Annotated in this window: 54 protein-coding genes and 1 other annotated feature (2 of these 55 running past the window's edge); of the genes, 10 read left to right on the forward strand and 44 right to left on the reverse strand. The window is 39.4% G+C overall.

All coding sequences use genetic code 11. From position 1 onward, the window contains the following. From ACIROD_RS03335 to ACIROD_RS03345, 3 genes are all read right to left on the reverse strand, one after another. Nucleotides 1-409, reverse strand: partial view of a YfcC family protein gene (locus tag ACIROD_RS03335; protein ID WP_402940081.1) — the 5' end (the start) only. The gene continues 935 nt to the left of window position 1, outside the view; 409 of the gene's 1,344 nt are visible here — the first part of the coding sequence; the start codon lies at nt 407-409; its stop codon lies off the left edge, out of view. 166 nt (nt 410-575) lie between these two features. Further along, entirely contained in the window at nt 576-2,192 is a 1,617-nt protein-coding gene (locus ACIROD_RS03340) for a M20/M25/M40 family metallo-hydrolase (protein WP_402937928.1), read from the reverse strand. After that, nucleotides 2,189-3,067, reverse strand: a complete 879-nt coding sequence (locus tag ACIROD_RS03345) for a dimethylarginine dimethylaminohydrolase family protein (RefSeq protein ID WP_230177085.1) — start codon at nt 3,065-3,067, stop codon at nt 2,189-2,191. Before ACIROD_RS03345 ends, ACIROD_RS03340 begins: the two co-directional genes overlap by 4 nt. A gap of 176 nt (nt 3,068-3,243) precedes the next feature. On the opposite strand from ACIROD_RS03345, the gene ACIROD_RS03350 reads away from it, so the two are divergent. Continuing rightward, complete coding sequence (locus ACIROD_RS03350; RefSeq protein WP_402937931.1) at nt 3,244-3,984, forward strand: IclR family transcriptional regulator; 741 nt, start codon at nt 3,244-3,246, stop codon at nt 3,982-3,984. 76 nt (nt 3,985-4,060) lie between these two features. Here the strand turns inward: ACIROD_RS03350 and ACIROD_RS03355 are convergent, their stop codons facing one another. The 4 genes from ACIROD_RS03355 to ACIROD_RS03370 form a co-directional block, all read right to left on the reverse strand. Continuing rightward, nucleotides 4,061-4,309, reverse strand: a complete 249-nt coding sequence (locus ACIROD_RS03355; RefSeq protein WP_101222318.1) for a biotin/lipoyl attachment domain-containing protein — start codon at nt 4,307-4,309, stop codon at nt 4,061-4,063. Nucleotides 4,310-4,326: 17 nt separating this feature from the next. Continuing rightward, on the reverse strand, nt 4,327-4,617 hold the full coding sequence (locus ACIROD_RS03360; RefSeq protein WP_101222319.1) for an SAV0927 family protein: 291 nt from the start codon (nt 4,615-4,617) through the stop codon (nt 4,327-4,329). A gap of 34 nt (nt 4,618-4,651) precedes the next feature. Beyond that, nucleotides 4,652-5,929: a Glu/Leu/Phe/Val family dehydrogenase gene (locus ACIROD_RS03365; protein WP_402937935.1), complete on the reverse strand. Its 1,278-nt coding sequence runs from the start codon at nt 5,927-5,929 to the stop codon at nt 4,652-4,654. 699 nt (nt 5,930-6,628) lie between these two features. After that, nucleotides 6,629-7,975, reverse strand: coding sequence for an APC family permease (locus tag ACIROD_RS03370; protein WP_402937938.1), 1,347 nt, complete (start codon nt 7,973-7,975; stop codon nt 6,629-6,631). A gap of 404 nt (nt 7,976-8,379) precedes the next feature. On the opposite strand from ACIROD_RS03370, the gene speB reads away from it, so the two are divergent. After that, nucleotides 8,380-9,348 carry an agmatinase gene (gene speB / locus ACIROD_RS03375; RefSeq protein WP_230176897.1) on the forward strand — a complete coding sequence of 323 codons (969 nt, stop codon included), beginning with the start codon at nt 8,380-8,382 and terminating at the stop codon, nt 9,346-9,348. A 230-nt stretch (nt 9,349-9,578) separates the two neighbouring features. On the opposite strand, the gene ACIROD_RS03380 is transcribed toward speB, so the two are convergent. Both ACIROD_RS03380 and ACIROD_RS03385 read right to left on the reverse strand, forming a co-directional pair. Next, nucleotides 9,579-10,643 carry a M14 family zinc carboxypeptidase gene (locus tag ACIROD_RS03380; RefSeq protein WP_101222322.1) on the reverse strand — a complete coding sequence of 355 codons (1,065 nt, stop codon included), beginning with the start codon at nt 10,641-10,643 and terminating at the stop codon, nt 9,579-9,581. A 249-nt stretch (nt 10,644-10,892) separates the two neighbouring features. Continuing rightward, nucleotides 10,893-12,086, reverse strand: a complete 1,194-nt coding sequence (locus ACIROD_RS03385) for a M14 family zinc carboxypeptidase (protein WP_402937943.1) — start codon at nt 12,084-12,086, stop codon at nt 10,893-10,895. A gap of 248 nt (nt 12,087-12,334) precedes the next feature. Between ACIROD_RS03385 and ACIROD_RS03390 the strand changes: the two genes are divergently transcribed. Then, on the forward strand, nt 12,335-13,093 hold the full coding sequence (locus ACIROD_RS03390) for a GntR family transcriptional regulator (RefSeq protein WP_101222324.1): 759 nt from the start codon (nt 12,335-12,337) through the stop codon (nt 13,091-13,093). Nucleotides 13,094-13,131: 38 nt separating this feature from the next. Here the strand turns inward: ACIROD_RS03390 and ACIROD_RS03395 are convergent, their stop codons facing one another. From ACIROD_RS03395 to ACIROD_RS03440, 10 genes are all read right to left on the reverse strand, one after another. Continuing rightward, nucleotides 13,132-13,968 (reverse strand): PfkB family carbohydrate kinase, encoded by an 837-nt coding sequence (locus ACIROD_RS03395; RefSeq protein ID WP_402937948.1) that lies wholly within the window; start codon nt 13,966-13,968, stop codon nt 13,132-13,134. A 17-nt stretch (nt 13,969-13,985) separates the two neighbouring features. Further along, nucleotides 13,986-14,792 (reverse strand): carbohydrate ABC transporter permease, encoded by an 807-nt coding sequence (locus ACIROD_RS03400; RefSeq protein WP_402940085.1) that lies wholly within the window; start codon nt 14,790-14,792, stop codon nt 13,986-13,988. A gap of 86 nt (nt 14,793-14,878) precedes the next feature. Beyond that, nucleotides 14,879-15,757 carry a carbohydrate ABC transporter permease gene (locus ACIROD_RS03405; protein ID WP_402937950.1) on the reverse strand — a complete coding sequence of 293 codons (879 nt, stop codon included), beginning with the start codon at nt 15,755-15,757 and terminating at the stop codon, nt 14,879-14,881. Between the two features lie 41 nt (nt 15,758-15,798). Continuing rightward, on the reverse strand, nt 15,799-17,085 hold the full coding sequence (locus ACIROD_RS03410) for an ABC transporter substrate-binding protein (RefSeq protein WP_402937953.1): 1,287 nt from the start codon (nt 17,083-17,085) through the stop codon (nt 15,799-15,801). A gap of 114 nt (nt 17,086-17,199) precedes the next feature. After that, nucleotides 17,200-18,186 (reverse strand): SIS domain-containing protein, encoded by a 987-nt coding sequence (locus ACIROD_RS03415; RefSeq protein WP_402937956.1) that lies wholly within the window; start codon nt 18,184-18,186, stop codon nt 17,200-17,202. 226 nt (nt 18,187-18,412) lie between these two features. Beyond that, nucleotides 18,413-19,498 (reverse strand): GerAB/ArcD/ProY family transporter, encoded by a 1,086-nt coding sequence (locus tag ACIROD_RS03420; protein WP_402937958.1) that lies wholly within the window; start codon nt 19,496-19,498, stop codon nt 18,413-18,415. 13 nt (nt 19,499-19,511) lie between these two features. Beyond that, nucleotides 19,512-19,745 carry a hypothetical protein gene (locus tag ACIROD_RS03425; RefSeq protein WP_063575803.1) on the reverse strand — a complete coding sequence of 78 codons (234 nt, stop codon included), beginning with the start codon at nt 19,743-19,745 and terminating at the stop codon, nt 19,512-19,514. A gap of 6 nt (nt 19,746-19,751) precedes the next feature. Then, nucleotides 19,752-20,939, reverse strand: a complete 1,188-nt coding sequence (locus ACIROD_RS03430) for a Ger(x)C family spore germination protein (protein WP_402937961.1) — start codon at nt 20,937-20,939, stop codon at nt 19,752-19,754. A 25-nt stretch (nt 20,940-20,964) separates the two neighbouring features. Then, a complete protein-coding gene (locus tag ACIROD_RS03435; protein WP_402940088.1) occupies nt 20,965-22,599 on the reverse strand; it encodes a spore germination protein in 1,635 nt (544 codons plus the stop codon). Nucleotides 22,600-23,340: 741 nt separating this feature from the next. Continuing rightward, nucleotides 23,341-23,694 (reverse strand): GNAT family N-acetyltransferase, encoded by a 354-nt coding sequence (locus ACIROD_RS03440; protein ID WP_101222333.1) that lies wholly within the window; start codon nt 23,692-23,694, stop codon nt 23,341-23,343. A 668-nt stretch (nt 23,695-24,362) separates the two neighbouring features. Here ACIROD_RS03440 and ACIROD_RS03445 point away from each other — a divergent pair. The 3 genes from ACIROD_RS03445 to ACIROD_RS03455 all read left to right on the forward strand — a co-directional run bounded on the left by ACIROD_RS03445 (nt 24,363) and on the right by ACIROD_RS03455 (nt 26,729). After that, nucleotides 24,363-25,496, forward strand: coding sequence for a GerAB/ArcD/ProY family transporter (locus ACIROD_RS03445; RefSeq protein ID WP_402937965.1), 1,134 nt, complete (start codon nt 24,363-24,365; stop codon nt 25,494-25,496). 64 nt (nt 25,497-25,560) lie between these two features. Then, nucleotides 25,561-26,136, forward strand: a complete 576-nt coding sequence (locus tag ACIROD_RS03450; RefSeq protein WP_260358959.1) for a DUF2238 domain-containing protein — start codon at nt 25,561-25,563, stop codon at nt 26,134-26,136. 17 nt (nt 26,137-26,153) lie between these two features. Beyond that, complete coding sequence (locus ACIROD_RS03455; RefSeq protein WP_402937969.1) at nt 26,154-26,729, forward strand: DUF2238 domain-containing protein; 576 nt, start codon at nt 26,154-26,156, stop codon at nt 26,727-26,729. Between the two features lie 128 nt (nt 26,730-26,857). Here ACIROD_RS03455 and ACIROD_RS03460 read toward each other — a convergent pair whose 3' ends face one another. Continuing rightward, nucleotides 26,858-27,328: a hypothetical protein gene (locus ACIROD_RS03460; protein WP_402937971.1), complete on the reverse strand. Its 471-nt coding sequence runs from the start codon at nt 27,326-27,328 to the stop codon at nt 26,858-26,860. Next, complete coding sequence (locus tag ACIROD_RS03465) at nt 27,318-27,698, reverse strand: hypothetical protein (RefSeq protein WP_260358960.1); 381 nt, start codon at nt 27,696-27,698, stop codon at nt 27,318-27,320. The genes ACIROD_RS03460 and ACIROD_RS03465 overlap by 11 nt, the downstream gene beginning before the upstream one ends. A 460-nt stretch (nt 27,699-28,158) precedes the next feature. Between ACIROD_RS03465 and ACIROD_RS03470 the strand changes: the two genes are divergently transcribed. Then, on the forward strand, nt 28,159-28,605 hold the full coding sequence (locus ACIROD_RS03470; protein WP_402937974.1) for a DUF5392 family protein: 447 nt from the start codon (nt 28,159-28,161) through the stop codon (nt 28,603-28,605). A 162-nt stretch (nt 28,606-28,767) separates the two neighbouring features. Here ACIROD_RS03470 and ACIROD_RS03475 read toward each other — a convergent pair whose 3' ends face one another. The 12 genes from ACIROD_RS03475 to hmpA form a co-directional block, all read right to left on the reverse strand. Continuing rightward, nucleotides 28,768-29,799: an aromatic ring-hydroxylating oxygenase subunit alpha gene (locus ACIROD_RS03475; protein WP_137019950.1), complete on the reverse strand. Its 1,032-nt coding sequence runs from the start codon at nt 29,797-29,799 to the stop codon at nt 28,768-28,770. Between the two features lie 64 nt (nt 29,800-29,863). After that, nucleotides 29,864-31,306, reverse strand: coding sequence for an aldehyde dehydrogenase family protein (locus tag ACIROD_RS03480; protein ID WP_260358962.1), 1,443 nt, complete (start codon nt 31,304-31,306; stop codon nt 29,864-29,866). A 135-nt stretch (nt 31,307-31,441) separates the two neighbouring features. Next, on the reverse strand, nt 31,442-32,872 hold the full coding sequence (locus ACIROD_RS03485; RefSeq protein WP_402937979.1) for an amino acid permease: 1,431 nt from the start codon (nt 32,870-32,872) through the stop codon (nt 31,442-31,444). Between the two features lie 58 nt (nt 32,873-32,930). Beyond that, complete coding sequence (locus tag ACIROD_RS03490; RefSeq protein WP_402937982.1) at nt 32,931-34,112, reverse strand: Glu/Leu/Phe/Val family dehydrogenase; 1,182 nt, start codon at nt 34,110-34,112, stop codon at nt 32,931-32,933. A gap of 54 nt (nt 34,113-34,166) precedes the next feature. Continuing rightward, nucleotides 34,167-35,828 carry a thiamine pyrophosphate-dependent enzyme gene (locus ACIROD_RS03495; protein WP_402937985.1) on the reverse strand — a complete coding sequence of 554 codons (1,662 nt, stop codon included), beginning with the start codon at nt 35,826-35,828 and terminating at the stop codon, nt 34,167-34,169. Nucleotides 35,829-35,907: 79 nt separating this feature from the next. Next, on the reverse strand, nt 35,908-36,588 hold the full coding sequence (locus ACIROD_RS03500) for a sodium:solute symporter family transporter (protein ID WP_402937988.1): 681 nt from the start codon (nt 36,586-36,588) through the stop codon (nt 35,908-35,910). 81 nt (nt 36,589-36,669) lie between these two features. Beyond that, a complete protein-coding gene (locus ACIROD_RS03505; RefSeq protein WP_260358966.1) occupies nt 36,670-37,644 on the reverse strand; it encodes a hydroxyacid dehydrogenase in 975 nt (324 codons plus the stop codon). Nucleotides 37,645-37,830: 186 nt separating this feature from the next. Beyond that, the gene (locus tag ACIROD_RS03510) at nt 37,831-39,765 is read right to left on the reverse strand and encodes a sigma 54-interacting transcriptional regulator (RefSeq protein WP_402937993.1); all 1,935 of its coding nucleotides are present in this window, start codon (nt 39,763-39,765) and stop codon (nt 37,831-37,833) included. Nucleotides 39,766-40,425: 660 nt separating this feature from the next. Continuing rightward, nucleotides 40,426-40,860: a general stress protein gene (locus ACIROD_RS03515; RefSeq protein WP_402937996.1), complete on the reverse strand. Its 435-nt coding sequence runs from the start codon at nt 40,858-40,860 to the stop codon at nt 40,426-40,428. An 80-nt stretch (nt 40,861-40,940) separates the two neighbouring features. Then, entirely contained in the window at nt 40,941-42,188 is a 1,248-nt protein-coding gene (locus ACIROD_RS03520) for a glutamate-5-semialdehyde dehydrogenase (RefSeq protein ID WP_252266974.1), read from the reverse strand. A 35-nt stretch (nt 42,189-42,223) separates the two neighbouring features. Next, nucleotides 42,224-43,312 carry a glutamate 5-kinase gene (proB, locus tag ACIROD_RS03525; RefSeq protein WP_063593971.1) on the reverse strand — a complete coding sequence of 363 codons (1,089 nt, stop codon included), beginning with the start codon at nt 43,310-43,312 and terminating at the stop codon, nt 42,224-42,226. A 57-nt stretch (nt 43,313-43,369) separates the two neighbouring features. Beyond that, nucleotides 43,370-43,584, reverse strand: a binding site (T-box leader). A gap of 62 nt (nt 43,585-43,646) precedes the next feature. Next, on the reverse strand, nt 43,647-44,855 hold the full coding sequence (gene hmpA / locus ACIROD_RS03530) for an NO-inducible flavohemoprotein (RefSeq protein WP_402938001.1): 1,209 nt from the start codon (nt 44,853-44,855) through the stop codon (nt 43,647-43,649). 170 nt (nt 44,856-45,025) lie between these two features. Here hmpA and ACIROD_RS03535 point away from each other — a divergent pair, with 170 nt between their 5' ends. Further along, nucleotides 45,026-45,490 (forward strand): RrF2 family transcriptional regulator, encoded by a 465-nt coding sequence (locus ACIROD_RS03535; RefSeq protein ID WP_101222351.1) that lies wholly within the window; start codon nt 45,026-45,028, stop codon nt 45,488-45,490. Between the two features lie 15 nt (nt 45,491-45,505). Here the strand turns inward: ACIROD_RS03535 and ACIROD_RS03540 are convergent, their stop codons facing one another. From ACIROD_RS03540 to ACIROD_RS03550, 3 genes are all read right to left on the reverse strand, one after another. Further along, nucleotides 45,506-46,483, reverse strand: coding sequence for an HD-GYP domain-containing protein (locus ACIROD_RS03540; RefSeq protein WP_402938005.1), 978 nt, complete (start codon nt 46,481-46,483; stop codon nt 45,506-45,508). Between the two features lie 79 nt (nt 46,484-46,562). Next, a complete protein-coding gene (locus ACIROD_RS03545) occupies nt 46,563-46,748 on the reverse strand; it encodes a zinc-finger domain-containing protein (RefSeq protein ID WP_101222353.1) in 186 nt (61 codons plus the stop codon). 5 nt (nt 46,749-46,753) lie between these two features. Then, nucleotides 46,754-47,425 carry a ribonuclease H family protein gene (locus ACIROD_RS03550; RefSeq protein ID WP_230176920.1) on the reverse strand — a complete coding sequence of 224 codons (672 nt, stop codon included), beginning with the start codon at nt 47,423-47,425 and terminating at the stop codon, nt 46,754-46,756. Between the two features lie 220 nt (nt 47,426-47,645). Between ACIROD_RS03550 and ACIROD_RS03555 the strand changes: the two genes are divergently transcribed. Next, the gene (locus tag ACIROD_RS03555; RefSeq protein ID WP_402938009.1) at nt 47,646-48,059 is read left to right on the forward strand and encodes a reverse transcriptase-like protein; all 414 of its coding nucleotides are present in this window, start codon (nt 47,646-47,648) and stop codon (nt 48,057-48,059) included. Beyond that, nucleotides 48,043-48,951, forward strand: coding sequence for a DMT family transporter (locus tag ACIROD_RS03560; protein ID WP_402938012.1), 909 nt, complete (start codon nt 48,043-48,045; stop codon nt 48,949-48,951). Before ACIROD_RS03555 ends, ACIROD_RS03560 begins: the two co-directional genes overlap by 17 nt. Before the next feature lie 44 nt (nt 48,952-48,995). Here ACIROD_RS03560 and ACIROD_RS03565 read toward each other — a convergent pair whose 3' ends face one another. From ACIROD_RS03565 to ACIROD_RS03600, 8 genes are all read right to left on the reverse strand, one after another. Further along, nucleotides 48,996-49,277 (reverse strand): DUF6123 family protein, encoded by a 282-nt coding sequence (locus ACIROD_RS03565; RefSeq protein ID WP_230176922.1) that lies wholly within the window; start codon nt 49,275-49,277, stop codon nt 48,996-48,998. Between the two features lie 121 nt (nt 49,278-49,398). After that, nucleotides 49,399-50,274, reverse strand: coding sequence for a 5'-3' exonuclease (locus tag ACIROD_RS03570; protein ID WP_101223445.1), 876 nt, complete (start codon nt 50,272-50,274; stop codon nt 49,399-49,401). An 85-nt stretch (nt 50,275-50,359) separates the two neighbouring features. Then, the gene (locus ACIROD_RS03575; protein WP_402938017.1) at nt 50,360-51,187 is read right to left on the reverse strand and encodes a sulfurtransferase; all 828 of its coding nucleotides are present in this window, start codon (nt 51,185-51,187) and stop codon (nt 50,360-50,362) included. Between the two features lie 12 nt (nt 51,188-51,199). Next, nucleotides 51,200-51,961 (reverse strand): nucleotidyltransferase domain-containing protein, encoded by a 762-nt coding sequence (locus tag ACIROD_RS03580; protein ID WP_402938020.1) that lies wholly within the window; start codon nt 51,959-51,961, stop codon nt 51,200-51,202. A gap of 15 nt (nt 51,962-51,976) precedes the next feature. Further along, on the reverse strand, nt 51,977-55,690 hold the full coding sequence (locus ACIROD_RS03585; protein ID WP_402938023.1) for a dynamin family protein: 3,714 nt from the start codon (nt 55,688-55,690) through the stop codon (nt 51,977-51,979). Between the two features lie 191 nt (nt 55,691-55,881). Next, nucleotides 55,882-56,046 (reverse strand): hypothetical protein, encoded by a 165-nt coding sequence (locus ACIROD_RS03590; RefSeq protein ID WP_157830996.1) that lies wholly within the window; start codon nt 56,044-56,046, stop codon nt 55,882-55,884. Between the two features lie 158 nt (nt 56,047-56,204). Continuing rightward, the gene (locus ACIROD_RS03595) at nt 56,205-56,735 is read right to left on the reverse strand and encodes an isoprenylcysteine carboxyl methyltransferase family protein (protein ID WP_230176926.1); all 531 of its coding nucleotides are present in this window, start codon (nt 56,733-56,735) and stop codon (nt 56,205-56,207) included. Next, on the reverse strand, nt 56,735-57,671 hold the 3' portion of the coding sequence (locus ACIROD_RS03600) for a type III polyketide synthase (protein ID WP_402938028.1). Its footprint extends 152 nt past the window's final position; 937 of the gene's 1,089 nt are visible here — the last part of the coding sequence; the start codon falls outside the window, past its right edge; its stop codon occupies nt 56,735-56,737. Before ACIROD_RS03600 ends, ACIROD_RS03595 begins: the two co-directional genes overlap by 1 nt.

Here is a 57,671-nt window from a genome sequence, read left to right on the forward strand (position 1 = left end):
CTAATGCAATCGTCATCGGAACAATGATTGCGATATAAACTAATGCATCTTCAGCAGATCCGATCAGTGTCCCTAATGAAGCGAAGATCAATACCATCAACGGAATGAGCAATTTCACTTTTGTTCCGAATCGGACAGCCACAAACTTAATGAAAGAATCCAGTGCTCCAGTTGCCTGCATGATTCCCAATGCTCCGCCAAACAAAAAGACGAATAAGATAATTGATGCTCCTTCAATCATCCCTGCGTGAATGCTGCTGAACATTTCCAATAATCCCACTGGTGTTGATTCAATGAATTCAAATGAAGTTGGATCGACTACACTTCTGCCATCCTTTTCAATTCTTTCATATTGGCCTGCAGGCAAGATATAGGTTAAAACCGTCACGATTACAATTACGATAAACATTAAGACAAAGGGATTAATCCCTTTTTCCGGTAACTCCGTTAGTTGGTTAAGTGGCTTATTATTCTGATTAAGCGGCTCGGAAGTGATTTGACCATTAGGCAGGTCATTCATATAAATACCCCCAGTTAAAGTTTTATACTACTAATCCAGTTTTCCTGTCGGACCATCACTTCTCAACCAAACACTTAAACATACTCTTTATTAACTTCTCCAGCATAACGGGCGTATGGACGAAGGCACTATCGATGTGAAGGCGCTCAGTACGCTGGTGGGCATCCTTGCCGAATGGCCCCACATTAAGTACGGGTGCCTGAAGCCTTTGCATATCAGCAAAAGGAATGCTGTAAGTATCGCCCCAGACCGGTGTATTTTTTTCAAAAGCCGTCCAGCCATCAGACTCATCAGTATATTGAACATAGCTTAAATCGCAAATGCCATTAAAATAATGAATTTGGCTGACTTCTTCATCAAGCAATCTAGCAGTTTCCTTCATTAATTTCACAGATTCCATGATAAGCGGATCATCGGACGTATTGACGGCTGGATAATATGGCGGTGCGAACAGCAATACGATGGCGGGTGAAAGCTCCTGACATTGTATCATCAATTTTTCTGCGATCCTAAATGATTTTTCCCGCTCATCCAAATCCATGTTTCCTTTAACTTCACTTTTTATTTGCTCAACAAAACTGCCGCCAAATTTGTCCTCGGCATATGAAAGTAACTTTTCGTAGCGCAATACTTGTACTTCACCTACACCTTCAATATGTTCTCGCAGACAAAGAGCTTTATAAGATTCATTGCATTTTATCGCTGCTTCGTTTGCAACCTGCTCGAATAAATCCATTATTTCTGCAGCTGTCCTTTTCATAATGAACACATTATATAGCGCTGCTGCACGATAGGGTGTCTGTGTTGAATATTGTAGTTTCAGATCTTTTTGCTGAAGCGATACTGGTAAAGGTGTTTCCTCGCCAAGATCACTTTCCTGAAAAAGAGTGTTCCACTCCATGAGCTGCGTAAGGAATGAGGCTATATAGTTAGCCGTTATGCCCTTTAATGGCTCACCCACATGAGTTTCTTTCCCATAAAAAAGGGCAGCGGGCATGATTTTCCCCAAAGTTCCGGAATAAATATAATGTCTATTATCGCCCGGCTTCTGTGAAAAGGAAGGTTCACTATTAAAAAACATTTTATAGGAAAGGTCATATTTATCACGTAAAGACACAAGTTCTTTAACTGCAGCCCTCATTCCCGCAGAATTCACTTCCTCATCAGGAACGGTTAACAGCAGGAGATTGATCGGCCATTTTTCAACGCTTGCCTTTTCGATGATAGCCATATGAAGGGCAAGCCCCATTTTCATATCCATTGTTCCTCTACCAAACAAGTACTTTCCTGATTCAAGATCAATGCGCGCTTCTTCCGGCAGATCTTCTTTTCGGTCATGAAGTTTTTTTGTGAGCTCCTCCGGCTGAAATGCAAGAGTCTCAAGATCACCGTATTCTTCAGTATGAACCGTATCAAAATGGCTGATTAATACAACGGTCTCCTTGCTATCGGGATGTTTATAAAAGGCATTGACAAAGTTCCTCCCTAAATCAGCCTCGTGAAGCGATAAGTACGCCGGATTCCTTTTAAAATATTCAAGCTCCCTCAATTTCTCTTGAACCTTATAAGGGAACACTAGCTCCCCTGGTGTAAGAGTACGGCTTTCCCAGCTAACAAGTTCACACAACAAAGCACGAAGCGTTTCTGGAGTACCCCATAGTAGTTGACTCATTTCAATCCCCCTTCATCAATATTTGTACGAACCACCGGGCAGGTTAAACAAGTTGGACCGCCAGTGCCTTTGTAACTGATTTCAGTTCCTTTGTATTCATAAACCGTTGCTCCGGCATCAAGAAGCTGTTGCTTTGTGTAAGCGTTACCAGAAGATATAACGCAAACCCGCGGAGCGATGGCAAGCACATTACAGCCCAAGTTCAAGTACTCATCAACCGGCACTTCGATAAGCTGAATGCCTCGTTCAATAAGCAGTTTTCTGAAAAAGACAGGCATAAGGCGGGAATGAACTACGGCTAAATCATGGTCGACAAGGCTGATGAAAGACATTAGATGGAGACACTCTCCCTCTCCTTGATCATGCGGCAGCTGAACTACGATGAAATCATCCACAAGATGTGCGGTCATTTCCTTTAATTGCCGAATGGCTTCTGCGTTTGTACGATAACCATGTCCGACAACCAGGGTTTTATCATCAAGCCAAATGATATCACCGCCATCCGCGACAGCATCACCCGTTAAATACCCAATAATCGGGATGTTCTTTTCCTTGCAAAATTCCTTGTATACATTAGCTTCAGGCTGCCTCAATTCTTTCCCTGACTTTAAAATAATGGCCCCTTGGCTTGTGAATTTGATCGGGTCATGCGCATATAAGGAGTCAATCCCGACTACCGAAGATGCTGGCAAATAATCGATGTTTGGAACATATTTCTCCAAAATGGAAATAAAGTCACCATACTCGGTTAGAGCTTCGTTAAAATCTGGCTCTTCCGCAAAGTTGAAGTTCCGCCATGCTTGGCTTAAATGCTCTTGACTAATAAAAGCTTCTTTCGGATGTTTTACAATGACACGTTCCAATGGTTTGTACATGGACGAACAATAAGTCACTGCCTCTCCCTCCTTTTCCACATACCGGAAAACGTTTCCGCTAATAGGAATATTTTCTTTTATTATAAAATTAGTTTTGGTATAATGTCAATATGTTTTAAATATTCAAATAAATCAACGTTTTATACAACTTGCAATGAAAGATAGGTGGTTTGTTTATGCAATCGATCGACCGTGCCATGAACGTTATAAAGGTGCTCGTTTCCAATTCATCGGAAAACTGGCTGTCAATTACGGAACTTTCTCAAGAGTGTGATCTTCCTGTCAGCTCCATGCATCGTTTGTTAAAAGCGATGTCCTCGCATGGGTTAATCCAACAGGACGGGCAAACCAAACAATATGGTTTGGGGAATATTTGGCTCGAATACGGTTTACGTATGTATGACAAAATGGATTACATCAGCCAAATAAGGCCTGAACTGGAAAGACTGATGAACAATGTGGAGGAAAGCGTCTATCTTAGCCAGCCAATCGGAATGGAATCACTTGTTATCGAACGAATCGACAGTGAAAAAAGCCAAATCCGGGTTTATGACCAGCTTGGCTCACGAGTTCCTATGCATATTGGGGCAGCCAATAAAGCGATGCTCGCCTATATGCCATATAAACAAGCGGAAAAAATTGTAGATGCTCTTCTGCCAACTCAAGAAAGAGCAGCTTTTTGGGATATATTGCAAGAGACTAAAATGAAGGGACATGGAATCAGTCACAGTGAAAGAACAGAGGGAACATGTTCTGTTGCCGTGCCGATATTGAACCATTTTGGGGAAGTTCATGGTGCGGTGAGCATAGGTTTTGTCAGCTTTAACCTGACAGAAGAAAGACTTGATTTCCTCATTAAGAATGTGATGGAAACTGGCAATCGGGTTTCTGCAAAATTGGGGTATAGGGGACAATGAATAAGCGGGCAGTGGTGGATTATCGGATAAGCCAAAAAAAGAAGATGAATCATTTCATCTTCTTTTCGTTTTTATATTAATCGCTGCCGGTCACGAATAAATCTTCCCTGAAATAGGCAAGGACCTCGCCGGCCACAACAGGTTCTCCCTCCAATACCTCTAATGATTCTATCTTTCCGCTGACACCAATATCAATGATTTCCACACAGCCATCTGCCTTCTTAATCTGAAATAATTGTTCCCATTCATAAAACCTGGAATTTTTGGATATTGAAATTTTTTCAATCCTGCCTTCACAAGGGCTTAGAATCACATCAACGTACATTTAAATCATTCCTTCCTTCAGTATTCTTCAAAATGAAATGGGGTTTGTAACACTAACCTGAGAAAGTTTTGGAACTCAGGTATATCTTCTTGTTCAATGCCCAGGGTCGGAGCCCAGTACTGATCTAAATTAATATCATTGGCACAAAGCAGGATCATTCTTCCGCTTTGCATGGAAGTCACCATTGCTTTACCGAAAAACTGGCCCGAATATACAATGGTCACATCATATCTATAATCTTGTGACAATAAGCAATAATGATGAATAGCCTGGTTTTCTTTATTTTCGGAAAGAATATCAAAATTCAACGGATTGCCTCCTTTCTTGTAAGCCCTAATTCGTTCAGAACCTGATCCAACCCCGAAGCTGGGATGCTTCAGCTATTTTGCGGATCCCTTCAATATAAGCCGCAACTTTCATGTTCACGGAATATTTTTGTGAAGTATGGTAGACATTTAAAAAGCTGGCCGTTATCTTTTCCTTCAATCGTTCATCCACAAGCTCTTCCGTCCAGTAATAGCCTTGGTTGTTCTGGCACCATTCAAAATACGAGACTATCACCCCTCCTGAATTCGCCAAAATATCCGGAACTAGCACTATACCTTTATCATCAAGAATCTTGATTGCTTCCTTTGTGGTCGGACCATTTGCTGCTTCAATCAGGATTTCACATTTTAATCGTATTGCATTATCTTTATTCACCACTCCGCTGATGGCTGCAGGAATCAGCACATCACACTCTTTTTCCAATAATTCTTGATTGGATAACGAATCTTTGTATAAGTTCGAAACGACCCCAAACGAGTCCCTGTTCTCCAAAAGGTAAGGAATGTCCAGGCCATTCGGATCATATAAAGCTCCAAGCTCATCCGCTATTCCGACAACCTTAGCCCCCATTTCATGTAAATACATGGCCAAATGACTGCCAACATTACCGAATCCCTGAATGATTACCCGCATGCCTTCAATAGGAATCCCCTTTAAATCACATATCATTTGAAGTGTGTATAATACTCCTTTGGAAGTGGCCTTTTCCCTGCCCTTCGATCCCCCTAACCTCAGAGGCTTTCCTGTAATGAAGCCGGGTGAATCAAATTCCCTGATGTGATCGTATTCATCCAGCATCCAGGCCATGATTTGTGAATTCGTATACATATCAGGTGCCGGGATATCTTTTGTAGGTCCCACTATTTGACTTACTGCCCTGACATACCCTCTGCTTAATCTTTCAAGCTCAGATGAACTCATCTGTCTGGGATCACACACAATTCCGCCTTTCGCACCTCCATATGGAAGATCTGTTATTCCGCATTTCAAGCTCATCCACCCGGCCAATGCTTTAACTTCTTCGGGAGTGACATCCGGGTGAAACCGAATCCCCCCTTTAGTTGGACCGGCTGCATCATTATGTTGAGCCCGATATCCTTGAAACATCCTTGTCTCCCCATTATCCATTTGAATAGGAATACAGACTTCCAGAAAACGCATTGGCGCTTTTAGAAAATCAAAAACCTGATCTGGATAGTTCAAAACATGAATCGCTTCTTTTAAGATATCCTGGAATTCTTGCAGTGGATTATCCAATTGACGTTTTTCAATTACCTTAATTTTCTCTGTCATCTTAGCACCTCACTTATATTCTTATAACTTATTAAGCAACTTTCATGCCAGCTTTGAGGATATTATGTGGATAGCAATATACCGCCATTTCCCAATCATCAGCATCATCATGCAATCATCAGGAAATATGTATTAATTCATAAGCAATTCAGATTTGCATATATAAACAGTAATGATTAAATACATAAAAAAAGCATCCTTTTTAGGTTGCGTCAGATTGTAGACAAACTCGATTTTCATCGAGTTTGTCTACAGTCATTTAAGGGGTTGTACAATTTGAAAGTTGCCTCCAGGCACTCGCTCCTATCAAATTTGTATTAAAATTTAGTTAGAACTCCTTTTTTTACAAACTGGATATCGAAGCGATTTTTACCACATTCTTAAAACTAAACCATTGGTTATCCTTTATTTATTTTTACTGTTTTATATGATGAAAACTCGCTGGATTGAAGAAATTTGCGACACTCCTGCCGAATAGTGGCTAGCCGAGACCCGGGAGACGCTTACTTTAGCTGCCATGAATTTAAAGAAGGTTTCCAACTGACAGGCAAGGGACGAAAATGGTTGCGGTCATCTATTCTCTATACCTGCTTCAAATCCAATTAAAAAATCAAAAAGGTTTCGGAATGAAACCATTCCGAAACCTTTTTGTCTATAAACTGAAGCATCCTTATCGGATGCGTTTTTTCTTGGAAGATCTTATAGCTGAATTTCTTCAACTTGGTATTGGGGCGGAGCTTTCCGGAATGCCTTTGTGATATATAATAGATAACAAAAACCAATAATGAACCAACTTGTCCCCATTATTAGGGAACTTGTCTCAAGGTTGATCCAAAGAATTCCAATTGCTATAGCACCAATTAAAGGCATGATTAAGTATTGAATACACCCCTTTATCGTTCGATGCTTCTTTTCCCGAATGATAAAATGGCTGATCACTGACAGATTTACAAAGGTAAATGCCATTAATGCACCAAAGTTGATCAGTGACGTTGCTGTCACTAGATCAAAGAATAAAGCCGACAATGAAATGACTCCAACTATGAGTACATTAATCGCTGGTGTCTTCCACTTAGGATGAATAAATCCAAACCATTTTTCCGGAAACACTTTATCACGGCCCATAACATACAAAAGACGGGAAACGCTGGCATGTGATGCTAGTCCCGAGGCTAGCGTATTGACGAAAGTCGTACAAAGAAAAATGGATTGAAATAGCTTCCCGCCTACATAAAGGGCGATTTCCGGTAATGCAGCATCCGGTTCCTTAAAACGGGATATATCCGGAAAAAAGAGCTGAATAAAGAAAGATGCGGTAATGAAGATGATTCCACCCCAAAGTGCAGTTAAAAATATCGCTTTTGGAATCGTTTTTTTCGGATCCGGCGTTTCCTCAGATAGTGTCGTTACCGCATCGAATCCCAAAAAGGAAAAACAAAGGATCGTGGCCCCGGTTATTATGGCCGAGAAGTCCATCCCTTCATTTACGAAAGGCATTAATGTAAACACTTCTCCTGTACCTTCCCCATCATTCAAACCTTTGACAACAAGAATGATGAACACTGCCATGATGGCAATCTGAATTAAAACAAAAAGCGCATTAAAGTTAGCAAGTACATTGACGCTCCTGAGATTGAGAATGGTGACGATTGCTACGAATAATACTACCCAAATCCACGTGGGAACTCCTGGAAATAATGCTGTCAGATATATTTTGGTTAACAATGCATTTACCATAGGTAAAAATAAATAGTCTAACAAAGAAGACCATCCTACCAGGAATCCTAAATGCGGGTTTATGGCCTTTTGTGTATAAGTGTAGGCAGAACCTGCAGCAGGAAAAACCTTTACAAGTTTTCCATAGCTGGCAGCTGTAAAAAGCATCCCCACCAATGCAACGATATAGGCAGTCGGCACATGGCCGCCCGTAATCCCAGATACAATGCCGAATGTATCAAATACGACCATGGGGGTCATATATGCTAACCCCATCATAACGATTTGCCATAACTTCAGTGATCTTTTCAATGTAACCTCATTTTCCACCTATCATTCCTCCTTGAAACCGCTTTCAAACTAGTGGGTTCATTTTCTTAACTAGATAAATCTCCATGCCTCCCTCTTTTTTAAAAGTTTTACCTATATACCTAAATGCAATTTCTGTGCCACATGATTTCTGTTTACTTCGACAAACGAAAAACGCCTAAAATGCTACTTAATTCCTGTATTTTTAATCGAAAAAGATTGATTCATAGAAATGAAGTCTTTCAGCATCTCTTCCATCTGCGATTCAATCTCCCATAAATTATTCGTCTTTGCATATTCCAAGCACATGTTACCTGGTTAGAAACCGCAAGAAATCACTGCCTGTGACTTGGCATGGTAATTGCATAAATACCTATATGAGTTTCAAAACCTATTAAGTTATAAGAAAATGGAGGAATAGAAAAATGAAATATCCTTTATCACCTGATGTTCAACCAGAGTTTTGTACCACAGGGTCATTTATGCGCTTACCTTCTACAAGAGAAAATGCCAAATTGGCAGTGGTAGGTATGCCTTTTGATACAGCTGCTTCATTCAGGGTAGGAGCCCGTTTTGCTCCACAGGCAGTCCGCCAAGCATCCATGACGTTGTTTCCTTATCATCCCATTCACAAGGTATTTCCGTTTGACGAATGTAATGCAATTGATATTGGGGATGTTTCGGTGATTCCCCATAATATACATCGAAGCTATGAGTTAATTGAAAAGGCCATGTCAGACTTGATGAAAAACGGGATCATTCCAATAGGAATCGGAGGAGATCATTCAGTAACATTGGCTAATCTAAGAGCAGCCGCAAAAATACACGGTCCTGTTGCACTTCTTCATTTTGATTCACATACAGATACCTGGGATACTTATTATGAAGAAAAATACTGGCATGGTTCGCCGTTTATCCGTGCATATGAGGAAGGTTTGCTCCAAACGGATAAAGTTTTCCAGATTGGCATCAGAGGTACGCTCAATCATCCAGGAGATTTAGATTCCAGTACAGATCTAGGCTACAATGTGATAACAACGCCCGAGCTGAAGAAGAGAGGAATCGAAGATGTCGTGAAGGAAGTCAAGAAAACCATTGGGGATACACCATGTTTCTTGACCTTTGATATTGATTTTGTTGATCCATCCTGCGCTCCTGGAACTGGCACATTGGAGGTCGGCGGTCTAAATAGCTTTGAAACCCTAGAGATGATACGCTCTCTGCAAGGGTTCAACTTTATTGGGTTCGACCTGGTGGAAGTCCTCCCGCCGTATGATCCAACACAAATTACTTCACTATTGGCAGCCACCATCATTCATGACTTTGCCAGTTTAGTAGCCTTACAACTAAAAGAAGAACAAAAAAAGGAGAATTCAACCGAAAAAAGCTTATAGGAGCAAACACCCACTATTAACGTAGGGACAAATCAGGTACAAACTGTAATCGTTCAAAAGGCATCTGCTTTTAGTGAAAGCAGATGCCTTTTTTCTATGTAATCTTTTATCTTGTCCTGCTATTTCCACTATAAATCATTTCATATAGTCTGATGAACAAGTTCAAGCTACTAGGGTGTAGGAAAATAAAAAAACACATCCCATCTGAAAGAATGGAATGTGTCTTCATTTTATTCGTCCGATTCTAACCCGGGACGATTGGATTGTGTTGGCAGGGTGTCCCAAAAGCTTGCATCAACCGTTTCAATTGAATCATCGGCAATAGCTCTGACAGCTGCATCCAAAGTGGTTACCGTTTGCTTTATTAGATAGCCATTACTTTTTTGTCCAAGCGCTACTGACTCGACATTGTGGTCCGACATACCTCGCATCTCAAAAAGAAGTGTAGCAATATCATAGCGAACGGCTGCACCATTACGGCCGATATTTTCTCCAGAACCACCATCATACCTGCCAATATGCCCCCAACCAGTTGGTTCAATGGAGTTATATACAACAGCACCCAGTTTTTTTGAGGCTTCTAACACTTCAGGCTTTACGTTTGCGTTTGTAGGATAAAGAATTGAACCTGAAACAAGTTCACCGTCCGTTTCGCTTAGCGTCCCTTGATGATGTAAATCTATCATGTAGTCTATATCGTATTTCGCAAATACATTTTCGTGTAAAGCCTTTACCTCTACTTGCATGTTATCAGTTTTTTTATCATGCTCACGGTTCAAGTCGATCCCATTTGCATTTGCCCGTGTTAGATGCCGATCACCTTTTGCTAAATAGTCATCAAGAGGGAAATTAACATCTCCCATGGCCCCATCTGCGTTTAACATGGGAATGATCAGTATATTAACATTTTCCAAAATACCTTTAGTCTTGTTCGTGCCTAGATGTTTAATGAATTCGAGTGCACCCTCAGTAGTCAGTTGTTCATTTCCATGCTGTTGAGTCAAAAATAGTATAGTAGGATTCTTAGGATTTGAGATGTACTTCGCTAGGTAAATATCCCTCCCTTTTACCGTTTCCCCGATTACTTCCAGTGCCAGCCTTTCTTGTTTTGCATCCTGCGTTTTAAGATAGCTTACAAGGCTTTCATATGTATGAAGATTTGAAGTTGTAACTTGTCCATTTCCAGCACTGGGGCCATTTCCAACCGCTCCGACTGGTAGCGCAACAGCTGTTACTGCGCTTAAGGTCATTAAACTAGATAATGAAACTGATAGAACCTTCTTTTTAAAATTCAATAAAAACCCTCCTTATAAAATATAATAATCAGAAAAATAACTATTAATAATATTCTGACATTTTTACTACTTTATGTTAATAGTGAAAAATAACTATGTTTCCAAATAGTTTTCTTCTACACAATATAACTTGAAGGAATTACTTCTGCAAAGGCGATATTCAAATGTTCCCGATGAAGAAAAACCAGGCGGACACCCGTCTGGTTACTTCAATCTAGGCTGGAAGTTGATACACTCACCAAATATTTATTATTGCCTGCCCTCCGTTAATGGAATTGACTCGTATTGTTCCGGATTGATTTTATATACAGATCCATCAGTAACTCCATCAATAATTCCATATAACCCTCTTTCAACTGCTTTAATGAGCATGCCTTTTTTCTTTTGGCCAAAGGACTGTGTTTGGCCTCTAACTTCAAAGAGCACTGTCCCACTTCCATTTAAAGCAAAGGCTCCTAAAGCCGTTCCAGGAAGGTTTTGGTTTTGCGGATATAAGGATATATTTCCATATGGAGAATTACCTTGTTCTTTCATAGCATTATATACCGCTACATTCAATTGTCTGGAAAAATCATAATTATAGTTTTTTGCATATTTGGCATAATCTTGTCCTGAAGGCGAGCTTGGATCTGGAACAAATTGAGCGGAAATCGAGTATGTGACTAAATCATCCGTTCCATCAACTTCATAATAGGGAGCTTGGTGATGCAAGTCCACAAAAATCTCCACCTTTCCGTATTGCTTCAGTAGAGACTTGTAAACATCACGTGTTGTTTGTGATTCAGGTGTTATGAACCAGCCAGGGGTGGATGATTTTCCAGGGAAGTCTTTAGCTTGGGGAATATAATTCAAATCAGGATTAAAGTCACGATTGACATCGAAACCAGGTTTGGACTCATAATCGAATGATTCATTTTTGTATGTATAATAGTTCCAAGATGGATTCGCTCCTGCTAACTGTGGAAACTGTTCCACGACCTCTGCCCAGGTCATATCATTTCCCCGACGGTTCAATTCAGCAGCATCCGGATTCATTTTAGGCAAAACGACCAGGGTAATTTCCTTACGAATTTTCTCTGCTTCAGGAGAGTTGGTCCCCAAAAACTTCAAGATATTCAAGATGGCATCCGTACCGGTTTTCTCATTTCCATGAATCTCACTTTGAATTAAAACGACTTTGTCGCCAGTTCCCACGGTTGCTTTATAGATTTCTCTATTTCTATTGGAATATCCAGCTACATCCACTTTTACTTTACCTTGGCTATCACTCGCAATTTGTTCTAGCTTTTTCCCTAGTTCAGCATGATCTGTAAAACCTGAAACCGAATAAGTTTGTTGAATGGGTGTTCCCGGGGCTGTTTCATTAGCTGCAAATGTTGGTGCCGCAATACTCGCCGATAAAATGGCAACTCCCAGAGTTGAAATAACTTTCCTGTTTTTCATATTACAACAATCACTCTCCCTTAAATTATTTTTCTATATCATTATACAAAATGGGAAAGTAGAAATTTGTTGGAATTTGATGTCGTATTATGGCTATTTTATGATTTGGGCATCTGCTTTAAGTTCACGCAAAAAAAAACGTGACATTTTTATCGAGGATTGTTGTTCGCGGTCTGTCGAATTGATGATTTGTACTATAACATCACATTACGTTATAATTAAAGGAAAAATACAAGAAAGGGGAAAATATGAAACTCAACACTAATAGTTCTACGCCATTATACATGCAATTAAAGCAATCTATCATCGAAGATATAAACAAAGGGATTTACTCTTCTGGCGAAAGATTGCCAACCGAAACAGATTTATGCGACATATATGGAGTAAGTCGCATTACTGTAAGAAAAGCGGTTTTGGATCTGGTGGAAGAGGGGCTGCTAATACGCCAACAGGGAAAGGGAACGTTTGTCCAATACCCTAAAGTAAAAAGAGAATTATTTGCTGTAAATGGGCATGCTGAATATATGTCAGAATTAGGGAAGATACCTCAAACTAAAATCCTTTCATTTGGAATACTGCCTGCACCGGCTAATATTTCCAAATCCTTGGAGATTACTCCTGAAAGTGATGTTCTTGAATTACAACGGATCTTATACTATGATAATCAACCTCTCACCTTAGAAATTTCACATTATTCCTTAAAGATCCTGCCAAATTTAAATCAACATGTCCATAACTCTGTTTCCATGTATGATATCATAAAGCATAAATATAATATAACTCCTGTTCATAACACGAAACTTTTAAATATGGTATTGGCAAATGCAGATGAAGCAAAATATTTAGAATGCGAAGTGGGAGATCCCCTTTTCAAAGTGGAGAAAGTGGCATATGACGGTAAGAAGCAGCCTATCCATTCATCCTTCCTATATTATCCTGCTAATCGCGTGACCTTTACGATTGATAGTTCAATATCGCAAGAAAAAGGTAACGAATCCCCCTCCTAATCCGGGATCTCGTTACCTTTATTCATACATGCATCATTTTAAACCATCATATGATCTGGATTATATACTTTGCCATACCCAAAAGCACCATAATCCTGACAGGTTTGGGAGGCGACTAATGCTCCTTTTTGTAAAGCTTTATATACATCTTGTCCTTGAACGTACGATGAGAGAAAACCAGCAATAAAGGAATCTCCCGCCCCCAACGTATCTACAACTTTGGTTTGGATAATAGCTTGTTCATATATTTGATTTTCAGTCGATAAAAGTGCCCCCTTTTCCCCACGAGTAACACATATCACCTTTGTGCCAAACGAATGAACCTTTTGAATAAGTGCGTTGCACTCTGCCTCGTTTAAATTGCTTCCGGAAAAAAATGCATAATTCACAAACGGACACACCTTTTGTAAATAGTGATCCTCTTGATTTGTCGAAAAATCAAAAGAAATTTCAATGAATTGGCTTAAAATTGGAAGGTTATTCTCTATACGGCTATATACACTTGTATGAAGAAGGTCGTGTTGCCGAATATAATCCAAATCCTTGTCATTCAGTACAATCCCCAATCTGGATTGAATTCCCCCTTTATTCGAACCAATAAAAATTCGGTCCCCGTCCTTATCCAACGCGACGACTGCCATACCATTCTCTCCTACTGCTTGTCTTACTCTACTAATCTCTATCTTTTCCTTTTGCAATGCCTCTAACACATGGTCTGCTGCCCCGTCATTTCCTACAATGCCAATATATGAAGATTGCTCATCATTTAAACGATTGCACAATACTGCCACGTTTAATGAATTGCCGCCAGGATATATCTTTCCTTGATCTTTATAAAAATCTACTACGTTATCGCCAATTCCAATTAATTTCATACCTGTTCCCCCTGTTATCATTTTACACTTCCACTAGCAATTCCACGGATAAAGTACTTCTGCATGAATAAAAATAAAATGACGATAGGTGCCGCTGAAATCGTTAATCCAGAAAGTAACACTCCCCAATCGGTTTGCAGTGCATCCCGAAATTGCATTAAACCGGCAGGTATCGTACGTAAACTATCATCATCTATAAAGATGATCGCGAACATGAATTCATTCCATGTATAGTAAGCTGTTAAAATTGCCGTTGTTAATAAAATAGGCTTACTCATAGGAATGAAAATTCTAAAAAGGATTCCAAGGTTCGTGCATCCATCCAACCGGGCAGCCTCTTCAAGTTCTTTCGGAATGGACAGGAAGTAGGCCCGAATCAACAAGATGGTTAGCGGAATTCTGTATGCTACATAAGGTAAGATTAATGCCCAATGGGTGTTATATATACCTAGCTTCTGAATTATATTATACAAAGGGATCAGGCTTACTTGGGGAGATAGCATCAACCCCCCTAAGCATATGACCAAAATGAAAGCCTTTCCACGAAAATCAAAGCGAGATATTCCGTAGGCACCTAATGCACTTACTAATACCGTTAGAATACATGTCAAACCAGTAACCATGACACTATTTAAAAAGTAGGAAGAAATCCCACTATTCCAGGCTGTTACATAATTTTCAAACAACCATGTATGAGGAAGGGACCAACTATGGTTAAAAATTTCCTCTGTGCTTTTAAAAGAACTGATGACCATCCATAATAAGGGATAGGCTACAACAAGAAAGTATGCGATTAAACCTGCATAGACTAGTGCTACTCTCATATTATAGTCTTTTCTTTTCCTTGCATATTTTAGATTTTTAACAACTAATTCCGGTACTCTGATCGTTGATTTAGGCATCTCCATTATTAGTCCCCCTTTCCTGTTTTAAATATTTTCATTTGAACAAGAGAAATAAGTAACGTAATAATTAGGATAACCGTTGCAATGGCTGAAGCATATCCCATCATATCTTTTGAAAAAGCCGTTTTATATAAATAGGTACTTAGGACTTCCGAAGAAGTTCCCGGACCCCCTCCGGTTAAGATATATGGCTCATTAAACACTGTAAAAGCACCTGTCAGTGTTAAGATTACGGCTACAAATGTCATTTCCTTCGTTTCTGGAATCGTAATGTGAAAAAACGTTTTTATTTTATTCGCTCCATCCATTTCAGCTGCCTCATATAGCTCAGGTGAAATTTTTTGAATGGATACGATATATAACATGGCTATATAACCAATCGATTGCCACTGTGAGACAGCAATGACTGCATAGATTGCCGTATCACTATCGCCCAACCATGGCAGTGCTAAATTATTCAATCCAATCATTTTAAGAAACTGATTTAACAACCCCACTTCCGGGTTGTAAAAAAATGAAAACAGCAACGCTATGACTGTCATTGAAACGACGACTGGTAAGAAATAGACTGTACGAAAGATGGGTGAAAATTTACGGATCAATTTATCTTCTAAAACAGCTGCAACAATTAACCCTCCAAATACTTGGAAAACAATTGAAATGACTGCATAAAGAATATTATTTTTTAAAGCTTCATAAAATACGGGATCTTTAAACAAAGTAAAGTAGTTGTCCAACCCTACAAATGCTTTATTTGGTGAAAAAGTACTCCAATTATACAGACTGTCGCCAATATTCTGGAAAATGGGGATATAAACTAGCAGTAAAAAAACTAACGCTGGAAGAAGATATAGATAAGGTACAAATTTATCGAGTTTTATCATTAAAAGATCACTCCCTTAATAAAACGGAAAAATGATTTCCCTTATTTTCCCGCTTCGATTCTAACAGTATCGGCAGCTTTTTGAACATCACGCATGATTTGTTTAGGTGTTTTATCTCCATTTAACATCATTTGTGCTCCTGTTAAATAAGCATCTGCAATACGCGCATCAATACTCATGTCAAACCATGGAGCCATTTCATTGGCGTTCAATATGCTTTGAACCGCTTCAAGCTGTTCCGGGGAAGAATTATTTTCATTCACTGTACCTTCAACTGCACTATACTTGCCCACATCAGTGACTAGTTTCTCTCCCATCTGTTTAGTGGTTAAAAACTTTAAAAACTCCATCGCCTCTTTAGGATGCTTTGTCTTGGAAGAAATCATAAAGCCCTCAGGCGAACCCGTTAGATTTGTTTGATTGCCTTTTCCACCTTCTACTTCAGGAAAGTTAAACATTCCAAGTTCAAACTTAGTGGGTCCAAATAGCTTGATTTCTGCCGATTCAGCATAAATCATGGGTGCTTTACCGTTTGAAAATTGCTGCCTAGCATATTCGTGATCTATTGAATTCGTATTCTCATTAAAATAAGGTAATAACTCTTGGAATTTTTCAAGCGCTTTTATGTAGTCGTCATCCTTGAATTTTCCGGTTTTTCGATTATAATCCATTGTCAGCACTTCCGGTCTAACAAGGCGTTGATTCAATGTGCCCAAATAATGTGAAATTGTCCAAGTGTCTTGACTGCCGAATTGAATGGCTGTGTAGTTATTCTTTTTTAACACTTTTAACACGTCGATTAATTCATTCCAGGTTTTAGGCGGGTTTATGTTCAATTTTTCGAAGACATCCTTGTTATAGAAAAACATTTTCCCATCCATTGTTACGGGGACACCATACACCTTATTATTAAATGTATACGGTTTGACTTGGGATGGAACGAGTTGTGAAGACCATTCCGGATCGTTTTCATAATAAGAAGTTAAATCCAAAGCTTTATTCCCTCGCACAAACTGACTGGCAAATTCATCACTCCATGAGAAATAAACATCAGGTGGATTATTTGTACCAGTCATTACTTTAATTTTGTCTTTATACGAATCATTTAGCACTGCTTCGGTTTTAATATTGATATCGGGGTTTTGTTTTTCAAATTCTTTTACAACTTCATTAAAGTAAGTTTTTTCAGGTTCCTTTGGCCACCTATGGAAAAATGTTAAGGTAGTTTTTCCAACATCTGATTCTGAAGATGTTTTTTCACCAGAACATCCCCCTAGCATTAAAGATAAACTTAAAAATGATGCGATTATAAGTTTTGTTTTTCTCATGAATACCCTCCTTATTATAAATGCTTTTATCATCAGGAAATTATACTATAATGTTATAAAACATTATAGTATAATTCGTAAAAAATATACAGAATATTAAGTTTTCTTTAATTATTAGTATTCTACTTTCCACATATAACGCCTCTTGCTTAAAGGATGATTACGCGCTTCCGCTAATTCTTCTGCATATTGACGCAATACACGATTTAAGATAAGCGGCGCAATATATCCTTTTACTTCTTCATCGATACCATCAAGATCATACTGTTTTGCATCTAGCACCGTTAGCTTTTTGCCATAACGCTGAGAAAAAGATAAAGCTCTTTCTTCTAATGGTCTTGTTTCATCCAATCCCAATAGAATGATAAACGGTACATTTTCATCAATAATTTCAAATGGTCCATGGAAGTACTCGCCCGCATGAATGGCATGTGAGTGTATCCATTGCATTTCCATTAAGATGCAAATACTAAAAGAATAGGCTGTCCCGTAGTTGGAACCACTTGCCATTGTATAGATAACAGGTTCTTTTGCATGGGATTGGGCGAATACTCTTGAATTAGAAGCTTCTTGCTCCAGGGCTTTTTCATACACTGGCTGTAAATTCTCTAAACTAGATACTAGTTTTCCAAACTTCTCATTGTTTTCCGCTATATGAAGTACACCAAAAACTAGTTGATATAAAACACTCAGGTTTGTATCAAAGGCGTTTACACCGTTACCCCATTCATATTTAATGAAAATATCCGCATTTTGGGCTAATGGTGATTCTGGTTCGTTCGTTAATGCCACTGTAAACGCACCTTTACTTTTTGCAAACTTAGCCGCTTCTGCCGTTTCGGGAGTTGTTCCAGACATAGAGCATAAAATTACTAAGGATTCCTTCCCTAGTTGTTGTGGATTACGATGTATAAACTCATTTGAACTATATAGATCAGAAGTTATATTTTCAGCTTCACGATCCAGAATATACTTAGCTGAATACATGATGGCAGAAGATCCCCCGCATGCTACAAAATAAATATTGTTAATTTTCTTGCCCTTTAATTGATCCAATACTGTTTTTACATTACTTTTTACATTAATAACCGATTTACTCATTTTCCCACTCCTCCAATATTTGATATACAACATTATGTAATGTTATATATTGTTATATTAAATCATGAGCTTTCTTTAGTCAATCTATTTGTCAGAATATTTTATTTATTACTTTTTCTTGAATCAGTTAGTTACTATATCTCAGTTTTTTTTCTATCAAGATTTTCATTAAAATTTATTTGTTTAAATAACCCCTTCCACTAGGACATCTAATGTGCTACACTTCTTACTTTTTTCTGATTTTCCCAACCATTAATAATATCAACGGCAGAATAAAACAAATCGTTAAGGATAATGGTGTCCAAGCTGTAGCCATAAAGTTTTGATAATGCACGATATCTGGATGCGAAAAGATGGTAAAAGTGAGAATTAGAAAAGCTAATGGGAATAGTAGAATTTTGTAATTTTTTAATCCTAGCAATTGAGCTATTCCTAAAGCGAGTCCATAAAAGCATATGGTCAACTTAAAATACTCTGTAAAAACCCAAATGAAGGCAACAATGACCTCGACCCTTTCAAAAAAATTACCGATGCTTATCCTCATCCCCAATTTATAAGAAGGATAGGACAATCTCGCTGTATTATCAGCACCCAATACTAGGATACTGAAAAGGATCACCAAGAATAGAACGCTGCCACCTAAAATTGTCCCTAAATAAAAGTTTTTCTTCACATTAGCCTTTTCGTTTACATATGGAGTGATCATTAAAAAGAAAACAAGCTGAACATAAGGCAGTGCTAAGGAGTGATATGATCCCCTCAATATCGGTTTCATGCCTTTTTCAAATATAGGTTGCAAATTTTCGATTTTGATATCCGGGATAAGAAATACGAATAATATGAAAAGCAGCAGTACAAGCCAAGGAAAAAAGATTAATGCAGTCCGGCAGATAACTTCCAATCCTAGCCGTGCACCAAATAAGCTTGTTAATATAAACAAGATCATAATCATTTCCAAAGGTGTCTCAACCAGAACCTGTGTTGAAAAAAAATTCCCAATTTCACTAAGTAACGCTGAAGAAAGGTAATATAAATATAATAGGAAAAGGAGTGCAGAGATCTTCCCGATCCATTTCCCAAATATTTTTTCATTAACTTCTATATAAGTCATGGATGGGTAAAGTGATGCGAGCCGGGTAAATAAGAAAACGAAACATAAACCGATGAAAGTAGCTAAGATATAGGCAATCCAGCCATCCTGTTTTGCTAAAGAGACAAGTACGGAAGGTAAAGTAAGTATCGCTCCTCCTATGGTGAATATGATGACCATTATTAGAAATTCACCAGAGCTGATTTTTCCTTTTTCGAGCATATTCGATACCTCCCTAGGATAAAATACGATCCATGAAATGAGCGAGTGGACTATATATTTTCGTTATCCAGTCTATAGGAGTGGGAATGGTAACATCCTTGATAATTAAAATACTCAACGTCATGCCAACTAAAAGCAATAAAATGAAAATGACAATTTCCTTCCAGCATTTCTTTTTGATAAGGGGTGGTATTTCGAAAAATGAAATAATAGCTCCAGTACACACTGTTCCAATAATTGCCCACATTGATCTTTACTCCTCGATTTCTTTTTGAAAGGATTCTGATATGGTGCCTAAATTGCGAATCTTTGCTTTAACGGTTACATTCACGTCCAATTTTGCGAATTCCTGATCCCAATTTCCTTCTAAACGTTTCCATGCTTTAGGATCGGTTCTATGAATTTCGTCACCAAAACCGAAGATGTCACTTTGATACTTCTCTTGAAGCGTTTTTATCGATCCTTCTATTTTATCCTTAATGTCTTTTGCGTATCTTTTATTCAATTCTTCGATTTTTTCGGGTTTTGTTAAATCAATTGTGCATTCTACTTCACCTATACTCCCTTCTGACGTGACATTTATATCAATTTTCGGATTTCCTTTTTCCATTTTTCCCTTGATTTTCGTTTTTGTACTTGTCGTGTTGACCGTAATTTGGTCACCTTCACATGGAATATTTACCGCGGTGGACTTAACATGATCCGTAATGTAACTAACACCTTTACTGTCGTTCCTGTTTAACCAGCCGACAAGTTTATCCTTCTTGAATACTCCAAGATAATCCAATCGCAGGCCGGATTTCGGGGAGATATCTTGTGCATTCGTTACATTGCTTCCTGCTTCGGGATCACCATAAACGAGAATTCCCGTTAGCATGGCCTGTCTGCCTTTGCTGACGATACTGCTGACCAGCTCATCCAAAGTGACCGTCCTTGTAGGCGCCCATCTTGTCTCTGAATTTTCCAAGGCATCAAAAACTTTATTTGCCGGTATTTTTTCAAGGGCCGTTTGCACATTAAGCGTATCATAAGCAGTTGAACCCTTCGCAACGGTCATATAGAAATCGGAACGCAACTCCTTTTGCCGGGAAAGGACATCCAGAGGCTTTGCAATTCCTGCCCTGGCCATTTCCTCACCAAAGACAACTTCACGAAGATGTGCGACATATAACCTTCTTGGTACATCAGTTGATAGGCTTCTTATTGCTTCAGCAATGGTTGCACCGCTTTTCCTGAAGGTTACAACTTCCGTGCGGCCGGACCTGGCATCACCTGCAAGCTCACTCGAATTTAGAACTTGGACGGTTACAAGATACCCATCTTCTTTTTTATCAATTCCCATGGCAGTAACGATGGCAAGTTCGTTCAACTCAATGCTGCTCCAACAGCCGGATAAACAAATTATAGGTAGCATTAAAAATACCTTTAGCATTTTTTTCATCATGAACCCTCATAATCTCATCATTTTATCTAGGTGGTTTAGGAGGACTTACTTCTCCTCTGTCTGTATCATTTTTACTGATCAAACGAGGCCGCTTTAATAATGACCAATGTGGCATACGAATGATGTTGTCTTTTTGATCTTGTAAAATGAATGGTGCATTTGGAGCTAAATATGGTAAACCAAAAGATCTTATGCTATTTAAATGCAGGACCATCACGATCAGCCCCAAAATGATCCCGTATAACCCAAATGTAGCGGCAAGGATCATAAACAAGAATCGAAGCATCCGAAAAGCCATGGCCATACTATTGGCTGGGAACACAAAGCTGCAGATGGCTGTTAAGGACACGATGATAACCATTGTTGCCGAAACGAACCCTGCTTCGACAGCAGCCTGTCCAATAACTAATGCACCAACGATGGAAATGGATGACCCGATTGCCCTAGGCATCCTCACACCTGCCTCACGCAAGATTTCAAATACTACCTCCATCAGCATCGCTTCTACAAAAGCTGGAAAAGGAACACCCTCTCGCTGTGAGGCTAGACTTATGAGTAAAGGAGTAGGAAGCATTTCTTGATGAAAGGTCGAAACAGCAATATAAAGAGACGGTGTAAGCAAAGCAAGGAAAAAGGATAAATACCGTAATACTCGAATTAATGTTGCAATGTCCGCCCGTTGATAATAGTCTTCACTGGACTGGAAAAAATGCACCATCAGTGCTGGAACGATAAGGACAAACGGAGTTCCGTCAATTAGTATCGCAATCCTTCCTTCTAAAATGGCAGCGGCTACAGCATCAGGTCGTTCCGTATTATAAACGGTTGGAAAAGGAGTGTATACTTCATCCTGAATAAGCTCTTCAATGTAACCACTCTCTAGAATCGCATCTATATTGATTCGATTTATCCGGCTTTGCAATTCTGAAACCGTTTTATCATTGGCAACACCTTTTAAATACATAATCGCTACGTCTGTTTGCGTTTTTTCTCCAATCTGTTTTGTTTCAAGCCATAGGTTAGGATCTTTTATTCTCCGTCGTATTAAAGCAGTATTTGTTCGCAGCGTTTCAGTGAACCCATCCTTTGGTCCTCTGACTACTGTTTGGGAGGAAGGTTCCTGAACTCCGCGATCGGCCCAATCTCGTGATCCGAGTGCCATTCCTTTTGGGGAGCCGTCAATCAATAACATCGTGTCTCCCGATAAGACATGGTTAAAAAGCTTTTGAAAATCATTTATTTCCACTATCCCCCCGACAGGAAGAATATGTGATTTTATCATTTCAAAACAGTCAGTGTGATTAAGGAGCGCTACGTCCAACTCCGAATTCCGAATTTCAACCATCAAAGTGTCGAGGATGAAATCTTGGATGGAAGCTGAATCCGTTAATCCATCTGTATAAACGACGCCTAATTTAATTTGCCCATTTTTACCTGCTTGAAAATCCCTTATAACTATGTCTGAGCTATTTCCTACCGTTTTCTTAATATGGTCTAAGTTAAATTGAAGGTCAGAAGAGATAAGTTTTGTTTCAAGTTTCTTTGAGTCTTCACTTCGGTTTTGGGCTTGAACCGGATTTTGGTTGTGATTATTAGTTTTGCTGGAGTTTGGATGTTCGCTTTGCTTTGGGTCTGCTTCTTGTTTTTTACTTTTCACCGATTGTTTATCTTCAATTAATTTCCTCAATGGGATAGGAACTCGAGATTTCAATGCTAACCCCCTCATAACCAAAAGCCTGTTAAAATTATGTTTTCACCTTGGCAGCAATTATATCCATCTAAGTAAAATAAATTGCAATTAATTTTCAAGCGCAAAATTCAATTAAAGGTTGCTGAAGATGCCTCGGATATTAACCTTTTTGGACCTATTTTTTCCAACAAAATTGAATTACATTAACCACTTCCCGTCATCCCTGCAAACTTGGAAGCAACTTCTCTTTTGGAGTCAGTTCAGTAGGCATAACATTAAAAATGGATTTTCTTTGACAACCCCGTTGTAGGCTTTTTCCGATGAAAATGCCTTAAGGTAATTTTGTATATTAATTGTCTTTTATTAATCTAAAACTTTCTTGCTGAAGCACAACTAATGAAATTTATTGGAAGTTATGTTTAAAAGTATCCTATGAGTAAATGCATAGATTGCCAATATTCGCATAATCTATTATCATTTTCGAGGCAACGATTTTAACTTATGCTTGTTGGACTAAAGTAGTATGAAGTTGGCTGGTTTAGGGGCACGAAAAAAGATAAATGAAGAAAAACCCTGCAGAGATATCTCCACAGAGTTTCTATAAGCTTTTAACTAATTTTTAAGCTTTTAACTAATTTTTTGGTGCAGGCACCTTGCCTTTGAAAAGGCGAATGGCGACGAACTATATATGGTAACAAGGGGCCGAATTCAAGATTCCAATGTAATATATTCAGCTCCCTGGTCTTTTGCCCAATTATGTATATAACTTAGCAGATTATATCCAAGGCCACTAGGACGATGATTTACATCAGTAACCAAATCTTGAACATAAACATAGCGCTCATTATGTGAATCTTCACGCCAGCTAATACCTGCTAACGCTACGATGCTCGTATCATGATATAAAGCAAATAACTTTTTACCCTCCTTACGCATATCATTTAATAATTCTAGATATTCCTTAAAAGTCAAATCAGTACGCAACTGACTTAATATAGGATAAGCCTGTAAGAATTGATGTTCTACAGTTAACTCTACTATATTTTCTACTGGTATTTTCATTCTAAAGTTCCCCTACCTTTTTTACTTTAATGGATTTGCCTTCCGGATTAAATTTCTGACATATAACCAAGGGCAAACTAAACATCAAATAAATGTTTCAATAATTGTGTGTCTAACAGTATCCCATTCTTCTCCTTTCTCCATATTTATTAGAAATACACACATAGATATACACATAAATAATATGCAAGAATCGCGCCAACTCAAATCTATTACAAATCAAATATTCAGTTCCTAAAAAATTATGATGTGAGGGAAGTTAAATACTTTCTCTTGGACCAATAGGAGAAGCTGCATAATGGAAGTGGGACAAGTAAAATTATTCTGCTATGTTTTTTCCAGTAATTTACCCAACTCTCGTTTTCAAATTATTTTCCTATGTGTTTGACAATTGTATATTTTGTCTCGGATTAACGGCCATATAACTTTAGATAAGGAGGTTTACACATATTTCAAATACAGATTGTTTATTTTTGATTTTGATTCCGGAATAAGAAATAAGAATAATATAAAAAGCAGCAAAATCGAGCCTGAATAATGAAATGGCAATGGATTGTCGAAGTAAAGCCATGACGATTCAAGTTAATTTCCGTGTGAATAACTTGAACATGAATAGCCAAAACTAAGGGGTATTAAGTAGGAAGGAACAAACATTAAGGTGAAAAATAATGCCTGGTAGTTTCAAAATTTCATCACATCAAATGATGATTTTAATCCTTTTGTATTCGGTAGGAACGGTTATTTTACATACTCCTTCTCCTTTAGCTGGTTTTGCAAAGCAGGATGCGTGGCTTGCTGCATTATTTGGGACAGGAATCGCATTAATTTTTGTATGGTTTTACATGAGGGTTGGTAATTTATATCCTGATCTCCCTTTAGATCAAATAAATGAAAAGGTTTTTGGTAAGTTAGTCGGAAAGATGATCAATTTCACATTTTTTATCTGGTCTTTTTCAACTGCTGCCGAGACTATTTATTATGTGGGGAAGTTCATTGAAACTTTTTGGATGCCAGATACCCCACTTGCAGCATTGAATTTATTGTTAGCTGCAGTTGTGATCTTGACAGTTCGCCTTGGAATTGAAACTTTTACACGCACGTTGGAAATATTCTTCATACCCGTATTAATATTACTGACTATTTTTTTGGTATCCATCATTCCTCAAGCCAATATCCAAAACATTCAGCCAGTATTTGAAAATGGAGCCAAACCTGTCATACGGGGGACACTTTTTTTCATCAGCGTGTTCACGCTGTCTCCTGTTATGTTTTTAATGATTTTCCCTTCAAAAGTCAATGATAGTAAAAAAGGGGGTAAAGCCTTTTATATTGGCACATTGATCGGTGGAATCATTTTAATTCTAGTTATCATGCTGGACATTTTGGTTCTTGGACCCGATAACACAGCAAGAAATATCGCTCCAAGTTATACGATGGCAAAAAAAATAAATGTAGGGAATTTCCTAATGCGAATCGAAGCTATAATTGCCACGATTTGGATCTTTACAACCTATACCAGGACGGTTATGTATTTTTATGTTTCGGTTGTTGTATTTTCAAACATATTCAATATAAAAGATTATCGTCCATTTACTACGGCTTTAGGGATGATAATGGTTTTTTATTCATTGATTGTTTTTCCGACGGTCCCTTCATCCGGGGAATTCAATAAAAATATATGGTTATTCCATGCAGCGACTTTTGGTCTGGTCATGCCTTTATTATTATTTATCACGGCTAAATTTAAAAACATCATTAAAAAGCACCATGGCACCAACAATGATAATATCCATAACGGTTAAAAAGAACATAATAAAAATATTCCAGAAGTCCTAATTTACCGGGTAATGAATATTTACGAATGAGGTGAGTATATTGAAACATAAAATAATCATCATTTTTAGTGTTGTTTTTATAGCGTTCATGACTGGTTTACTCATCTTTTACCTCATAAAAGATGATTCTTCCCGATGGATGGTAGCTCTTGGAGGAATATTGGTAAGTGCCCTGCCCATTATATTATTGTTTGTAAAAAATAATCCTTTTAACATTCCAATCATAATCGGTTACTATGTTTTTATTTTCTGTACGACATTTTTAGGGTCCATCGCAAATTTTTATGTGGATTTTAAATGGTGGGACTCTGGCCTTCACTTCTACAAAGGCATTTTCGTGGCCTTTGTTGGAATTGCTCTTTATAAACAATTCATTCCTCAAAAAGCGAGAAAAGATGTTTCAAGGTGGGTCACCTTTCTTTTTGCTCTCTCACTTTCAGCCATTGCCACTGTCCTTTGGGAGATATATGAGTTCGTAGGAGATCTCACTTTTACTCATACCATGCAACGAGGCGGTAATAAAGACACCATGTACGATATAATTTTCGGTCTTACGGGCGGCCTGCTTATCTCCGTTTATTCTATTTTACAAAAATCAAAATTATAATTTATTGAGGTAATCATATGAATCGTAAGCTAGTTATTTCTATAAGTTCAGTGTATGTACTTTTCATGGCAGCTTTATCTATTTTTTACTATACAGACGATGAAAATTTTAAATCACTGGTTTCGATAGGCGGTGTGGTATGTGGAGCAATTCCCCTTTTATTGGCCCTATTTACCAAGCTTCAATTCAATCTGCCAATTATCATTTCCTATTTAATCTTCTTATTCGGTTCACAATATTTAGGATCTATTTTAGGCTGGTATGGACTGGGATGGTGGGATACACTCTTACATTTACTAAGCGGTTCCCTTCTAGCTTTTACGGGAATTGCTTTATATGAACGATTGGTATACAGAAATGCAGGCAAAGATATATCCCCTTGGTTTGTCTTTTTGTTTACCCTCTCCTTCTCAGCACTTGGTGGTATCATTTGGGAGATTTACGAATTTAGTTCTGATCAATTATTCGGAATGACCCTGCAAGGCGGGGGAAATAAAGATACAATGATAGATTTAATCGCAGATACTGTTGGAGGGCTTATCATTGCAGTATGGGCCGGAGTGCGGACAAAGATTAAGTTAAAGAAAACATAAAAAAACGTTCCAGTTGATTTCAGAAACCTGCTCCCTTTACGCCGACTGTCTGCCAAAGGGTTGGGGATAACGATATCCCTTTTGTAGACAAACTGAAACGACCATCTTATCGATGGTCGTTTTTATGTTCATTTAAATATGATGGAAATTATTTTTTCCGTCGTCATCGCACTATCCACCACATATGTTCCAGGTCGTAAACCGTTGGCCTTGCCTTTCTTTTCAACCGCGTCAGAAAACTCATTGGCATTTTTAATGACCTTTGCCCTTTGTAGGTTTTTACCCACATCGATGCTTGTAGAGCCTTTAGACACAGTTAGAACTGTACGGTATATGATTTTTTCTGTTGGTTCTTTTACCGCTTCTTTTTCCGCTTCCGCTTCCGCTTTAATCGACTGTGCTTCAGCAATCTGATCTTCCCATTCTTTTTCTGAATGTATGACATACCCTTCTGAAGCCAGAGACTCTTTCATTTCATCTTCTGATAGTTTCTCTGATGTGCCGGTCGCTTCTCCTGGACCAAAGAAGTACACTGCACCGCATAAACCTGCTGCAACAACAAGGCCTCCGGCAAAGCTGCGCATTGATTTAGATGTCATTGGCCACAATTCTCCTTTCATTCTTCGTTTTTATGTAAGGAGTAAGCATGCTTTCAATTTCATCTTCCGGCTGTTTTGTCTTTAGTGCGATGCTTTCAAATGAGTAGCCTCGCTTATGTAGGTCGAGTACTTCACGCAACAAGTTCCGCTTTTCGGAAGTCATTGCTAGAACGCCTGCCTCTTGCACCGTAATTTCAGCATCTATCTCGATGTTCCTGATTTTTTCCTGTAATACATTCATTTCATCTCCAAAAGTGATAGCAAGCTGTTCCAATTGACTATCCACTTTTGCAGAATCCTTTTTAATAAACGATAAAATGAACAGTAATACTGCTGCAGCAAACAAAATGATCAGAGCCCATTCCATCATTTTATGTCCCTCCTTAATCTTTGAATCTAATATCTCGCTTTCTAATTATATATGGATTTGTTCCAAAACTCGATTTAAAAGTACTAAATACCACAATAGTCACGTATTTATGACAAAAAAAGGCGCGGCAAGGCCATCCATAACTAATAATAAGCAAAAAACGAAAAATACAACTTCCATTTGAGGACCATTTTACCATAATCCATTCATCATTAATACCATTGTTAGTATATTAAGGCAACATACTTCAATAACGCTGTCTAACTGGGTTATCAAAGTATACATGGCATTCTTATTCACATCACTGCTGTACTTTTCCCTTTAAAAGAGTCCAAGGGTTATATTAAATGACAAACACGTTACCAAACGATAAGATATATATTATTAGGTTCCTTTTCCTGTTTCATTGAATAGGTACGATTTCTCAGTGCCATTTTTGAACAATATTAAGGAGGATACAATGAATATTAAAATAAATAATATACCGAGTTTCATGCAAGCCGAAATTGAACAACTTCAATCAAAATTATCCCCCTTGTTGAAGAAAAATATGAAATACGGTTTTTTTTCGACGGTGATGATAGGCTTTTCCGTCATTAATCTTTTTTTCCTTTTATTTAAGAACGAATCTTTACCCATCTCGAAAATTGCACTTGGAATCTATGCAATGGTGGGAGCTGTAGGATTTGCCTTTTTAAAAGAAAACAAACACAACCAAAAAGAAATAGTGAAAATTAGTCAACAATATATGTTGGATAGAATCAAAAAAAGCAGCTATTTAACAGATGCCAGAAAAAGTAACTACTTTAAAAGAGTAAATGAGCATCCGCTTACTGCCATGAATGTTTTTTTTGAGTTTCTTGCTGAAGAACAACAATGGAAGAACAAATCCTCACACCCGGAATAATATCGGTAGAAATAAGCAAAAAACTCAGCACGAAAAAAACAACTCAACAAGTGTGATCCGATAAACTGCCGAATCACACTTGTTGGTTGCTTAGGCTATTGAATTCAAAAATCCTCTGTATCACGTTTCTTCTTTAAGTGCATTCCATTTGCAGCTTAGTTGTTAGTTCTGGAGCTTTTTATCAATAAGTTCATGAAAATAGACTGCAGCATGTTCAGTTGGAGAAAAGATACCATTTGTAAATGCCTCGGAACTTAATCCTTTTTGCAGTTTTTCCACCAGTTCAAAGTCTTCCTGCCGTACTTGATCAACAAATTTAAAATATTCTTCTTTTTCTATGGTTATTTTTTCATCGAGGGAGTAATCACGATAAATTCCTAACGACGTCACGGCATCAACAGGAATTACTTGGATGGTATTCACATTCCCGTCTCCTGGATAAACGTTAATCATCATATTTGGCCAAACCCAATAAAAACGCGCTTGATCACCTTCGCCATTCTTACTTGCTGTCATATATTGATAGGTGAATTTGTCGTGTGTCGTTGTGCAAAAGTTTGATATATCAAAGGATTTTGCAAAGCCAGGATGAGCAATGGAACAATGATCACATTCAAGGTAATTGTCAACAACGGCTTTCCAATTAGCTTTTACTACACGTCTAGTTTCCCTAACTAGTTTCAGTGAATCAAAGAAGGGATACTCTTTCATTTCCTCTAAAAATTCCTGATATGCTTCTGCCATAGAAGGTGCATTTTTATCTAGATTTACAAAAATCATAGCATTCTGAACTTCTAAGCGAATGGATTTCATACAACTGTGTATTCCCAGTTCATTCGTTTTAAAATTAGGAGCTTTATGCACACTTCCATCTAATTTGAACGTCCATCCATGGTAACCGCATTGTAAAATTTTCTTATTTCCTTTATCGGAGTTTTCTACTTTCATTCCGCGATGAGGGCAAATATTATAGAAAGCACGCAGTTCACCATCAGTACCGCGAGAAACGATAATAGGCTCTCCGGCGATGTCTATTGTCATGAAATCGCCTACTTTTTCAACTTGGCTTGCATGACCAGCTAATATCCAACTCTTTCTAAAGATTTTTTTTCTTTCTTCATTGAATGCCTCTGGTTCGACATACCGTGAATAAGGGAGTGTAGGGCTGAACTGTACATTTTCTTTAATAGACATATTGAAAATCCCTCCTGATTATCATCTAATTTAAAAGTTTAAAAAATGCATGGAACCATTTTAGTTATACCCGATCCATATAGACTGTCTTGACCTCTGTATAGAATTCAACGGCACTCTTCCCTTGTTCACGGCTGCCTGCACTTGAATTTTTACATCCGCCAAATGGCATTTGCGGTTCGGTTCCTGCTGTTTCCGAATTGACATGAACAAGACCCACCTCCACATCTTCAATAAACCGTTGAGCCAACGTTAAATTGTTTGTACAAATTGCTGCGCTCAATCCATACTCTGTATCATTGGCCATCTTAACTGCTTCCTCATAATTTACGGCCTTAAAAAGGGCGATAACTGGTCCGAAGATTTCTTCACGTGCAATGCGGGCATGTTGTGGAACATTTTCAAAGATAGCCGGCCGGACATAAAAACCGTTCGCCAATTCCTCTTCTGCCGGAATCTCCCCTCCACACAACAGCGTAGCTTCTGATTTCCCAACATCGATCATTTCAAGCACGCCATCACGTTGTGATCTAGAGACCGCGGGACCGATATATGTTTCTTCTTTGAGCGGGTCGCCCACTTTTAATTCTTTCGTACGCGCGACAAGCCGTTCCCGGAATACTTCATAAATTCCTTCTTCCACAATCACCCGGCTAGTGGCTGTGCATTTTTGCCCTGTGGATTTAAAAGCTCCGCCTATAGCTATTTCCACTGCTTTTTCAAGATCAGCATCGGCGAGGACGACAAGAGGGTTTTTCCCTCCCATTTCCGCTTGCACTTTCTTTCCATGCTCAATGGCTTGTTTTTGAATTTGCTGACCTACTTGATTCGAGCCGGTAAAAGATATGGCCTTCACATCCGGATGTTCCACTAAAGCAGCACCAATGACGGAGCCCCTTCCGAATACACAATTGATGACACCAGGCGGAAGACCCGCCTCATCGAAGGCTTTCATCACATGGTAGACCGACTTAGGTGTAAAATCAGCCGGCTTAATCACGACTGTATTCCCGTAAATCAGGGCCGGCGCCAATTTCCATACAGGGATGGCGATAGGAAAGTTCCATGGGGTAATCAACCCCACCGGACCTAGCGGCGTGCGAATAGTGTATAAAAATGTATTGGCATTTGCTGAAGGAATTACTTCCCCGATTGGCTGTCGGGCTTCAGCAGCATAATATTCAAGTATGCTGGCAGCACGATTGGCTTCCCCCATCCCTTCCAAGAATGTTTTTCCTTCTTCCTTTATCAAATCTTGACCTACTTCCTGAATATTCTTTTTCAAAATATCAGCTGCTTTCTGCAAGTATGAAGCCCGTTGCTGAAACGACAGCTTTTTCCAGTCAGGAAATGAATTTTTTGCGGCTGCCACTGCATCATGTAAATCAGCCGCAGCACTTGATGGAAATTCCCCTAAATTTTTTCCATTATGAGGACTAAGATTTTCCTTATATTCACCTGTAGTGGGTTCTTTCCATTTTCCATTAATATAATTTAAGTAACGCATACGATTTCCTCCGTATTCTATTTTTCTACTTTTAAATAATAGGATTACTTATAACTGGTAACTTCTAAATGGATTCTTCAACGACTCCTGCATACCCTAACGTTTTCTTTTGTCGGGCACATTAGGAATATTCTCCTATTGAACAAAATCATTGGGCTGATCATTTGTTAAGGCTGGCACCTCCACTTTCCTTCTCGCATATCTAAAATAGTAAAAGATATAGCAAGCAATGACGAAACCTAATCCCCAATACAACGAGGTTCGCTGTGTCGGATCATAAGCGGTGAACACGAAAATACCTAGACACATAATGATGCAGAGAATCGGGGCAAACGGGAAAAAAGGTACTCTGAACTTCAGATTTTCAACCTTTCCGCCTGCTCTGATATACTGCTTACGGAATTTGTATTGTGCGAACGCAATCGCCATCCAAGTAAGCACCCCTCCAACCCCGCTTACGGAAAGTAGTACAACGAATAACGTTTCTTCCGCTACTACACTAGTAAGTAAGGACAGCAAGGCAAAGACCATGGTGACAAGTAAGGCGTTAAAAGGTACACCGCGCCGATTGAGCTTTCCAAATGCAGAATGCGCCATACCGTTTTGAGAAAGGGAGAAAAGGATCCTTGTACAAGCAAACAGACCCGTGTTTCCTACAGAGAGGACCGCCGTCAAAATTACGAAATTCATAATGTCAGCTGCATAAGGAATGCCTACCATTTCAAACACGGTAACAAATGGACTTTCCAGTACCCCAACTTCTTTCCAAGGAACGATGGCCGATAGAACAAAGATTGCCAGTACATAGAAAAGCAGCACACGTATTACGATATTTCTAATCGCTCTAGGAATGCTTTTTTGCGGGTTTTCCGTCTCTCCTGCTGCAACACCCATTATTTCCGATCCCTGGAAAGCATACACAACTGTCATCATCGATATAAACACACCCGTGAATCCTGTAGGGAATAGTCCATCTCCTATAAAATTGGAAAAGAACGGGGCAGGCTGTGCATCCTCCATATGAATCAATCCAAACATCGCTGCTGCACCGATAATTATGAATAGAATGACGGCAAGTACTTTAATCCCGGAGAACCAATACTCTGTCTCAGCGAAACTTCTCGTTGTTAATGCATTTATAGTGAATAAAAGTACCGTAAATATCACACACCATATCCATACTGGTGTATTGGGAAACCATCTAGTCATGAGCAAACCGGCCGCTACAAATTCCAGGCCTACGTAAAGAGCCCAGCTCAGCCAGTAAATCCAGCCAATGACAAATCCAGTGGCGGGACCGATAAATTTCGTTGCATGAACCTGAAAGGATCCGGATACCGGCATCACTACCGATAATTCACCGAGACAAATCATCGCCAAGTACATTAATAAACCACCGACCAAATAGGCAACAATCGCTCCTAAGGGTCCAGCTTCACCTATGGCATATCCTGAGCCCAGGAAAAGACCTGTTCCAATTACCCCACCTAAGGAGAGCATGAATAAATGTCTGCTCTTCATTGAACGCTGTAATTCTTTTGGCTGATTTTCATGTTCTGTTTGCATGATTTCCCCCCCGTTTCTGATCGATAATCAGCTTAAACACTTTTATGATTAACACAAGTTAACGAGAGTTCCACGATAACGCTTCGGAAGGCACTGCATATTCTGGAAGGTCGCTGATTGTCGGTTTAAATATTTCATAGGCTACTTCTCTTTGATATTTTTTTTGTTTTTTAGCTTGTGTAAATAAATGATACGTATTTTTCCTGCATAGTTTTTCTATATCATCAACGACAGCTTGTGGATTTGGTTTAACCAGTCCGAAAATAACCACATCATAAAATCTTATCGCCCCAAGGTTGGCAACGAAATCATTGACAACATCTATTCCTCTCTGTTTTATGATTTCGTCTCCCTCTGAAGAAAGGGGAATGTTTGCCGCCTCAACGATCAAGCTCGCTTTTACGCTTTTGGCATTGGATATGTGGATGACATCCTCCAATGCTGACGGAATTAAAATGTCGCAATCTATGTCGAGCCATTCCGTGTTTGACCTTACATCATAATGCGGTTCAAAAAAGGCCTTATCCATTTCCCCGTACATATTCTTATGATCAATAAGCTTTTGGACATCCAATCCTTCTTCACACGTAACCAAAAGGGCTGCATCGGAAATTCCCACAACTTTGTATCCTAACTGGGACATTTTCAATGCGCAGCTTGCCCCTACACAGCCGAATCCTTGAATGGCAACTCTCGCTCCACCTTTTCCGCTTTTAAATTTCCATGCCTCATCTGCGGAAAAAGCCACACCATAGCCTGTTACGACATCGTTTAAAAACAACCCGTCGATTTTTTTCGTCAATAATTCATCGAAGTCTTTTATCCCTTGCAGAACATCCGGATTCTGCTTCATTGATTTCGTTAATGGGATATCAATGCCAAATTCATTAAATATTTTGAGCACATCTTCATACTTGGTACCTAAATCACTTCCTAACGATACCCCTATATCTATAAAAGGCATCATCGCAATCAGAAATCTTCTTAACACTGCATATGCGTCTGGCGCTTTATAATCATAGGCAATGCCCGCTTTACAACCGCCAGTCGTCTCAGACTCACAGGCTACATACTTATAAGCCATAGCCTCGGCCAACCTCTCGACCTCTTCTCTTGTAACCGTTGGGTGCATTCTAGTACCGCCGCCTGTGTAACCTTTGACAAAGTTATGGACGACCAGCCAGCCTTTAGCATCTGTTTCCGTATCATTCCATTCCACTACTAAATATGGTTTTAACAACTATGAAACCTCCCTAATTATCTTCTTTTTATTGGTTCCTGCTAACTTCCAATGTTAATTGTTCGACATTAGCTTTTCGTGGACTTCCTTCTTGTCTTGGCCTACAGATTGAATCTTTGGATTGACTGCAACTTCGATTACAGCAGGCAGCCCTGAAGCAATCGCCCTTTGCAACGCTGGCGCAAAATCACTATTTTTTTCAACCTTTTCACCATGTGCTCCAAATAAACGCGCCAATTCAGCAAAATCAGGATTGGACAAGTCAGTTCCAACGACCCGATTTGGAAAATGCCTTTCTTGATGTACACGAATTGTTCCGTAAATATTGTTGTTCACAACAATTGATATAGTCGGAATTTTATACCGTACAGCGGTTTCAATCTCTTGGAGAGTCATCATAAAGCCGCCGTCTCCTGAAATAGAAACAACATGTTTGTGAGGCTTCGCCAGCTTTGCCCCAATAGCAGCAGGCAGTCCATATCCCATCGCACCCGAAGTTGGCCCCACGTATGTGTTTTCTTGTTCAAAACGATAATATCTGGATAGCCATCCAAAAAAGTTTCCTGCATCATTTGTAATGATGGTATCCTTCGGCAGACCGACGGCAAGATCATGCATCAATCCGTCCATATCCACGAAATCTTCTGTATAGTCGGCCTTGAGTTCAGAAAATTCCATATATTTATCGTGCAATTCCTTCAAATGATCCTCGCTTGAAATAGATTCTGATTCTGGCGTTAGCATTGCTTGTTCCAAGAAGCTCTTGGCGTCTGCTTCAATGGCAAGGGAAGGAGCATACACTTTACCAAAAATTTCCGGACAAATATCCACATGGATCAGTTTAGTATTTTTAGAAAGCAAGGTGTAATCTTGGGTTCCTACTTGAGAGAATCGTGTCCCTAATGCCAAAACTACATCTGCGTCACGGATTGCATCAAGTAAATATTGAGGTGTCCCAAACCCAAGCCATCCTGCATAGCAAGGGTGTGAGTTCGGAAACGCGTCAAATCGACGGAAAGCTGTAACGACAGGAAGTTTCATTGTCTCTACAAATTGTACAAGCAGCCTGTTGGCCTTAGCGTGAATCACACCTCCGCCTGCAATCAATACGGGGCGCTCCGCGTTTCGTATCGTATCCATCGCCCGCTTCACATCTTCCATATGTGGTTGAGGAGGACGCGGGCGATAAGATGGATTAATGTTCAACTCTGCCTCATCTTCTAACATGTCATGCGGTAAAGCCACTAATACAGGGCCCGGCCGACCCGATCGCGCAATATGGAAAGCCCGCTGCAATAATTCCGGGATTCTTTCCACACGATCGATCTCTATCGTCCATTTACATAAATGACTGAAAAAACCCGTCAAATTCACTTCCTGAAATGCTTCCTTCTCTTTAAAAGGGCGTTCGACTTGGCCAATAAGCGCAACCAAAGGGGTTGAATCTTGAGCAGCAGTATGAATGCCGATAGCTAAGTTTGTAGCCCCCACTCCACGCGTTGCCATACAAACTCCTACCTCCCCTGAAGCCTTGGCATAACCTTCCGCCATAAAAGAGGCACCGCCTTCATGCCTGGCGGAAATAAGTTCTATTTCAGGATGTTGATATAGTGCATCCATTACACTAAGATAACTTTCACCTGGTACACAAAAAGCTTTTTTCACCCCTTCTATAGCCATTACTTCTACGACTGCTCTTCCTCCACTGACTTTCATAATCAAGCCTCCCGCTTTCAAGTACGTGTTTTTGTTCTCGTAATTTATGATTATATTAATATTGAACTCATTCCCACTATCATTTAATAAGTTTTTCCATACTGGAAACTTGTTTTTTCTCTTCCATCCGAATTGAAGTTTTTCCAGTAACGGCACTCACTCCCGAAGTTACTGCAATGTTGATGAATAATACAGCTAACCCCACATCAAGATCTTGTATTCCTTGCGGTAGAGATGGAAATAAAGTAGCAAGCGTCGTACCTGAAGTAGTCGAGTATATGACAATTAGGATTCCAACGATCATTCCGGCAAAAGCTCCTTGAACGGTAATCGGATTCTTTTTCCACAGACTGAAAAAAAGTGCTGGAAACAACTGTGCCATGAAGCTATATGCCATAAGATATAACGTAAAAATCGACTCCCCGCCATTGAACGTAAAATATAGAGTCACTATAGAAATGACAGGTACTAACATCCTGCTCAGTCTTTGAAGCTGCTCATCTGATGTATTCGGCTTCCACACCTTATATACATTTTTTGAAAGGATCGTGGCCGTAGCCGTCAACACGAGTGAACTGGGTATAAGGGCGGCCATCGCCCCTGATGCTCCAATAACTCCGACAAACCAGGGATCAAATGACATCTTCGCCATTTTAAATAAAGCTAAGTCTGCTTCCGCTCCCTGTAAATTCGGAACTTGGAGAATCGCAGAAAAACCAATAAATAACGAAAAAATGATGATTACTTGATAAATTGGCATAATCATCCTTATCAACAAATGCTAAACTCGAATCTTCCAAACCTTTTTTATCAGAAAAAACAGATAATTATCACTGTATTATTACATTGACACCCCTTTAGTTAAGGGCTCATTTACAGCCCAGTTCGGTTTTACGCCAGTAAGAACTTGTTCCACCTGCATTGCTGCATGTACAGCCATGCGTACGGAACCTTCCTTCGTCAATGCCGCATTATGAGGACTGACAATCACATTATCCAATTTAAAAAGGGGATTCCATTTATCAGGAGGTTCAACTTCAAATACGTCTATTCCAGCTCCGGCAATCTCGCCTGCTTGCAAAGCGTTTACTAAATCAATTTCCTTCACCACTCCGCCCCTGGAAGCGTTTACAAAAAAGGAGGAAGGTTTCATCCAGGAAAACTCACGGCTTCCTATTATTCCTTTTGTTGTTTTCGTTAACGGCAGATGTAGACTAATAACATCAGAGTTTCTGAATACCCGTTCTAAATCTGTTGCTATCTCCAGCTCTGAATTCGGGCTGGCTGTAACATAAGGGTCGTAGCCAATCACTTTCATATCGAAGCCTTCGGAAGCCTTTTTTGCCAGTATTCTACCGATTCTCCCTAGTCCGATAATCCCCAAAGTCTTGCCTTCCAAGTCCATGCCAAAAAGTTGATTACGGATAGCAAAATTCCCGCTGCGCAGCTCTTTATCAGCCAAGCTTAAGTTTTTGGACAATGATAAAATTAATGCCATTACATGTTCAGCTACAGAATTCGCATTCGCCTCTGGGGTATTTGTTACATATATGCCACGCTCTGTAGCGGCTTCGATATCGATATTGTCCAAGCCCACTCCATACTTAGCTATTACTTTGAGGTTTTCAGCTGCTGTAATAACTTCTCTATTTATTACAGCCGTTGATCTCGTTAATACTGCATCACAACCCTTGATTTCTTCCATAAGAATTTCTTGCGACAAATCAGACCCTACTTTAATCTTAAAGCCTTTTTCTACTAAATAACTTTTCCCCTCTTTCTCAATATCTTGAGGAATATACACTAAATGACTCACATTCCCACCAACCTTTCATGTTAACCTTGAAGGAAAAACCTTTCCTACTACATTGTTTATATACAATTATTGTGCCAACATAAAAAACATCCGTTTATTCAAGAAAGAAGCCAATTAGTCCTCAAATTAAGAGATAAATAAAGTAAACAATTTGTTTCATAATGAATTAATTTGTTTCAATACGTTTCAATTTATTTCAATCTTCAAGCTTTTCATCTTTCTCCATAATGTCGTGCGACTCATGCCTAACTCAAAGGCGGCTTTTCCTTTATTAAAATTAACCTTCGTTAACGTTTGAACAATTCTTTCACGCTCGGATAAATGTATTCCGGGTGACATATCGCTCTCTCCGTCAGTTTGCGACAGCGGTATTTTCTTTTTAACTATATTCGGAAAATACATTTCGATATCGTACACATCAATTAATTTGTTCTTATAAAGAGCACATAATCGCTCACAAAAATTTTGCAATTGGCGAATATTCCCCTCCCAATTCCCTTCACTTAGCTTTTTCATGGCACTATCCGTGATCTTGATTTGTTTTTGTTCCGAATGACCTTTCCGAATAAAGGCATTCACCAATAACGGAATATCTTCTCTGCGTTCCCGAAGCGGAGGCAATACAAGGTCCAGCACACTCAAGCGATAATACAGATCCTCCCGAAAGTCATTACTTTTTACCATTTGCATGAGGTCTTTGTTCGTTGCAGACACAATTCTCACATCAACCGGAATTACTTTATCATCACCGATGCGCATGATTTCCCGCTCCTGCAGGACACGTAGCAGCCGGCTTTGCATTTTCGGGGAGATTTCTCCGATTTCATCTAAAAAAATCGTACCTCTATGGGCCAGTTCAAAAAATCCTTGCTTTCCGCCTTTCATGGCTCCCGTGAAAGCTCCTTCTGCATATCCGAAAAGCTCACTTTCCAATAGATTTTCGGGAAGGGCTGCGCAATTAATGGCTACAAACGGGTTATTTTTACGGTTGCTATGATTATGTATGCTTTGGGCGAATATTTCCTTGCCCGTTCCAGTTTCTCCAATTATAAGAATGTTTGAATCTACTTCACTATAACGTTGAGCCGTTTCAATCGTCCTCTTGATTTCCGAACTCCGATACAATATATCATCAAATGTGTACTTCGCCACATGTCCGCGTGAATGAAGCTTTCTAAAGAACTTCCCTTCCATCTCCTGAATGCGGGTAACATCTTGAAAGGCGACCATATCCCCCACTTTTTTACCTTTTAAAAATATCCCGACTTTTTTTACCGATAATTGAATGGATTGGTAAGCAACCGTATCTTTTTCGTATTCATCATCGCTTAAAAGCATATTACGAAATTTCCCGGGCTTTATTATATCGTATATGGAATTTCCATTTAAGCTCCCCTTGGCAATGGACAAAATCTCCTGAGCCGCCGTATTAAATACGGATATTTGTCCCTTTAAATCTATAGCAATAACCCCTTCATAGGCATAATTAAGAATCGTTTGGTAACGCTTGGTCTTCTCCTGTTCCCTTCTGCTGACAAGAGCTACTCGTTTCGCCTCAATCAACGCCTGCCGAAATGATTCCTTTCCAGTATCCACCAGAATGGCTCCCAACCCTATTTCTTCGGCATATTTACATGTACTTAAACCACTTAACACAACCTCACAGCCATCTCTGGCTGCTAAATCCACTAAACTGACTGAGGACTCGATATCATTTAATATATAGGACTGAATTGGCAAATCAACGATATCCGAAAGGTTTTCAACACCATAAATCATATTTAACGCACCTATGACAGCCACTTTTTTACTGCCAAAACGAGCCTTGCAATCATACAGGGAACGAATGAGATCGATACCCTGCACTGGTATATCAACGATTGGAATGAATTCATTGCTTTCTTTTAAAAGTTTCGTGATTAACCCCCTTGAGATGATTACATCAGCATCAAGCTTCAGCTTTCCAATCTTATCGGCATCCTCAACTACCTCCTCTAATACAAACTTCACCGATCCGTTATCATTGTTTTCCGATGCTTCCAACTTGTTGAATTCCTCAAATCTTTCAAAGGCGTCCGTAATATACCCTTTTCGAGGAACAACGAGTTTTATTTTTATCAAAACACCCACCTCCAACCTAAAATCATTTTGCTTTATTGGATAAAGCTCAAAGCCCTGGTCATACAAGGTCTTGATAGTTCGAGTTAGCTAAGAATGCCGTAAAGTTTTTCAATGCCAGAATATGAAAAGTTAATGCCTTAAGTACGCATGAGATTAATTCCCCATTTTATCAAGATATTCCATCTTTCACTTTTAAAAATAAAAAACCCTGTTATCGTGGGTTTTTTCATCACAAGGATTTCGATTGGTATTAAATATCACAATAAGAATGGTCATTCAATTCTTCTCAATAAAACTTGCTTTTCATCACTGGAAAACGCTTTTTAACATTATAATCAGTATAATGATTCTCAAGGGGAAAATCATCATGAATAAAATATCTATAATTTCTTAAAGTGGCATCGGCTTCTGCTTTTTCACCATAATCCCCCTCCCTTTCTCGCTAATAGGACTATATTCCTTTATTCTTCATACCAATGTGGAATTCCTTTTGATTTTATCGTTAGTGACAATAAAATTAGCCTACAAAAAGATTAACCCCGTTCAAGAATTCTGAACGGGGTTTTTAAATAAATAAGAGCTGTTTAATTTTGAGTTTTTATGGAGTTTAGTTCTCAAACATCATAAGTCTGTTCATTCAAGGTGGTTTTACTTGCGAACTTAAAAAGGATCGGCTATGACAAGGATTTTCCCTGCTTTAATATCCTCCATATATTGATCGACTTCGGCTTCCTCCAGTCCAAGATCCAATAATGGCTTCCTCAATCCGCCTGCTCCCGATGCTGCCCCGGCTGCGGCTCCGCCAAATGTGGTGAAAATCGGACCCGCTGCCAATATCGGACCAATTCCTGGTACGGCCAATGCACTCATTCCAATAAGCAGGCCTGTCAACCCGACAGCTCCGCCGGCTGCTGCCCCAGCTACTAATCCATCAGTTTTTGCCGGGCTGACTTCCTCGGCTTCAGTTGGTAATTTATCGATATTTTTTGCCACTACTGATATTTGATCGGATGTATATCCTTGTTCCTTTAAATTTTTGACTGCTGTAGTCGCTTCATTTTCATTATCATATATTGCTATAAACCTCTTGTCCATGGTATCTGCTCCTTTAAAAGTAATGTATTGTACAATACCCTTAATTGAGGTTTAATAACCTTCCATGAAAGAAATGAATTTCATTCCCGGATTTGCCCCTGGCCGTATATGAAGTACTTGCTTGATGTTAAGGCCGGTAACCCCATTGGTCCACGTGCATGCAGCTTTTGTGTGGAAATGCCGATTTCTGCGCCATAACCGAATTCAAAGCCGTCTGTAAAACGGGTGGAAGCATTGTGATAAACTGCTGCGGCATCTACTTTATTCAAAAATGCGTAAGCATTTTGTTCATCCCTCGTTAGGATTGCTTCAGAATGCTTGGAACCGTACCGGTTTATGTGATCAATGGCATCGGATACACCTTTTACAGTTTTCACGCTGAGTTTTAAAGCCAGGTACTCAGTTGACCAATCTTCCTCCGTAGCCGTTTTCGCTCTCGGAAAGGAGCTGCAAACCGCTTCATCTCCATATAATTCAATACCCTTTTCGTCCAGGAGTTCCAGAATACGCACTCCATTTTCTTTAAACCATTCTTCATGGATTAGAAGCCCCTCAATAGCATTGCATACGGATGGGCGCTGAGTTTTACCGTTTAAGACAATTTTCTCGACCATCGTGATATCTGCGGTCTGATCGATGAAGATATGGCAATTGCCTGCACCTGTCTCAAGGACGGGAACAGTGGACTCCTTAATGACCGTTTCAATTAAATTCTTTCCGCCGCGGGGAATCAAAACATCTAAATACTCATTAAGATGAAAAAGTTCCTTAGCGGTTTCACGACTTGTATCCTCGATCAACTGAACAGCTTCTACAGGGATTTCCGTATTCTCCAATGCTTTATGAATGGAAGAGACTAGTGCCATATTGGAGTATTTAGCTGAAGAGCTGCCTCTTAAGATGACAGCATTCCCCGTTTTCAAGGATAATGTAGCTGCATCGATGGTCACGTTAGGCCTTGCTTCATAAATCATTCCGATTACCCCGATCGGCACCCGTTGCTTTTTAATCAATAAACCATTCTCTTTTTCGATCGTCTCCAATCGTTCCCCAATCGGATCATTTAAATCGATTAAAAGCATAATGGCCGCTGCCATGTCATCAATACGGTTAACATTCAACATAATTCGATCTAATATAGACTCGCTGAGACCTTTTTTCCTGCCATCTTCCAGATCCTTTTGGTTTTCCTTTATCAAAAAATCTTTATCGATAATAAGTTGTTTAGCAATTTTTCCAAGTGCCTCATTCTTCTTTTCCGTACTCAAACCGATTAGCTGATAACTGGCTTTTTTGGCTGCCTTTCCTTTCGCCGTCACTTCACTCATTTCCAAATTCACCCTTTTTTCTTGAAATTTATTTTTTATGCTTTCACCCATTTATCGCGATGGATAACTTCTATGGAAGTGATTATAAGCTCGGATGTCCTCTTTCCCATCGCCTGTTTTAATTCTTCGTCGGAATAAAGGACCTCACCCCGCCCTAATAACCCATTTGCACCAAAGACTTCGACAACATCACCCTTATTGAAGACTCCTTTAATTTCATAAATTCCAGCTGGCAGCAGACTGCTGCCATTTGAAACTAAGGCCCTTTCGGCACCTTCATCAACGAAAATTTTCCCGGATACTTTTGAATGAAGTGATATCCATTGTTTGTTTTTCGTTACCGTCGTCAAGAGATCATTCCCAATATACGTGCCATCACCATTGCCTTCAAGGATTGTTAGAAGTTTATCACTCCCCAAACCAGAACCGATGAATACTTTCACCCCTAGAGACAATGCAGTTTGCGCTGCAATCAGCTTCGATTTCATCCCACCGGTTCCGACATTGGAACCTGCACCTTCTGCCATTTGCAATAAATCATCCGTTATTTCGGATAGCTTATCAAATCGTTTAGCCCCTGGATTTGTCTGTGGATTGGAATCATAAAGCCCATTAATGTCCGTTAATATGATCAAGTTGGACGCGTGGACCAGGCCGCTTACTAAGGCGGATAGCATATCATTATCACCAAAAGTCAACTCCTCGACCGATACTGTATCATTTTCATTTATGATCGGAAGGATGCCGCGTTCAAGCAATTCCATCAATGTGGCATATGCATTTTTATATCTATCTTTTTTCGAGAAATCTTTCCTTGTTAATAAAATCTGCGCCGGAACGATTCCAAAATGCCCCAATTGTTCCATATACGATTGAATCAATAGGCTTTGACCTACAGCTGCAGCAGCTTGTTTTCCTTTGAGAGTGACAGGTCTCGTCGGGTAGCCAAGCTTGCGAAAACCTGTCGCTACAGCACCTGATGAAACAAGGACAACTTCATGTCCGGCTTTCCTTAAAGCTGCCACTGCCTGGATATGATCGGAAAATTTATTCTGGTCGATTTCACCTTGTGTGTTGGTCAAAGAACTACTTCCTATCTTTACAACGATGCGTTTCTTTTCCATCGATTACTTCCTCCAATAAATATCTAAGACATGAAAAAAAGCCCTTTTCATCCTCGAAATAAGGACGAAAAGGGCTGCTCTCCGTGGTACCACCTTCATTGAATGCAAATTCATGCATTCCACTTTGCCTGATAACGCCAGGATTTGCGCCTATGTTTTGCATAGGACTCAAGAAGCAGGTTCTGCGCATTCCTGTCGCGGGCCTTCCAGCAATTGACGCCGCTCTCTGTCACAGTGATTCTCGCATACTAATCTTCTCTCAACGTTCATTGTTTTAATATAGTATGCAAAATTATCTTCTTGATGTCAATAACATTCCTTCGATGAATGAACCTTATAGCGCCATGGCTGGGCCGAAGAATTCATAGTGGATTTTATCCGTATCTACCCCAAGCTCTTTCAGGTAAGTGATGACGGCCTTCATGAAAGGCACAGGGCCGCACACATAATAATCAGCCTCAGGTTTAACAATACTGCTCAATAATTCCTTATCAACATACCCTTGCTTTGCAAAATTCGGCAGGTTCTTATCATCCTCACTCGGATTTTTAAAGACAAGGGATAAATGATAACTGGCAAGCTTGTGCGTTAGTTCTGTCAGTTCCGTTCTGAACGGCTGTAAAGTGCCTTTATCGGATGCGTGAATGAATTGGACATCACGCTCAGGTGTTTGTTCAGCTACTGCATGAACCATACTCATGAAAGGCGTTATGCCAACGCCTCCGCTCAAGAATACTGCCGGAGTTCGTTTTCCCAAATCAATGGTGAAATCACCTGCAGGAGCCGTTACTTCTATACTGTCACCCATCTGAATGGATTCATGCAAGTAGTTAGAGACCCTTCCATCAGGAGAGGTTCCAGGCTTTTCTTTTTTAACGGAAATCCGGAAGTAATCTTTTCCCGGAACATCAGACAAACTATACTGACGGTTGAATAAATAGCGTTCACCCGGTATCTCGATACGAACGGTAATATATTGTCCAGGAAGAAATGCTGGAACCTTGTCACCATTTGATGGCTTTAAATAAAAGGAAGTGATTACGTCACTTTCCCGCACTTTTTCCACCACTGTGAATCGTTTGAAATCAGACCATCCGCCGACCTGATTGGAAGCTTGATTGTACATTTCCTTTTCAATGCTAATGAAAACATCGGCAATGACTCCATAGGCCTCTCCCCAAGCTTGGAGGATCTCTTCTGTAGCCGAATCTTGTAACACTTCCTTGATTGCTCCTAATAGATATTCTCCAACAATAGGATAATGTTCAGCTTTAACAGCAAGACTTCTGTGTTTTTGTGCTATTTGCTTCACGGCAGGTAAGATTGTTTCAAGTTGATCTATATGTTTAGCCGCTGCCAAAACCGTGTTGGCAAGTGCAGTTTGCTGGCGCCCCTTTTTTTGATTGGCGTGATTAAAGACATTTAACAATTCAGGATGTGCTTCGAAAAGATTTTTATAGAATACAGTTGTGATAGTTGCACCATGCACTTCTAATACGGGTACGGTTGATTTGATAACATCGATAGTTTTTTGGGATAGCATAGGTAAACCCCTCTTCATAAACAAGTATTTTAAATACATGTTTATATTAGAACTTAAATGCATTAAAAGCAATATTTTTTATACATCTTTTTAAATAATAAGTTTTCATGTTTATAAAATGTTCACATTTATGATATAGTCTAATGGGGATAGAATGTGAGGCGATAAACATGAGGTTGACGAGTTATTCCGATTACTCACTAAGAGTGTTGATTTACCTGGCTTCCCACGACCAAAGCAAATTGTCAAATATTAAAGAGATATCTGAAGTTTATCAACTGTCTAAAAATCACTTGATGAAGATTGTTCATAATCTAGGTAAATTAGGCTATATTGAGACCATACGTGGAAGAAATGGCGGTTTCCGGCTTGCAAAATCACCCGCCGAAATAAATGTAGGGGAACTGGTACGGAGAACTGAAGAAGATTTTTATTTAGTGGAATGTTTTAAAGATCACGATAACTGTGTAATTTCTCCCGTTTGTTCATTGAAATTTGTCCTTAATAATGCCTTGGATGCTTTTTTAAAGGTCCTTGATCAATATACGATTGCAGACTTCAGCGAAAATAAAGTGATGCTCAAAACTTATTTCGATTCAGTTAAGCAGCATGACGAAAAGCCCGATTTTTTATAATCGGGCTCTTTTTCATTAACCGATGATTCGTTCAATCTGCCATTCCTTTTCCATTCGCAAATCCATGATCCCTGAACCCGTTTTCAATAGGACTTTAAGGGGATCGTATGGATTGATCATGATGATCGTCCCGTTTCGCCCATTGGTAAGCGTGACTTCTTTTCCGACTAAAGTGGACATTAATCGGTTTACAAACTCCAGCAGTATCTCTGGATTGAATTTACCGAACTTATCGCTGTTCATTTGCTCAATCACCTTATAAAACGGCATGGCCTGATGATATACACGATTTGAAGACATCGCATGGAATACATCGGCTATTGCGACGATTTTCGAATGATGATGGATATCATTCCCCATCAGACCATGTGGATAGCCTTTCCCATCTTCCCGTTCATGGTGCTGAAGGGCTGTTAATGCAATCGATGGTGGGATTCCTGGGATACTTTTAAGTAATTCATAACCATAAATGGCATGGCGTTTCATTTCTTCATATTCTGCCGCAGTCAGTTTACCCGGCTTTTCCAATATACTATCCGGAATCCTTGTTTTACCCACGTCATGCAGTGTGGCTGCCAGTGTCAGTGCTGAAAGGTTTTCTTTCGATAATCCAAGCTTCATCCCTAGATAAGTGGCAATGATTCCGACACCGATATTATGCTTATACGTGTACTCGTTATTTGCTTGCAGCTCTTCGAAAAGGTAATAAACATCAGGATTCTTTGCAGCTTGTGCAATGACAGGTGCTACCTCCGCTTTAATCTCTTCAACATTTTCAAGCTGTATTTTTCCTTCATTACGTATATCTTGAAAGATGTTTTTGATTCGAATAGAAGCTTTATTGATTCTTTCATGAATCTTTACTTTAGGTTGTAAATGATCTTCAGTTAGAGTAGATTCACCTTTTTTCAATTCTTCCATTTTGAAATCAATTTCAGGTATGGTAAGAGGCGGATTCGCTTTATTAATCAGCTTCCCTCTTCTATTTTTCATCGCTCTCACACTTTTCTCTATTTTTTACCTATAATACCATATCTGACATTGTGTCTTAATGAAAACAATTTTTTGGCACTTAAGTTCGGTCACTAAGTTCATTGCCTAGGCGTTTTAATTTTTCACCAACCGTACATTCTGAAATACAAAACTGATGGGCATACGTACGCCCCTTCTCTTTTCGAAAATGCTTTCGTAAAAAACAATCCTGGCAAAATGAAGCAAGAACATCTTCCACTTCTTCATATATTTTTTTCCTGTTCATTGTTGTTATGGCTCCTTTGATTCAACAATCTCTATTTTGCTGAAAATAGCTTTTCCCTGCAGTGCAAGTGTTGCCAGGCGATCAGCTTCCTGGTTTTCCTTCCGAGAAATTGGTTTGCAGACCGGAATGATCTTTAATTTATCCAGTTTCGCTTCAATGCGGTCCAGCCATTTATTTAAGTTTTCTTCCATACAGGGCCATTCACCGGAAAGTTGATTTAAGACAACGAGAGAATCCCCTTTAAAGACACAGCTTTGATGATGCACCCCAAGTTCTTCCATCTGACTGACCGCTTCATGAAATGCCGCATATTCCGCTTCATTATTGGATTCGAATTGGTCCAATTTCACGTTGGTGCGTAACCGCCAGAACTTCTTACCTTGTCGAAAGTAAATAGCTACACCGAGTCCTGCCACCCTTTCATCTTTTTGAAAACCGCCATCAAAAAAAACCGTCACATCCTGCGGCTCTTCCTCAACTTCCGTCAGGAGTTTCTTTAGCTCTTTCTTCGTCCATGTTGTATCGAATTCATCCTTGAATTCCACTTCTTTCAGCCTTCCTGCCTTTTCAAGATCCTCCGTAATGACCAGTGCAGTCCCGGCATCAAGCCAATCTGAAACGAAATCGGCAGATGGTTTTTTTGAAGCATGATATGTCCATTGCATAATTACCTTCAAAGATTTCCAGCTCCTTATCCATTCACCATTCATGCAGAACAGCTTACAATTTTCATACCTTTTTTTCGTCATACCCTTTATAATATATTGTAAGCATTTGAATCACTCTTTTTAATTATAGTTCCCATATCAGCCTGAAATTCTCATGTTTCAATCTTATTTTATATGAAACATTTTTTATAAAGGCATATTGACAGTTAAACTCGAGGAGGAGCATATATTGATCGAAGTGTATATTGATGGTGCCAGTGCGGGCAATCCCGGGCCGAGCGGCGCAGGTGTTTTCATAAATAATAACGGTGTGGTCGAGAGGCATTCAATTCCGCTTGGAAATATGGAAAACCATGAAGCGGAATACCATGCTTTAATCAAAGCATTGGAAATTTGTGTAGCCAATAAGTATCAAGTCGTTTCTTTCCGTACTGACTCCCAAGCCATCAACCAGGCCATTGAAAAAAGATTTGCAAAAAATAAGTATGCGATATTGCTGGAACGGGCGCTAAAGCTTTCCGACGAACTTGAATTATTTTTCATGAAATGGATTCCAAACCTTGAAAACAAGTCCGCGGATGAATTGGCGAGACGGGCCATTCGCATGAATAAGGCTGAGGAAATTCATGAACAAGACAGCTGATTTTTCGTTATTATTCGTTGTATTCATCTGGGGCGTGACTTTTGTTATGGTTCAAAACGCCCTGTCATTTCTTGACCCATTCACGTTTAATGCCGTCCGTTTCTTCATGGCCTTCGTTTTCTTGCTCATTCCATATATATCGACTTTACACAAAAGGGGGAAAACTTGGAATAAGGGCCTCATTATAGCCGGGTTTCATATTGGGGTTTGGCTTTTTCTGGGATATGGGCTTCAAACGATCGGATTGAATTATACGACTCCTGCGAAGACAGGCTTCATAACAGGATTAAGTGTCGTCATGGTACCGGTTTTTTCCTTGCTGCTTTTAAAACATCGGCTTTCCCGCAATACATTGATCGGTGTCGCAGCGGCAACCATTGGGCTTTATCTAATGACTTTCGCTGACCGCTCCAATTTGAATATCGGTGATTTACTGGTATTTTTATGCGCAATCAGTTTTGCCATGCAGATCATAACTACCGCTAGATATGCCAAGACCCTACCCGCTTTACCGTTGACGCTTATTCAGGTTTCGACCGTATCTTTATTATCATTTGTTTCAGCCTTCATTTTCAACGAGAATCATTCCGTCATCTTCAGCTCTGAGGTCATGTTACAGAAGGATGTATGGACTGCTTTATTGGTTACTGCAGCCCTTGCCACGGCGTTCGCCTTTTTCGCACAAACCTTCTTCCAAGCTTATACGACACCTACAAGAGTGGCGCTGATCTTTTCTATGGAACCGGTTTTTGCTGCGTTATCCTCATACATATTGATAGGGGAAAAATTGACTACCGCCTCCATCATCGGCTGCGCATTCATTTTCTTGGGAATGATTTTCGCTGAACTGCCTGTTAAGAAAAAGAAATCGGTGACACAGGAGTTTTCTTGAAAAGCCCAATTAAATAAATCGGACTCCCAGTTACGAAGTCCGATTTATTTAAGCAGCCCCTGTTCTTTTGCAAACGATACCGCTGCACTACGCGTTTCAATGCCATTTTGTTTTAAGTTTTCCAAAAAGGAAATATAAAAACTGCCATCAAAATTCTTTTGTACCTTCAATGTCAATTCTATTGCTGCATTGACTAAAATATCACTTGCATCCGTGTAGCGCTTACCAAAATAAATAAAACCAATAGCGTCATTACCAAAAGTGAATCCCTTACCCTCTAAAAAACTAACATACTCTTCAGTTGACTTCGCCAATTCTGCATCCACTCCATACTTCATACCTTATTTTCATCTTACCGTATATCAAAGATTTTGACTATCCATTTTTCGACAAAAAAATCACCATACAAAATAACGGAGCTCCCATTTGGAAGCTCCGCTTGTTTGATTAAATCATTCGCAGTAAAGCCCTGAATTCATGATCATTAGCCAGATTTTTTACCTTCTCGCGATCATACTGATAGACCGCATCGTCCAAAGAACATGAAATTGGTACATCACATTTTATTTCTGCTAGCTTTCTGGATAAATGAAGCATATCGACGGCGGATTCAATTTTAGCCCGCTGCCCATTCGTCAATGAAGCAACATTTTCAAGAATCCCTTCGATATTTTGATACTGGATCAATAATTTCAACGCTGTCTTTTCCCCTATTCCTTTAACTCCGGGATAGTTATCAGCTGTATCACCCATTAAAGCTTTTAAATCGATCATTTGTCTTGGTGTAATCCCTTTCCATTCAAAAAAGCTATCGGGATTATGCACCTCATAGTTACCATACCCTTTTTTTAACAAAAGTACGGAAATGTTTTCATCTATTAACTGCAGCATATCTTGATCGCCAGTCAATATACCCACCCGGCTATTTTGGGCAGATGCCTTGGCAATTGTCCCGATACAGTCATCCGCCTCATATCCAGAGAGCCCTATGTTAGGGATATCAAATGCTTCAACCGCTTTTTTCGCCAGGTCGAATTGAGGAATCATTTCGACTGGAGCTTCTGATCGATTAGCCTTGTATCCATCAAATAATTCATTTCTGAAGGTCTTGCTGCCCATATCCCAACAAACCGCTACATGACTGGGTGAAAAGTGATTCACCGCCGTCAGCATATGCTTCAAAAAACCTTGAACGGCATTGGTTGGTATGCCTTTCGAGTTAATCATGAATTGACCAGTAACAGCCGTTGCATAAAAAGCTCTAAATAAAAGCGCCATCCCATCGACAAGCATAAAGGAAGGGTGCTGCTCGTTTTCTTTCATTAACACATTATCACCTCTATCATGATGTACTTCCATTTTAACATAACCGTCCCCTTTTTTAAGGATCGTTTAATTGGAAAAAATATTATTCAATTGGATTATCATCATAGGAGATCCAGTCACTGAAACTGCCAATATAAATCTTCACATCTTTAAAACCCGCTTCTTTCAGGGCGATATAATTTGGTGATGCGGTTACACCTGAACCGCAGTAAACAATGATTTCATTATCATTACCGATGCCTGTGAAATTCGACTGAAGATCTTCCTTCTTTTTAAAATAGCCATTTTCCAGAACGTTCGTCCACACCTTATTTACGGCACCAGGTATATGGCCGGCTTTTTTATCAATCGGCTCCTCAATTCCCTCGTAGCGTTTAGATTCCCTTGAATCGATTAAAATGACATCGTCTGGCCTATTCATTGTGTAATTCTTTACTGTTTGGAAAGAAGCAAAAACGGACTCATTTAAATCAATATGATATTCAGCTGGCACATAATTCGTTTGATTCGAGTCAATGGGATAGCCCGCATCCCTCCAGGCGCGATATCCCCCGTTAAGAACAAAAACTTTCCTATGTCCAAGGTAGCTCAGCAGCCACGCAAACCTGGAAGCAAAAGAACCTTCTCCGCCATCATAAGCAATGAGTACCGTATCATTGGTGATTCCATGTGATTCCAGTTTACCTTTAATGGTTTCCAGGTCAGGAAGAGGATGTCTTCCTCCATGTTCTTTAACCTGACCCGATAAGTCCTTTTCTAGATCGAAATAAACAGCGCCTGAAATATGGTCTTTTTTGTATGCCTTATACCCTGCATCAGGAGTGCCTAGCTGAAAGCGGCAGTCACAAATTCTGATATCATTGGAATTCAACAACGGCAACAGCTCTTCTTTTTCGATTATTAAACTCATCTGTATAACCCCCTACTTCAAAATGGCCCAAATTAATTCATTAAGCTCCGTTTCCATGCTCTTCCCTTGATGTAGCCCAGTTATCTCATTCTTTAAGGAAAGTGATTTCCCTTCCAATAGCAAAAGATTCTTTTCACTTTCATTGTTGCTTATACATTCTTCCATTTGTTTTGCCTTGAATATCCGGGTCATCCCGGTTTTCAATTCTTGATCAATTGAAACCAAATCAAGTAATTCCCATACCGATAAAGGTGGCAGTGAACCCCGTTGGATGATATATTCCAAGATTAAATATGAACGGCATACTTGTACCCATATTTTTAGTTCTTTTCTTTTGGTTTCTTTTGTTTTTGTCAATTGTTGAAGATTGTCGCTCATCATCCGATAATAATGGTGCCCCAGTGCCTTTTTGGAATAGCAATCCGCTATCAAACCATTCATCTTCCTATAATAATCCGGATGCATAATCAACTTGATTTGCGACTGAAATAATTCAAATAAAGCAGGATTACTCTTTAAGGTAAGACGTGATGTTTTAAATAGATCCCAGCCTTCCATGTCAAATTGGCCTTCTTTCATTTGAATGACTTCAACTGGCTGACTTAAGCTGAGGTATGATCGCTTATCATTATGAACATATATAAATCGAACATCATAATCAGATTGGCCGGATGCTAAACCAAAAGAATGGCTGCCAGTAACAGCAGCCATCAAAATGGTCATATCCTCTTTCTTTTCCAGGTATCTCAATCTTGAAATAAGGTTTTCTTTCATGAATGAACCTCGTTTCTATTTCGAATGCATTTTTGCCAATTCAGCTACAGCATTTTCATAATACGGTAAATCGACCGTTTCCTCCAATGCTGCACGTAAGCCTGCAAAGATATCCGATATTTCCGTTTTAAACTCTTTTTGAATCGCAAGTAACTCTTGATCGAGGACTTCAGTATACATTTCGAAAATCCGCTCACCCTGTTCTTTAACATATATAAGGGCAGGTTCATCCAAACGCTTCTGAAGCCCTTCGCTCATTTTCGCTTTCTCATTTTTTTCAAAGAAAGATTTTGGATTTTTAAATAATGCTAATTCCTTTTTGAATTCTCCCGTATCCAATTGGGCAAAAGCTCCTGTAAATTCAATGGACTCCCTCTCATTAGGCTCATATGGCTGCAATGAAAGGGTTCTTCTTACTTTTTGCATTTGCTGAAGCAAACTGCTTTGTTTCTCATTCAGTAATTTATTTACGAACATTTCCGTCCTTAATGCCGTTGCCCGCATTTCCTGGGCAAGGTCAAAGCCTAACGCATCCAATAAGTTCTTCATCGATTGCTTGAGGACAATTTTCAGATCGCCTCCATCATCTTTTAAAACAGCCGGATTGAACGATTCTTTAAAGAAATCATTAAACCGGAAGAAGACTCGTTGTTTACTATAGAAGGTCAATTCGTCGACTTCTTTTTTCAAACGCTGCCTTTCTGCATCCCCTTTAATGACTGAGAGGAGTTCCGAAATGGACTGTGACTCTTGAGAAAGGGTCTCCAGGGCATTTCGTTTCGCTTTCTCATCCTGCCTTGAAGCTGTAATTACATCTCGTAGCAGTTCTTCCGTTCTTTTTACAGCCGCTTGAGCCGATTCAATTGCAAGTCCAGTTAAATCGTTTTCTATGAAAGAATCGAATTGGCCTTGGAATTCGGAAATTCCGCTATTAGGAAGGAAAGAATGCTTAAATGAACCAGGCGTTTGTTTTTCCATCAACGCTCCCTTACTCGTAAGCGGGAACAGTTTTGGAAAACGGATTCCGAATCCATTCAATTGATCTGTGACATAATCCATCACTTCGTCCAATTCGTCAGTGGTTTGAGCCAGATCGACGGCATTGACAATGAAAAACATCTTATCCATAGCGAATGAATCTTTCACACGTCCAAGTTGTATCAAGAACTCCCTGTCCGCCCGTGAGAATGGGTGATTATAATAGGTCACAAAAAGAATGGCATCCGAATTCTTAATATATTCGAAAGCTGCTCCTGTATGTCGTGCATTTATCGAATCCGCCCCAGGCGTGTCAACAAGGACCATCCCCTGCTTTGTCATTTCACAGTCATAACGCAATTCAATCAGATCAACAAGACATGACTTGGACTCTTCTGCAGCAAAACGTTTAAATCCTTCAAGATCTACCGTAACCACATTTCCTAGATCATTTTGGTACTCAGGCAGCCCTTGATGAAAAGCCCTTAGAAAGGATAAATGAGTCTTCCCCTTATCGACTTCCCCCGCCTTCGCAATGATTTGCCCTGCTAGTTGGAGGGCTTCATCTAGAGTCTTTGCCGATTTATCAAAAGCTGCCAAGGCCAGGCTTACATCTTCCAACAGCATTGCTTCGGTCTTTAATTTGACGGTTGCCGTTCCATGTGGATGCTCAGCGTCCGAAGACATGATTTTGTTGATTGCGGCAGTTGTCGGATTTGGTGAAACAGGAAGAACGCTTTCTCCCATCAACGCATTGGCAAAGGAAGATTTGCCCGCACTGAATGCACCGAAGAGGGCAACCGTGAACGTCTGCTGTTCCAAGCGATTTGCCTTCTCTTTCAATTCCTTATAAAGTGATTGAAATCCTCTCAAAGGTTGTATAAGCTTGGCTGCCTGTTGTAAACTCGCTGCAGTCTCCATCAGCTTTTCTTTTCCGCGTAAATCAGCAGCATCAGATGAAGAAACTGTCACGGAAGGTACAGCTTCCTTGTTTTCTTTATCATAATCACTTTCAGGTTGTTCGTTGACGGACCTTGAATTACTTCCTTTTTCGGTTTTCATGATTTTGACCGTAATATTTTTTTCCTCTTCATTCCATTGAGTTAACAGCATATCGATATCACGCTCATCTGCTAATGATTCAGTTTGATGGGCAATGGCCTCTAAACGCTCCGTTTGGTAAACGATTTCCGCGTTCATCGCAGCAGTAACTTTAAGGGCTTCCGCAAATTCAGAATATCCTTCAAGCTCCTTATCGATGGATATAGACTGCCGTTCCACTATTCCTTCCATAACGGTAACCATTTCATTCAAAAATCCTTCAGATACATCACGTGCTTTCTTTTTGATGGCTGATGCTAAATCATTCGTATAGTTTAAAACGTATTCACCCGTAATATCGACTTGAGGCCTCAAAGAATTTTTTATGTAAGATTCCGTTACCTCGATCTGAAGTGCCTGAGCCTTACCTTCAAGTGTTGAATCATGGATCTCCGCTTGATTAAGCATTTTAACTGCTAATTCTTTAATATGCCATTCAAGCTGGGTTTTTACCTTTTCTTGTAGATCGCTCAAGAACGCCTTGATACGTGCCTCACGTTCGGCATCCGTTTTTTTCTTGGCAAATAATAGACCCATTTTAAAATCTGGCTGAGCCGATTCCAAGAAAGATTTACCCAGGTCCCGTGTTGCCGCGGGCATGATGTACGCACCTTTCAAAATCGTTTCTAATGCATCAGCGTAATGTACCTTGATGTCCTCTATGCGTCCCGTTAATGATTTTTTTTCTTTCAATAGGCTGTCTACTTGATTCGTCAGGTGTACTCGTTCTTCATGAGGAAGTTCTGACAATACTTCAAAATCATCGGCATGTTCCTCTTCATACTGCTCCTTCAGCCAATTAAGATGCCTTTCGACAAGGGCATTAGCAGATTGCATGATGGCATCTTTGCCATCATTTAGACCTTTGCCAGCCATTTCATATATGAATTGCTTGACCACTTCTATTTCATTTTCACTATTGTTCAAGTCTCTTACGGAAGTATAAAAAATCCCGTCAGGATATACATTCCAGTTCGCAAATGCTTCAGAAACGGAAAGCTTGAAGTCTTGAAAGCTAAGCTCGTTCTCATCATGCTTATCAATCATATTGATAATTAAGTATGTCGGTTTTTCAGCCTCTAACAGCTCTTTAGTGAATAGGAAGTTCACCTCTGATTGGACGTGATTGTAGTCCATGACATAGAAGACGACATCAGCTAGATGCAAGGCAGATTCCGTAGAAACTCTATGTGCATCATCTGTTGAATCAATTCCTGGCGTATCCATGATCGCACATGAATCCGGCAGTGAAAAATCATTGGAGCTTATCGTTATTGCCGATACTGAGTCTCCATCCTTGGCAAATTTCTTGACCTCTTTAAAATCATAAGGTGCAGGAAATAATACTGGTGGCTGATGATGGTAAAAGACCTTGGCATAGTCTTCCCCTTTTTGGACCTTTACCGTATTCGCACTCGTTGGAATCGGACTTGAAGGCAGTACTTGATCACCAAGGAAAAAATTGATCATACTGGATTTCCCCGCTGAAAAATGCCCGCAAAATGCAATGATGAACTCCTCTTTATTCACTTTCATGATTAACTGTTTCAGTTTATCGGCATTGCCTGTATCACCTGCCGATTGAAATTTCTCATACATGGCAGTCAAAATCCCCAATTTGGACTGTTGCTTTAATGTTTCTTGAATCATGAATCCATACCCCTTAATCTATCGTCATTTTGATATTCTTATTGTAAACGATTTCGTTTGTTATTCATACCATCAGCTTTATTTTTACTATATGATTCATTACATTCCATGTTCAAAAAAAAAACCACCGATTGGTGGATTCATGCAGTTTGATTCATATTGACTTGGAATGCAAAAAAAAACCAGGATGTTTACCTGGTTGTAGGGGTGGGGTTAAAAGCAGCTCGGTTTTCAATTGGTGACTCGGTATAAGGTTTTAATGCCTTTGCCGGTTTTTGAATATTATTCAATACATGTTTCATCACAAAACCATATGTAGCGATTGTCAATAAAATGAATACCCAAACCATTACCAACACCATCCTCTTATATATTGTTTAGCTTTTAGTTATTAGTTATTAGTTATTAGTTATTTAAATAAAATTATCGAGATCCGAATGAGAATAATTTTCATCTTCATTTAGAATCTTATCACGAACGATAATCATTTTCAATAAGAAATTAAATTTTTTTATTATTTTCCCTTAAAAACCGTAGAATATTCCGTATGTTCCTTTAATGCCTTCTCTTCCAGCGGGATTCTTACCGTCATCATCCAAACATTCAATAAACTAAAGATGATAGCAGTATAATATGCATTGAATAATAAGGAAATAACTAAAATCTCAGTTGCGACTATGATATAGTTCGGATGTTTGAAATATTTATAAGGACCTTTAATGACTACATCGGCATCAGGAACCACTATGATTTTTGTATTCCAATGTTTTCCTAATGAACGGATTACCCAAATCCTGCCTGACTGCGCAATTATAAAAAGGGTCAGCCAAATTGGCCAAAGTCCAGACATATTCCTTTCAAGCACGATCACTTCAATAATGAGAACAATAAAAAAACTAAGATGCATTAGAACCATCCACCTGTAATGGGACTCACCGTATTCCACTGCTCCTGCAGCTTTCAGCTGTTTTTCATTTTGTTTGGCGATATATAATTCAACCAGGCGCTGTATAGCGATCAAGATAATGAGAATGGCAAAGATCATCACTTCCACCTCATTAACACAAGTTCAGATGAAAACCCAGGCCCTAATGCAGCAGCCAGGCCCATCTCACCTTTATTCCCGCCCCGCTGCATGAACCTCTCCAGAACATACAAAATAGTCGCTGATGACATATTGCCAAATTCGCGCAATACGCTCATTGACTCTGCCGTCATGCTTTCATCGAACCCGAGAGCTTCGTGATATGCATCAATTACTTTCTTGCCTCCAGGATGAGCGATGAAATCTTTTATATCATTTAAATCGAATCCATTCTCCATTAAGAACTCTTGAACATTCGGTTTAAGCCAATCCTTGATGATTGTAGGGATATCTTTCGAAAAGATCACGTATAACCCTTGATCTTTTACATCCCAACCCATGACATCCAATGAATCCGGCATAAGCGTCGATTGCGAATCCAAAAATTGCAAATGTCTTACTTTTTTTGAAAACTGTTCATTCGGCACTTCATCACCGCAAACCAAAACACAGCTTACTCCGTCGGAAAATAAGGAAGTCCCAATTAAATTGCTTTTGGAGATATCATTCCTTTGAAATGTCAAACTGCATAACTCCACGCTTAAAACAATGACCTTCGCAGTCGGGTATGCTTGGCAATATTCAAAAGCACGTGATAGTCCACTCGCTCCCCCTGCACAGCCAAGCCCCCAAATCGGAATCCTTTTAGCATGCGGGTTAAATGGAAGTTCATTCATTATCCTGGCATCAATGGTCGGGGTGGCAATCCCAGTGCTTGAGATAAAGAAGAAAGCATCTAACTCGTTTGCCGGCAGTTCTTCTTTTAAAAATGATGTGTTCGCTAAGCATTTTTCTATAGCTTCTTTCCCAAACTTGACTGCCTGCTGTATATATAAATCATTCCGCTCGGCAAAAGAATGATCCTCTTTAAACCAATCGAGATCATTTGAAAAATAT

The sequence above is a fragment of the Peribacillus sp. NPDC101481 genome (assembly GCF_044767165.1).
Classification (GTDB): Bacteria; Bacillota; Bacilli; order Bacillales; family DSM-1321; genus Peribacillus.

Coding starts and splice junctions, on each gene's coding strand:
- ACIROD_RS03445 (WP_402937965.1), top strand. CDS start 24,363: ATGCCTGGTAGTTTCAAAATTTCATCACATCAAATGATGATTTTAATC.
- ACIROD_RS03395 (WP_402937948.1), bottom strand. CDS start 13,968: ATGAAATTAATTGGAATTGGCGATAACGTAGTAGATTTTTATAAAGAT.
- ACIROD_RS03400 (WP_402940085.1), bottom strand. CDS start 14,792: ATGAGAGTAGCACTAGTCTATGCAGGTTTAATCGCATACTTTCTTGTT.
- ACIROD_RS03460 (WP_402937971.1), bottom strand. CDS start 27,328: ATGACATCTAAATCAATGCGCAGCTTTGCCGGAGGCCTTGTTGTTGCA.
- ACIROD_RS03515 (WP_402937996.1), bottom strand. CDS start 40,860: ATGGACAAGAGGTTTATAGCAATATATGATAATGAAAATGAAGCGACT.
- ACIROD_RS03345 (WP_230177085.1), bottom strand. CDS start 3,067: ATGTACAAACCATTGGAACGTGTCATTGTAAAACATCCGAAAGAAGCT.
- ACIROD_RS03580 (WP_402938020.1), bottom strand. CDS start 51,961: ATGAAAGAAAACCTTATTTCAAGATTGAGATACCTGGAAAAGAAAGAG.
- ACIROD_RS03470 (WP_402937974.1), top strand. CDS start 28,159: ATGAATATTAAAATAAATAATATACCGAGTTTCATGCAAGCCGAAATT.
- ACIROD_RS03340 (WP_402937928.1), bottom strand. CDS start 2,192: ATGAGTCAACTACTATGGGGTACTCCAGAAACGCTTCGTGCTTTGTTG.
- proB (WP_063593971.1), bottom strand. CDS start 43,312: ATGGAAAAGAAACGCATCGTTGTAAAGATAGGAAGTAGTTCTTTGACC.
- ACIROD_RS03575 (WP_402938017.1), bottom strand. CDS start 51,187: ATGAGTTTAATAATCGAAAAAGAAGAGCTGTTGCCGTTGTTGAATTCC.
- ACIROD_RS03350 (WP_402937931.1), top strand. CDS start 3,244: ATGCAATCGATCGACCGTGCCATGAACGTTATAAAGGTGCTCGTTTCC.
- ACIROD_RS03495 (WP_402937985.1), bottom strand. CDS start 35,828: ATGAAAGTCAGTGGAGGAAGAGCAGTCGTAGAAGTAATGGCTATAGAA.
- ACIROD_RS03500 (WP_402937988.1), bottom strand. CDS start 36,588: ATGCCAATTTATCAAGTAATCATCATTTTTTCGTTATTTATTGGTTTT.
- ACIROD_RS03545 (WP_101222353.1), bottom strand. CDS start 46,748: ATGAACAGGAAAAAAATATATGAAGAAGTGGAAGATGTTCTTGCTTCA.
- speB (WP_230176897.1), top strand. CDS start 8,380: ATGAAATATCCTTTATCACCTGATGTTCAACCAGAGTTTTGTACCACA.
- ACIROD_RS03595 (WP_230176926.1), bottom strand. CDS start 56,735: ATGATCTTTGCCATTCTCATTATCTTGATCGCTATACAGCGCCTGGTT.
- ACIROD_RS03385 (WP_402937943.1), bottom strand. CDS start 12,086: ATGAAAAACAGGAAAGTTATTTCAACTCTGGGAGTTGCCATTTTATCG.
- ACIROD_RS03535 (WP_101222351.1), top strand. CDS start 45,026: ATGAGGTTGACGAGTTATTCCGATTACTCACTAAGAGTGTTGATTTAC.
- ACIROD_RS03540 (WP_402938005.1), bottom strand. CDS start 46,483: ATGAAAAATAGAAGAGGGAAGCTGATTAATAAAGCGAATCCGCCTCTT.
- ACIROD_RS03560 (WP_402938012.1), top strand. CDS start 48,043: ATGAACAAGACAGCTGATTTTTCGTTATTATTCGTTGTATTCATCTGG.
- ACIROD_RS03390 (WP_101222324.1), top strand. CDS start 12,335: ATGAAACTCAACACTAATAGTTCTACGCCATTATACATGCAATTAAAG.
- ACIROD_RS03440 (WP_101222333.1), bottom strand. CDS start 23,694: ATGAAAATACCAGTAGAAAATATAGTAGAGTTAACTGTAGAACATCAA.
- ACIROD_RS03455 (WP_402937969.1), top strand. CDS start 26,154: ATGAATCGTAAGCTAGTTATTTCTATAAGTTCAGTGTATGTACTTTTC.
- ACIROD_RS03480 (WP_260358962.1), bottom strand. CDS start 31,306: ATGCGTTACTTAAATTATATTAATGGAAAATGGAAAGAACCCACTACA.
- ACIROD_RS03365 (WP_402937935.1), bottom strand. CDS start 5,929: ATGACAGAGAAAATTAAGGTAATTGAAAAACGTCAATTGGATAATCCA.
- ACIROD_RS03415 (WP_402937956.1), bottom strand. CDS start 18,186: ATGAGTAAATCGGTTATTAATGTAAAAAGTAATGTAAAAACAGTATTG.
- ACIROD_RS03425 (WP_063575803.1), bottom strand. CDS start 19,745: ATGTGGGCAATTATTGGAACAGTGTGTACTGGAGCTATTATTTCATTT.
- ACIROD_RS03430 (WP_402937961.1), bottom strand. CDS start 20,939: ATGAAAAAAATGCTAAAGGTATTTTTAATGCTACCTATAATTTGTTTA.
- ACIROD_RS03475 (WP_137019950.1), bottom strand. CDS start 29,799: ATGTCTATTAAAGAAAATGTACAGTTCAGCCCTACACTCCCTTATTCA.
- ACIROD_RS03520 (WP_252266974.1), bottom strand. CDS start 42,188: ATGAGTGAAGTGACGGCGAAAGGAAAGGCAGCCAAAAAAGCCAGTTAT.
- ACIROD_RS03570 (WP_101223445.1), bottom strand. CDS start 50,274: ATGAAAGAAAACGAGCAGCACCCTTCCTTTATGCTTGTCGATGGGATG.
- ACIROD_RS03420 (WP_402937958.1), bottom strand. CDS start 19,498: ATGCTCGAAAAAGGAAAAATCAGCTCTGGTGAATTTCTAATAATGGTC.
- ACIROD_RS03410 (WP_402937953.1), bottom strand. CDS start 17,085: ATGAGAAAAACAAAACTTATAATCGCATCATTTTTAAGTTTATCTTTA.
- ACIROD_RS03585 (WP_402938023.1), bottom strand. CDS start 55,690: ATGATTCAAGAAACATTAAAGCAACAGTCCAAATTGGGGATTTTGACT.
- hmpA (WP_402938001.1), bottom strand. CDS start 44,855: ATGCTATCCCAAAAAACTATCGATGTTATCAAATCAACCGTACCCGTA.
- ACIROD_RS03465 (WP_260358960.1), bottom strand. CDS start 27,698: ATGATGGAATGGGCTCTGATCATTTTGTTTGCTGCAGCAGTATTACTG.
- ACIROD_RS03405 (WP_402937950.1), bottom strand. CDS start 15,757: ATGATAAAACTCGATAAATTTGTACCTTATCTATATCTTCTTCCAGCG.
- ACIROD_RS03355 (WP_101222318.1), bottom strand. CDS start 4,309: ATGTACGTTGATGTGATTCTAAGCCCTTGTGAAGGCAGGATTGAAAAA.
- ACIROD_RS03485 (WP_402937979.1), bottom strand. CDS start 32,872: ATGCAAACAGAACATGAAAATCAGCCAAAAGAATTACAGCGTTCAATG.